This is a genomic window from Aromatoleum petrolei (assembly GCF_017894385.1).
In the GTDB taxonomy this organism is placed as follows: domain Bacteria; phylum Pseudomonadota; class Gammaproteobacteria; order Burkholderiales; family Rhodocyclaceae; genus Aromatoleum; species Aromatoleum petrolei.
The window spans coordinates 5,001,534-5,057,574 of record NZ_CP059560.1 but is presented as its reverse complement, the minus strand read 5'-3'; the positions used below and the strand labels follow the sequence as shown (position 1 = coordinate 5,057,574).

Here is a 56,041-nt window from a genome sequence, read left to right as displayed (position 1 = left end):
GCCTTGCGGACCGTCCCCTGAGAAACGCTGAATCGCGAGGCGAGCTCCTGCTCGCTCGGAATCACCTGCCCGGGACGCCATTCGCCCGACTCAAGTGCCTGAAGAATCAAGCTCTTGATCTGCCGGTAAAGCGGACTGAAGGTTGGGGATTCCTGTGCCATGGACGCATTTCATCACAAATTTTTTCCAGCGTCCATTATCAGTCTAATGTCTTATATAAGACAAGTGACATTAATTGACACGCACCGGACTTGCTTCTACCATCCTCCCGCCCCGGAAACCGCTTTCCCGCTTTCCATAGTCGAACGCCGAGCTGCAATCGCGGGCGCAAGATCTACAATCAAAACCGTCGTCTCTTCAATTCGCTTTAGAGGGAGTACTCAGATGAGCAATGCCCCCGTCCGTGTCGCCGTCACCGGCGCTGCCGGCCAGATCGGATACAGCCTGCTGTTCCGTATCGCCAGCGGCGAAATGCTGGGCAAAGATCAGCCCGTGATCCTGCAACTGCTCGATCTGCCGCAAGCCCAGAAGGCGGTCAAGGGCGTCATGATGGAGCTCGAGGACTGCGCGTTCCCACTGCTGGCCGGCATGGTCGCAACGGACGACCCGAATGTCGCGTTCAAGGACGCGGACTACTGCTTGCTCGTCGGTGCCCGCCCGCGCGGCCCCGGCATGGAACGCGCTGACCTCCTAACCGCGAACGGCGCGATCTTCACCGTTCAGGGCAAGGCGATTGCCGAGAACGCCAAGGAGACGGTCAAGGTCCTCGTCGTCGGCAACCCCTGCAACACCAATGCATACATTGCTGGCGCAGCAGCCAAGAAGGTCGGCCGCACCAACCCGAATAATTATCATGGCATGCTGCGCCTGGATCACAATCGCGCCCTGTCACAGCTTGCTGCCAAGACCGGCCGCCCGGTTTCGAGCCTGAAGAAGATGGTCGTGTGGGGCAACCACTCGCCATCGATGTACGCCGATTACCGTTTCTGCACCTCGAACGGCGATGCGGTGAAGGCGCTGGTCAATGACCACGCCTGGAACAACGACGTCTTCCTGCCGACCGTCGGCAAGCGCGGCGCGGCGATCATCGACGCACGCGGCCTGTCGTCGGCCGCCTCGGCTGCGAACGCCGCTATCGACCACATGCGCGACTGGGCCCTCGGCTCCGACGACTGGGTCACCATGGGTGTTCCGTCCGATGGCTCCTACGGCATCCCGGCCGGCGTCGTGTTCGGCTTCCCTTGTGAGTGCAAGAACGGCGAATTCAAGATCATCCAGGGGCTTGAGATCGACGAGTACTCGCGCGAGAAGATCAACAAGACGCTCGCCGAGCTCGAAGACGAGCGCGCGGCCGTTGCCGACATGCTGAAGTAATCCGCAGGCGCAACGCTTGCAAGAAAAGCCGCGGCTGAGCGCCGCGGCTTTTTTTTGTCGAGCAGTTTCCGCAGAATCGGACCCTCGACACGTTTATGGACAAAACCATGCAACATCCTGCCGACGTTCTTTTCGCCGGAGAGAAACCCTTCCCGGCGCTACCCGCCGTCGACCACTACGCGGGCTCGGAGAAGCTCATGCGAAAGGCCCTGCAACTGCAGCAGGAGCTCGGACCGATCTTCGACGTGACGTGCGACTGCGAGGACGGCGCGCATGCCGGCGCCGAGGCCGAACATGCAACGATGGCGGCCGAACTGATTCTGTCAAAGGACAATCGTTTTGGTCGGGTCGGCGCACGCATCCATGACATCACCCACGAGCACTGGCAGCAGGATCTCGAAATTCTTGTGAGGCTGGCGGGGCGCTCTCTGGCCTTCGTCACACTTCCCAAAGTCCGCTCCGCGAGCGACGCAGCGGAGCAGATACGCGCGTTGCGCGCGATCGAGGCGTCGCACGGAATAGACAAGGCGATTCCGGTGCACGTGCTGATCGAGACGCATGGGGCGCTGCGCGAAGCATGGGAAATAGCCGCCCTGGACAGTGTCGAGTCACTCGACTTCGGGCTCATGGATTTCGTGTCCGGACATCATGGAGCGATCCCGGGAAGCGCGATGACCAGCCCGGGGCAATTTACGCACCCCTTGGTGGTCCGCGCCAAAGTCGAGATTGCCGCCGCGGCGCTCGGCAATGGCGTCGTCCCGTCCCACAACGTCACCACGGAGCTGAAGGATCTCGATTACATACGCGGGGATGCCGAGCGTGCACGCCGCGAGTTCGGCTATCTGCGCATGTGGAGCATCCATCCGAACCAGATTCGGCCCATCGTCGAGGCGATGCGCCCGGACTTCTCGGAGGTCGAAGCCGCAGTCGAAATTCTCGCCAATGCCCAGGCCGTTGGCTGGGGGCCGACCCAGCACAAGGGCAAGCTCCACGATCGGGCCTCGTACCGGTATTTTTGGGAGTTGCTGTCGCGCGCCAAAGCGACCGGGATGGCGGTCGGAGAACAAGCCGAGCGACGCTTCTTCGGCTAGAGATTTGCGCCGCAAAATTCGGACGTTCTTGTCTGAGAATCAAGCCGCCGCCGCCGTAGTGGATGGGCCGCGGGCCTGTCACACGGGGCAGAGCGATCTTTCGGAATATTTGGCGACGCGTCGCATTTCGAGGTGTGCAAGTGCGCCTACCTGCCCACCTGAGGCAACGGAGCGCTCAGCGGCCGCGGTACTGACGCGGAGGCGGAGGGGGTGCGTCGCTTCGCTCTTCCTTGTGGCGGAAGCTGATGCGCGCTTTCGTCAGGTCGTAGGGTGACAGCTCGACACTCACCCGGTCGCCGGCAAGAATGCGGATGCGGTGCTTGCGCATCTTGCCCGAAGCGTAAGCCTGGACTTCCACGCCGTTCTCAAGCGTCACGCGAAAGCGCGTATCGGGAAGCACTTCATTTACAACGCCCTCCATTTCCAGCAGTTCTTCCTTCGCCATTTCAACTCCTCGAAAACAGGCAATGCCCGGCCGCGCGACGGTCAAAGCCGAAACTCCCGGCACCATCCCGTACCACCATCGTCCGTCGCACGGCGTTCTGCCCCGATCGCGTACAGTGCGCGGCACAGGAACGATCCGGACAATCGGAAATATGCAGAATCCGAAGACGATGACGCTTTCGCTGCGACGCCGGGAATGACCGTGACAACCAGCAGAGAATGAGCCAGAACGGGATTCCGACCCGGAACTTGAATAATCAAATTATAGCGGATTGCATCAACCGCTCCCAAATCTGCCAGATTCCGGGCTCGATTGTGCGTCGCGCAAGCCTGCCTTTCTTTATAATGAAATAATGACGGTCCCCGAAGCCTTTCCCGAGACCTGCACTATTTTCTTTGCCGACCTGGCCGGCAGCACGCAGCTATACGAGCGAGCGGGCGACGCCGCCGCCTTTCGCGTGGTCGAGCAGTGCCTTCTTGGGATGCGACAGGAAATCCAGGCTTGTGGCGGCCGAGTGATCAAGAACACGGGGGATGGGCTGCTCGCCGTCTTTTCCGACGTAAACGATGCGCCCGAGGCCGCCATACGAATTCACTACGTCGTTCAGGATCTGCCGCGCCTGTCCGGGCAGAAGATGGCGGTTCGTGTCGCGTTCCATACGGGTACTGTGATCGTCAGCGAGGACGATGTCTTCGGGGACACTGTAAACGTGGCGGCACGTCTGCTCGAATTGGCCACCCCTGGGCGTGCGATCGCGTCGGAACAAAGCGTGCATGAGTTGAAGCCTGAATGGCGCAATCTCATGCATCCGCTCCAGAGCAGGAGCCTGCGGGGCGTGTCGCGGCTGACCGCGCCGTTCGAGTTGGTATGTGAATCTGCGGGTGATCTGACCGTAGTTCAAGGCGTACAACTCGATGCCGAAGACGCCGTTGAGTTGCAGCTGAGCATTGCCGACCGCTCGCTGATCCTGAACGCCCAGGCGCCCAGCGCAAGGCTGGGACGTGGAAGCTCGTCGGAAATCCGCGTCACGGACACCCGGGCTTCCCGGGAGCACGCCTACATCGAACTGCGTGGCGACAAGTTCGTACTTGTCGACCGGAGCAGCAACGGCACTTTCGTCGCCATTGACGGAGAACGCGAGTTCGTGCTGTCGCACGAGGAAGTTGTCCTGCGAAAGCGGGGGCGTATCGCCCTTGGCAGGCCGTCTTCGGAAAGCCACGACGTCATCGAATTCGCCTGTCTGTAAGTAGCACGGCAGGCGCCCTCCTCCGTGACGCTTCAGTGCTTGCTGCAACCAGCACCGCACGCCGCGCAATTGCTCTTGTCCACCCGTTTTCCGAGGGCCTGCTGAAGAGCACACACGGATCGTCGGCAGCATACGACCGCGGCGCCTTCCTTGCTGGCGGCTTCACGGAAGCGCTGCATCACGTTGTGGCCGAGGAAGTCGGTAAAGAGGATCACCATTTCTATGCCCGCGGGTAGCGTGGCGGTGCGGCGCTGATGGGCTGTTTCCCGGCCGCTTACGTGCCCGGCGATACGGATCCCGAATTCCGACAAGACATTCGGGATGTTGCCGAGGCGATCGGCTCCCACGATCAGTGCGTCCATCTCTTTCTCCGTCAGTATTGCGAATCATTCGCAACAATACTGCCTGCAATGGGAAGCATTTGCAACTGCGAATTATTCTCGATAGTATTGCGCCATCACCTCATGACGAACCAAGGAACCTCCCGATGAAAAAGACGCTTATCGCCTCCATCCTCACCGGCATCGGCGCCCTGTCCGGCCAGGCCATCGCTGCGGACACGGAGCTGAATCTGTACTCCGCGCGCCACTACCAGACCGACGAGGCCTTGTATTCGAACTTCACGAAGCAGACCGGGATCAAGATCAACCGGATAGAGGCCAAGGAAGACGAGCTGCTCGAGCGTATCCGGAATGAGGGTGCGAACAGCCCGGCTGACGTCTTCATCACCGTCGATGCGTCGCGCCTGGCCAAGGCTGACGAGTTGGGCATCTTTGCTCCGGTGAAATCCAAGGTGCTGGAAGAACGCATTCCCGCGCATCTGCGTGCGGCAAATTGGTACGCCTATTCGACGCGCGCCCGCGTGATCGTGTACAACAAGGATTCCGTGAAGGCGGACGATGTGCAGACTTATGAAAGTCTCGCCTCCCCTGCACTCAAGGGCAAGGTTTGCTCCCGCTCTGGCAGCCACCCGTACAACGTTTCCCTGGGAGCGGCTCTGGTCAAACACAATGGTGTCGAAGCGACCGAAAACTGGGCAAAGAACGTCGTCGCGAATTTCGCTCGGGCTCCGAAGGGGGGCGATACCGACCAGATCAAGGCAGTCGCGGCCGGCGAGTGCGGCGTAACGATCGCCAACACCTATTATCTTGCGCGCCTGATGAACTCGGACAAACCCGAGGACAAGGCCGTGGTCGCCAAGATCGGGACGGTCTGGCCGAACCAGAAGACTTGGGGCACGCACATCAACATTTCGGGCGCGGGCATGCTGAAGAACGCTCCGAACAAGGGCGCTGCGGTGAAATTCCTCGAGTACCTGGCGTCGGATGAGGCGCAGGCCTACTTCGCCAACGGCAATAACGAGTGGCCTGTCGTCGCGAACGTCAAGGTGAGCAACCCGGCGCTCGACACGCTTGGCAAGTTCAAGGCGGACACGCTGCCCATCGGCGAGCTCGCCAGTACGACCGCTGAAGCGCAGAAGATCTACGACCGCGCTGGCTTCCGCTGATCGTCCAGTCTGCGGCGACGACCCCGTCGCAGACTGATTTTCGAGAAAAGCGAGAAGGATAAAAAGCGACGCCTTCCGGCCAAACCGGAAAGCGTCGTTTTTTCTATCCGCCCGCAACGCGCCCGAAATGAGTCGGCTGCGGACCGGCAGCTTTACTCTGATTGCGGGGTTGGTGTCGTGTTCGGCTTCGGGGAACGCTTGCGGAACTTGCGCGCAGGCTTCTTGGCCGGCGCCTCGTCTCCGGCTGCAATTGCCGGCGCGACATTCTTGGGTGGACCCGCGGGCTTTTGCTGCGTAGGAGGCTTGCCTTGTCCGCCTTGCTTTTGTTGCCGACCTCCTGGCCGCGGCCCACGGGCCGGCTTGACGCCCAGTCCGGTTGATGGCGTCGGGCGCCTTAGGTTCGGGTCGGGCGCGCCCTCCCGATTTCCAGGGGCGAGGCTGATCTCGAGCTCGTTGAGCTCGTCCCATTCGGCGTCGGAGCGCTGGTTGTCCGGAATCGCCAGCAGTTCCTGCAGGCGACGACGCGGAGAAGTCGATTGCGGTGCATTCATTGTCGAATTATCCCATCGTTCGGGCTTGCACGCTCTTGTTCTTGCTCAAAAAGTCGCGCCTGCAGTGGGCGCTGAGGGCATCCTGGTCTTGTGGCGCGTCGTTCACTTCGGAAAGCGACGGGTCACTCGCTCGACGATCGATCCGCGTGCTGCGACCTCGGTTGCTCCGGCCCGCTTTGCCGCCTCGAAGGCCTCGGGGTCATATTGCGGTCCGAAAACGATGATATCGATTTCGGGAAACTTCGCGCGCAACTGCGTGATGTGCTCGCACGCCTTACGCACCGCAAGATCCACTACGATGCAGTCGGGCGCTTCCGTGCCGCGCTTCTTGAGCATGGTCGCACCCATGGCCTTCCACTCGGACTCGAGGCGCATCCGGTTAACCAGATCATCGCACCACAACAGTATCTTGATCGTCATCCCCTATCCTCCGCAATTTTTCTCATTCGAAACGCAATCTAGACTTCTGTTTCCTCGACCGTGCGCCGGTTCCCGCGTGCAATCTGACGCGAGATGATGAACATCGGCAGCAGCCCAACGGCGACGATCGTGACAGCGGCCGTCGACGCCTCGGCCAGCCGTTCGTCCGATGCGAGCGTATGCGCTTGCGTCGCCAGCGTGTCGAAGTTGAAGGGTCTCATGACCAAGGTCGCCGGCAGTTCCTTCATTACGTCGACAAACACGAGCAGACCGGCGGTAAGAAGGCTCCCTCGCAGAATCGGGATGTGAACGCGCTGCAGCGTCGCCCACTTGCCGACACCGAGGCTGCGGGAAGCATCGTCCATGTTCGGGGTGATCTTGCCGAGGCTGCTTTCGACCGTGTGCAGTGCGACGGAAAGAAACCGGCTCAGGTAAGCATACACGAGCGCAGCAATTCCCCCGGTCAGCAGGAGCCCAGGATTGACGCCCGTCACACCCTCCCACCACCCCGCAATCACGTGATCGAGGCGCGTTACGGGGATAAGCACCCCCACCGCAATGACCGAACCCGGAACGGCATAGCCGAGCCCGACGATGCGATTCAGCACACGGGGAAGGTGTTGCCGTGACAGCCGTGCGGCATAGCCGAGGAGGATCGCGAGCGACACGGCGAGGAGCGCCGTGACCAGCGCGAGGACGAAGCTGTTTCGTGCAAGTTGCAGGAAGCGTGCGCCGAACTGCGCATCGCCGTCTACCAGCGCCATGCGCACGAGCAGGAAGGCCGGCAAAAGAAATCCGAGGAGGAGCGGCATGAGGCACGCCACCATGGCGACAAGACCCAGTGGACGCGAGAGCCGGACCGGGGTGGGAGTTGCCTGTTGACGCGAGGTATTGTTGAATCGGGCACGTCCACGGCTGGCGCGCTCGAGAACCAGCACCAGCACAACGAAGGCCAGCAGCATTGCGGACAGCTGCGCGGCGGCGACGCGATCGCCGAGCGAGAACCAGGCACGGTAGATGCCGGTCGTGAAAGTCTGAACCCCGAAGTAGGAGACGGTGCCGAAATCCGCCAGCGTTTCCATCAGCGCGAGAGCGGAACCGGCAACCACCGCCGGGCGCGCTAGCGGCAGCGACACGCGAAAAAAGCTACCCCAAGGGCCGAGCCCGAGGGAACGCCCGGCTTCCAGCATTCCAGAGGCGCGCTCGAGAAATGCAGTACGGGCCAGTAGGTAGACGTATGGGTAAAGGACGAACATGAACATCGCTACCGCGCCGCCCACGGTGCGGACGTCGGGAAACCAGTAGTCTCCCGCCTTCCATCCGAAGAGTTCGCGTAGCACGGTTTGCAGGGGGCCGACGAACTGAAGGAAGTCCGTATACACGTAGGCCATCACGTAAGCCGGGACGGCGAGCGGTAGGACCAGTGCCCACTGGAAAAAGCGGCGTCCGGGAAATTCGGTCATGGTCGTCAGCCAGGCCGTTGCGACACCTATGCTCGATACGCCGAGGCCGACGCCGATACACAGGATCAGCGTGTTACGGATGAACTCCGGCAGAACGGTTGACGACAGGTGGCTCCAGGTACCCGCCGTTCCTCCGACGAACACGTTGGAGAAGACGGAGATCACCGGCATCGCGATCAACACGGAGACCAGCAATGACCCGGCCGTCAAGGACGACCAGCGCTCGTGCAGCTTTTCCAGCCCTTCCAGAAATCTCATGTCGCTCCCGACGGGGTCACGCCGCGAGGTCCATTCCACGCGGCAGGCTATCGAGAATTATAATTCATCCCATTTCGCTTACCGCGATGCAATAATGGTCATCGCACCTTTCAACGCTGTATCGGATTCTCCATGTCCCATCTCGAGCTGGCCGGCATCGATCTCGCGTACGGAGGTCATCAGGTTGTCCGCAATCTCTCTTTCCGTCTCGAAAAGGGCAGCATCGGCTGCCTGCTGGGGCCGTCCGGCTGCGGCAAGACGACCGTATTGCGCTGCATAGCCGGTTTCGAGCCGGTCATGGCCGGGGTGATCCGGCTCGATGGCGCTGTGGTGAGCCGGAGCGATCTGCATGTCCCGCCCGAGAAACGGCGTATCGGAATGGTGTTCCAGGATTACGCACTGTTCCCTCATCTTTCGGTTGCAGGGAACATCGAATTCGGCCTGCGCCACCTGGAGGCTCAGCAACGTCGCGAGCGTGTCGCGGAATTGCTGCGCGTCGTCGGATTGGCCAGCCAGGGGCACAAATACCCGCACGAAATGTCAGGCGGCCAGCAACAACGGGTCGCCCTCGCCCGCGCACTTGCTCCGCGCCCCAGCCTGCTGTTGCTCGACGAACCATTTTCGAATCTCGACGTCGAGCTGCGCGAACGCCTTTCCTACGAGGTGCGCGACATCATCAAGGCGACGAACACGACTGCAATCCTGGTCACGCACGACCAACACGAGGCCTTCGCAGTTGCGGACGAGATCGGGATCATGAACGAGGGACGCATCCAGCAATGGGATGCGCCATACAACCTGTATCACCGGCCGGCCAATCGCTTCGTCGCCGACTTCATCGGACAAGGGGTCTTTCTTCAGGGACTGGTGCTCAATGACCATCAGGTCAAGGTGGAACTGGGCACGCTCAACAGCGCGATTCCCGTCGAGTGCGGCATCGGCTGTGGCAACTGCGACCGCGACTGCACGGTGTCCGTGCTCCTACGGCCGGACGACATCGTGCACGACGACACGAGTGCCTTGCAGGCCGAGGTGGTGCACAAGGCCTTCCGTGGCGCCGACATTCTCTACACTCTGAAATTGGAGAGCGGTGCGAAAGTGCTGTCGCTGGTGCCAAGTCATCACAACCACGCACTCGGAGAGCGGATCGGCATCCGGCTGGATGTCGATCACGTGGTCACCTTTCACGAGGGGTCGGATGAAGCGGTGAAGGAGCAGCCACTGATCGGACCGATCCGCACGCAATGATAGAAAGCGATGATTCCCTGGCTTGCCGGTAGTCCGCACTTCCCTCCGGTCGAATCGGCGCTGGTTGACCCTCCGGGCCTGCTCGCCGCAGGTGGGGAGCTGAGGCCGGAATGGCTGCTCGCCGCGTACCGGCAGGGGATCTTCCCATGGTACAGCGCGGGCGAGCCGATACTATGGTGGAGTCCGGACCCCAGACTCGTGCTCGTCCCGTCGAGGATGAAAATTTCGCGCTCGCTCGGCCGCCGCTTGCGCCAACACCGCTTCGAAATCAGCTTCGATACCGCGTTTTCCGAAGTCGTCGCGGCGTGCGCGGCACCGCGCGAATCAGGCGGGGGTACATGGATCAGCCAGGAGATTCAGGCAGCCTATCGTCGCATGCACGAACTCGGCCATGCGCACAGTGTCGAAGCGTGGTGTGATGGCGAGCTCGTAGGGGGGCTTTACGGCATCGGGCTCGGGAGGGCATTCTTCGGAGAGTCGATGTTCAGCTACCGCACGGATGCATCGAAGGTTGCTCTTGCCCACCTTGCCCGCTACCTTGAGTCGAGGAATTTTGCGGTGATCGATTGCCAGATGACCACCGCACATCTGCTCTCGCTCGGTGCCGTCGAAATCGCGCGCACCGAGTTCCGCGCCGGTCTGGAAGTGTGGACGCGGGAGGGGGACGGGCCTGGCCGCTGGCCCCGGGACGCGGGCCGGGGATTCTTCTGAGTACATACGTGCAGACATGCAGAAAGACTATCCGTACGCACTGATCCAGTTTTACGCGACGGCGCCTTATGCTTGCTCTTACCTTCCGGAACGGGTGGCACGTTCGCAGGTCGCCACCCCCGGGCACCTCATCGATAGCGCCGTATACAGCGAGCTCGTGCGCAACGGTTTCCGGCGCAGCGGCATGTTCACCTACCGCCCGTACTGCGATCATTGCCGTGCCTGCGTGCCCGTTCGGATACCCGTCGATGCGTTTGTTTCCGACCGCAGCCAGCGGCGCAGCTGGGCACGCCACTGCACGCTCGAGGCACGCGAACGGGATCTCTCCTTTTCCGAAGAGCACTACGCGCTCTATCAGCGCTACCAGGGTTCGCGACATGCGGGCGGCGGGATGGATCAAGACAACCGCGAGCAGTACGCGCATTTTCTCTTGCAGAGCCAGGTGGATACGCGCGTCGTCGAATTCCGCGATCAGGGCGTCCTGCGCATGGTCAGCGTGATCGACCGGCTGAGCGACGGCCTCTCCAGTGTTTACACCTTCTTCGACCCCGACGAACCCAAGGCCAGCTACGGGACCTACGGCGTCCTATGGCAGATCGAAGTGTGCCGCAGACTGCATCTGCCTTATCTTTATTTGGGGTACTGGATCAAGGATAGCCGTAAGATGGCTTACAAGATTCGCTTCCGTCCCCTCGAAGGACGCATTCGGGGCGAATGGCGCCCCCTGGATCCATCGACAGACTCGGATTCGGAATAGCAGACCCACTTCTGCCGCCGCAGGCATGGGCTCACTTCGGAAATCCGCGGGGCGATGTTCTGCATGAAACGGTAGAATTGGCGGATGCTATACGACATCGCCCGTCCCCTCCTGTTTTCGCTCGACGCGGAAACTGCACATGAATTTTCCCTTGCCGCCCTCCACCTCGCCGGTCGCATTCTTCCGGCAGGCAAACCTGTGCTGTCCGATCCGGTCGAGGTCATGGGGCTCAGCTTCCCGAACCGTATTGGCCTCGCTGCCGGCCTGGACAAGAACGGCGAGGCCATTGACGGGCTCGCGCGGTTCGGATTCGGTTTCCTCGAGATCGGCACCATCACTCCGCGCCCGCAACCGGGCAACCCGCGCCCACGACTGTTTCGCCTCCCTGAGGTGCGCGGCATCATCAACCGCATGGGTTTCAACAACCACGGCGTCGATGCGCTCGTCGCAAATGTCGCAGCGGCGAAGTTCAAGGGCATTCTGGGTATCAACATCGGCAAGAACTTCGACACGCCGATCGAGAACGCCGCAGACGATTACCTCGCCTGTCTGGACAAGGTCTACGCGCTGGCAAGCTACGTGACGGTCAACATTTCGTCGCCGAATACCAAGAACCTTCGCCAATTGCAGGGCGAATCCGAACTGGATGACCTGCTCGGCCAGCTCAAGGAGCGGCAGGCACGGCTGGCCGACAAGAACGGACGCTATGTGCCGCTGACCCTGAAGATCGCTCCGGATCTGGAGCCTGCCCAGGTGATCAACATCGCCGACGCCCTACGGCGCCACCGTATCGACGGGGTAATCGCGACGAACACCACGATCTCGCGGGAGAAGGTGCAGGGCGTGCGCTACGGCGAGCAGCAGGGCGGCCTGTCGGGAGCGCCGGTGTTCGAGGCCTCGACCGCTGTCGTCGCCCAGCTTGCGCAGGCGCTTGCAGGCGAACTTCCGATCATCGCCGCCGGGGGCGTGCTGGACGGGCGCGGCGCTCGGGCCAAGCTCGAGGCCGGGGCGCAACTGGTGCAGGTCTATAGCGGCCTGATCTATCGCGGCCCATCGCTCGTGGAGGAGTGTGTGGGCGCAACGGCCGATTTCGGCACGGGCCGCTGACAACGCCGCCCGATGGCTGCGAAAGGCATATGCCTATAACCCGTTCGGGGTTGAGCGGGACATAACGGCGGGACATAATTCCGCGGATACCAACCGGTTCTCGAACATGACCAGCTACATTTTCATCATCATCGGCGCTGTTCTGGTGAACAACGTCGTCTTCGTCCGAATTCTCGGGCTGTGCCCCTTCATGGGCGTGTCCAAGAAGCTGGAGACGGCGGTGGGCATGGGTGCGGCGACGACGTTCGTGCTTACCCTGGCGTGCGGAACGAGTTACCTTATCGATCATTACCTGCTGGAGCCGTTCGATCTCGCGTTCATGCGCACGCTTTCGTTCATCGTTGTCATCGCGGCGATCGTGCAGCTTACCGAGTTGGTGATCCAGAAGACGAGCCCGGTGCTTCACCAGGTTCTCGGCATCTATCTTCCGCTGATTACGACGAACTGCGCGGTGCTGGGCATCCCTTTGCTGAACGTCGGCCTGCGGCATGACCTGCTGGAGTCCCTTCTGTTCGGCTTCGGTTCTTCGGTCGGCTTCACGATGGCCCTGATCTTGTTCGCGGGCATTCGCGAACGCCTGGATGGGGCCGACGTTCCCTTGCCGTTTCGCGGTACGGCGATCGCAATGGTCACGGCGGGCTTCATGAGCCTGGCATTCATGGGCTTTGCGGGACTGGACCGATTTCACTAGCTCTGGCCTTCGAACCCCCACCCCAAACTGATCCGGCACGGGCGGAGCACTCCGGCAGCGGACTGTTCCCCGGTGCCCCGAACCTGGCACTCACTCCATGTTGACCGCCATCCTCATCATGACAGGCATCGCCATTGTGCTTGGTGCAGCACTGGGCTATGCCTCGATCCGTTTCAAGGTCGAAGGCGATCCGCTGGTCGAGAAAATCGACGCGATTCTTCCCCAGACGCAATGCGGCCAGTGCGGGTACCCCGGCTGCAAGCCTTATGCGCAGGCCATCTCGAACGGGGAAGCCGACATCAACCAGTGCCCCCCGGGCGGCGAAGAGGGCATCCGCAAGCTTGCCGACTTGCTGGGTCGCGAGTTCAAGCCGCTCTCGGAAGAGCACGGCACCGAAAAACCGAAGTCGGTCGCGCGTATCGACGAACAGGTATGCATCGGTTGCACCCTGTGCATTCAGGCCTGCCCGGTGGATGCGATCGTCGGCGCTGCGAAGCAGATGCATACCGTGGTGGCGCCGCTGTGCACCGGGTGCGAACTGTGCGTTGCGCCCTGCCCGGTCGACTGCATCTCGATGGTGCCGGTCGCGGAGACCGTTGAAACATGGAAATGGAAATATCCGGTGTATGAACTGAGGTCTGCGGCATGATCACCCGCCTTTTCGGCTTCAAGGGCGGGGTCAAGCCCGAATCGCACAAGAACGAATCGTCGGGGCCTCCGATCCAGAAGGGGCCGATACCGAAGCGGCTGGTCATCCCGCTGCGCCAGAGCATCCGCTCGACGGCACGTTGCCTCGTCCAGCCCGGGCAGAAGGTGCTCAAGGGCGAGCACATCGGTGAAGGCGAAGGCGGCCTCGGAACGAGCGTGCACGCCTCCACATCCGGGACCGTCGTCGAGATCGCGCCGTACCCGATGGCGCACGCGTCGGGCATGGAAACCCTCTCCGTTGTGATCGAGCCGGACGGCGAGGACCGCTGGATTGACCATACGCCGCTCGACTTGCGTGCGGTGTCGCGTGAGGAGGCGCTTGCCTGGCTGCGTGGCTGCGGCATCGTCGGCATGGGCGGCGCGGGTTTTCCGACCCACGTAAAGATCGGCGGCGGCCAGGGGATCGAGACGCTGGTGATCAACGGGGCAGAATGCGAACCCTGGATCACCTGCGACGATCGTCTCATGCGCGAGCGTGCAGCCGAGGTCTTGTCGGGAGCGATGATCCTGCGTGAGCTGATCGGCGCCAAGCAGGTGCTGGTGGGTATCGAGGACAACAAGCCGGAGGCGATCGCTGCGATGCAGGCAGCGGCGAGCAAGCTCGGGGATGGCATTGCGGTGGTTCCCGTTCCCACGCTCTACCCTGCGGGAGGCGAAAAGCAGTTGATCCGGGTGCTGACCAGCGTCGAGATTCCGCAGGGCAAGCTCGGCACGGATTTCGGTGTCCAGTGCTTCAACGTCGGAACGGCCCACGCCGTGCACCGCGCGATCTGCTTCGGCGAGCCGCTCGTCTCGCGTGTGGTGACGCTGACCGGCAATGTGGCGCGTCCCGGCAACTACGAAGTGCTGCTCGGCACGCAGGTTGCGGAGCTGCTGCAGCTGGCCGGCCCCAAAGCCGATACCGACCGCTATATCATGGGTGGCCCGATGATGGGCACCGAGCTGCAGAGCCTCTCCGTGCCGGTCACCAAGGGCACGAACTGCGTGATCTCGGCCTCGCCGGCGCTCTTTCCGCCCCCGCCGCCCGAGCTGCCGTGCATCCGCTGCGGCGCCTGCGCGCGCGCCTGCCCGGCCGAGCTGCAGCCGTTCGAACTGTACTGGTTCTCGCGTGCGAAGAATTTCGGCAAGGCGCAGGAATACCACCTGTTCGATTGCATCGAGTGCGGCTGCTGCGCCTTCGTATGCCCTTCGCGCATTCCGCTGGTCGATTACTACCGCTTCGCCAAGGGCGAAATCTGGGCGCGCGAACGCGAACGGCAGGCGTCCGATCAGGCAAGGGAGCGCTTCGAATTCCGCAATTACCGCCAGGAGCGCGAGAAGGAGGAGAAGGCGGCCAAGCTTGCGGCAAAGGCCGCCGAAACGCGCGCAAAACTCGCCGACACGGGCGAACCGGCGCCGGCACCGGCCGAGGCGGAAGACCCCAAGAAGGCGCTGATCGCAGCTGCACTCGCGCGCGCCAAGCAACAGCAGGCCGCCGTGGCGCCCAGGAACACCGAGGATCTGAGCGCCGATGTTCAGGCAGAAATCGCCGATATCGACGCCCGCCGCGAGAAGTTAAACCAGCAAGACGCCGACAAGGCGCCCTGACATGATCAATTCTCCGTATATCCGCAAACCGGCCAGTGTCCAGGGGGTGATGCTGGCGGTTCTCATCGCGTTGGTCCCTGCCATCGTCGTTTATGCGTCGCAGATTGCGGCGGTCGTCCTCGTCAACCTCACCATCGCGACGATCGCCGCGCTAGCCGGCGAGGCATTGGTGCTCAAACTGCGTGGCCGACCGCTCGCGCCGGCACTCTCGGACCTGTCGGCCGTGGTCACCGCATGGCTGCTGGCGCTGTGCTTCCCGCCCATCCTGCCGTGGTGGGCGACTGCGCTGGGTGTCCTCATCGCGATCGTTGCGGTCAAGCATCTTTATGGCGGGCTCGGACAGAACCCGTTCAACCCCGCGATGGTCGCGTATTGCGCAATGATTGTCGCCTTCCCCGCGCTGATGTCGCAATGGCCTGCCGCCGGCCAGCTGGATTTCGCCACGCAGCTGGGGCTGGTGCTGGGCGGCGCGCGCGAGCTCGATGCCATCGCGAGCGCGACCGCACTCGACACGATAAAGACCGGACTCCGGACTGCGGGGGCGACGGTCGAGTCCATCATGGGCCAGAGCGAGAACTTCGGCCTCGTGAGCGGCCGCGGGTGGGAATGGTTGGCGCCCGCTTATGCCCTCGGCGGCATGTACCTGCTGGCGCGCGGGATCATCACGTGGCACATGCCTGCAGCTTTCCTCGGCGCCCTCGCAGCGATCTCGGCGGCATTCTGGCTGGTCGATCCCGCGCATTACGCGTCCCCCCTCTTCCACCTTGCGAGCGGCGGCGCGATGCTGGGGGCGTTCTTCATCGTCACCGATCCGGTCTCGGGCGCAACCACGCCTCGCGGCAAGCTGATATTCGCCGCCTGTATTGCACTGGTCGCCTACATCATCCGCAGCTTCGGCGCCTTCCCGGAAGGCGTGGCCTTCGCGGTGCTGCTGCTGAACATTTGCGTGCCGCTGATCGACATGAATACGCAACCGCGGGTCTTCGGGCACAGGGGAGACAAGGCACGATGAGCGCGCGTTACACTGCAGCGCGCACTTCCGTGCGCACGGCCGGCATCATGGTGCTGTTCACCGTGGTTTTCACGGCCCTCATGTCGGCGACGTTCCAGCTCACTCGTCCGGCCATCGAGGCCTCGGCGCTCGAAGGCAAGATGCGCCTCATCCGCGAGGTATTGCCGCCTTCCGCCTACGACAATGCGCTGCTGGACGATTCCGTCGCGCTCGGTCCGACCCCGGAACTGGGTCTCGACCAGGGTGGACGTATTTACCGCGCTCGCCTGGCCGGCCAACCGGTTGCACTGGTGCTGGAAGTCGTTGCGCCGGACGGCTACGCGGGCCGAATCCAGCTGGTCGTTGCAGTCGGTGCCGACGGGCGTGTGAGCGGCGTCCGCGTCACGGCGCACAAGGAAACCCCGGGGCTGGGGGATTACATCGATCCAAGCAAGGATCGCAACAAGTCGCAACCCTGGATCGGACAGTTCGCGGGCGTGTCGTTCGCGGACGTCGGGCTGGAGAAATGGAAGGTCAAGCGCGACGGCGGAAACTTCGCCTACCGTAGCGGCGCGACGATCAGCGCCCGCGCGGTGACAAACGCGACGGCGCGGGCCGTCGACTACGCGGTCCGCCAAAGCGATGCGCTGTTCGCCGCACCGCCGGGCGAGCGACTCTGACGGAGAACGCTGAATGAATCTGCAAAGCTTTCGCGAATCGGCCTGGAACGGTCTGTGGCGCCAGAATACCGGCCTGGTGCAGTTACTCGGCCTGTGCCCGATTCTCGCCGTGAGCACGAGCGTGGTAAATGCGGCGAGTCTCGGGCTGGCTACCGTGATGGTGATGGCGGTGTCTAACCTCGCCGTCGCGTCGCTGCGGAACTTCATCCCCTACGAGATCCGCATCCCGGTGTTCATCCTGATCATCGCGGCGCTGACCACGGTGGTCGATCTGGCCTTCAATGCGTATTTCCACGATCTTTATCTCGTACTTGGCATATTCATTCCGCTGATCGTCACGAACTGCATCGTCCTCGCGCGCGTCGAAGCCTATGCGGCGAAAAACGATCCGGTTTCGTCGACCGTCGACGGGGTCATGATGGGACTGGGCCTCGTGTGCCTTCTTGCGGTACTAGGTGGAATGCGGGAACTTGCAGGAAATGGCACGCTGTTCGCGGGCATCGAGATGATCTTCCCCGGGCTTTCGGCGATTTCGGTGTTTGGCCCCGACTATCCCGGCTTCCTGATCGGCATTCTTCCCCCGGGAGCATTCTTCGCTCTCGCGTGCCTGATTGCACTGTCGAACGTGATCCGTACACGCGCCGCAAAACGCAAGGCCGCCATGCAGGAGCCCGCCGCACCGGCCGCCGACCAGCCGGCATCGGCTGCCTGAGGCCGGCAGCGGGCATGAAGCGGGAAACGGTCCGCGAGTTCTTTCGCCGTCTTGCGGACGCAAATCCGCGGCCCACGACCGAGCTCGAGTACGGATCCCCTTTCCAGCTGCTGGTGGCGGTAGTCCTGTCCGCCCAGGCGACCGACAAGAGTGTAAACCTCGCGACACGAGGGCTGTTCGCGGAGGCCCCCACTCCGGAGGCGATCATCACGCTGGGCGAGGAAGGTGTTGTGGCGCATATCCGCACCATCGGCCTGTATCGCAACAAGGCAAGGAACGTCGTAGCGCTGTCGCACCTGCTGCTCGAACGCCACGGCGGCGAAGTACCGCACGACCGTGCCGCGCTGGAGGCGTTGCCCGGCGTCGGACGAAAGACCGCCAACGTGGTGTTGAATACGGTGTTCGGCGAGCCGGTGATGGCCGTCGATACGCACATCTTCCGCCTTGCGAACCGCACCGGGCTTGCGCCCGGCAAGGATGTCCTCGCTGTCGAGCACGCGCTGATGCGACGCGTGCCCAAGGACTACCTGCGGGACGCCCACCACTGGCTCATCCTGCACGGCCGCTACGTATGCACCGCGCGCAAACCCAAATGCGGCGAGTGCCTCGTGCGCGACTTGTGCGATTACCGCGACAAGACCGCCTAACCCATTACCGACCGAGACTACATGTTCAATCCATCCCGCGATCAGGTTCGCACCTTCTTCATCGACAGCTGGCGGAAATACCGTGCGAAAGCGGTTCTGACACCGATCGAGCACATGGCCAACGATCTCATCCTGCTCCATCCGGAATATCACGCGCTGCTCGAGGATCCCGAAGCGGTGACGAAGGAATTTCCGCCCGAGGGCGGACAACTCAATCCTTTCCTGCATCTGTCGCTGCATCTGGCGATCGAGGAGCAGCTGTCGATCGATCAGCCCCCGGGCTTGCGCGCCGCGTTCGAATCTTGTCAGGCGCGCCGAGGCGACCGGCACGCTGCGCTGCACGATGTTCTCGAGTGTCTCGGGGAGACGATGTTCGATGCGCAGCGCAACAACCGTCAGCCGGACGGCGAGGCTTATGTCAGCTGCGTGCTTCGCCGCGCGGGTTGATGCGGTGTAGACTGCCCTGACGTAGCCCCCGCTCGCCAGCGCCTTTGATGCCCTGCCCGGCCGTTGACGTTCGGTCGGAGCTTTCCCGAGGAGCACTGCCGAACATGGAAGCGCTACCCGAACTTTCCATCCTGCTCGTGGAGGACGATCCTCTCCAGGGCGAACGCATGGTGATGCTGCTGCAGAGCCTCGGACAGAAGGTCCGGCTTGCGGAATCCGGCGAAGTGGCACTCGACCTGTTTGCGGCACTGCCATCGGACCTCGTGCTGATGGACGTGATGCTCCCCGGCATCGACGGGTTCGAGACGACGCGACGGATCAAATCGGTGTCCGGTGCCCGCTGGGTGCCGGTGATCTACATGACCGCACTGGGTGGCTGTGCCAATCTGGTTGAAGGGCTCCACGCCGGCGGTGACGATTACCTCGTGAAACCCGTGGAGTTCGAGATCCTCGAGGCGAAGTTGCGCTCCGCCATGCGGACTCTCGGACTGTACCGTGACTTGGAAGGATCACGCGACGAGCTGACACGCACTAATGCGGCGCTGCGCGAAGCCAACCGCGAACTGGAATGCTTCACATACGCCGTCGCACACGATCTCAAGTCGCCGCTACGCGCGATCAACGGCTATGGCAGTCTCCTTGCTTCCAGTGAAGCCGGCAGACTCTCGGACGATGGGCACTCCTGCTTGGAAAAGATTCTGGAAGGCACCGAGCGCATGGGGCTCCTCATCGACGATCTGCTCGAATATTCGCGCATCGAGCGCGGGCCGACGTCCTTCGAGGAGATATATGTGCGCGATCTGACCGCACAACTGCTCTCGGATTTCGATGACGAGATTCTCCGAACCGGTGCCGCGGTCGAGCTCGCGCCTTCCTGCGCCTCGGTCGTGGCAGACCGCAGTGGCCTGATGCAGGCCTTGCGCAACCTGCTTGGGAATGCGCTGAAATTTTCGGCGGGTGTGGCTAGCCCCCACGTCGTCATCGCATGCGAGCGGCACGTCGAGTGCTGCCATGTCTCAGTGCGCGATAACGGCATCGGTTTCGATATGAGCTACCACGAGCGCATCTTTGACATCTTTCATCGGCTGCACCGGGATGACGAATATCCCGGCACGGGGATCGGGCTCGCGATCGTACGCAAGGCTGTCGCGCGCATGCAGGGGCGATGCTGGGCCGAAAGCGTACCCGGCCGGGGAGCAAGCTTCCATCTCGAATGGCCGATACCGAGCAACGCATTGAGCGCATAGTGTCCTCGGTTGGTTGAGCCCATATAATCGGGGTTCGCCAACGAGAGGACCCCCCATGCGTTTCGAAGGATCACGCGATTACGTTGCTACCCCCGATCTGATGCTCGCGGTGAACGCAGCGATCAAGCTGCAGAGGCCGTTGCTGATCAAGGGCGAACCTGGCACGGGCAAGACCATGCTGGCCGAACAGGTGGCCGAGGCGCTGGGCCTCCCCCTACTGCAGTGGCACATCAAATCCACCACCAAGGCCCAACAGGGCCTGTACGAGTACGATGCGGTTTCGCGCCTGCGCGACTCGCAGCTGGGCGACGACCGGGTCAAGGACATCGCCAACTACATCGTCAAGGGCGTGCTGTGGCAGGCGTTCGAATCCGAAAATCCGTGCGTGGTGTTGATCGACGAGATCGACAAGGCGGACATCGAATTTCCCAACGACCTGCTGCGCGAACTCGATCGCATGGAATTCCACGTGTACGAAACGCGCAAGACCATTCAGGCGCGCAACCGGCCCATCGTCTTCATCACGTCCAACAACGAGAAGGAATTGCCCGACGCCTTCCTGCGGCGCTGCTTCTTCCACTACATCCGCTTCCCCGATCGGGACACGATGCAGCGGATCGTGGACGTGCATTTCCCGGACCTCAAGAAGGACCTCCTGCGCGAGGCCCTCGAGGTGTTCTTCGGGCTGCGCGATGTTCCTGGCCTGAAGAAGAAACCTTCGACCTCCGAGCTGATCGACTGGCTCAAGCTGCTGGTGGCCGAGGACATCCCGCCAGAGGCGTTGCACGCGCAGGATCAGCGGGCGGTCGTCCCGCCTCTTGCGGGTGCGCTATTGAAGAACGAGCAGGACCTCCATTTGTTCGAGCGGCTCGTATTCATGGCGCGCAACAACCGCTGACCGCCTGGCACCCGGCCATGTTCGAGCGACTCATTTCCGTCGTGCGCGATTCCATTCTGGGGTCGCGAGCGTCCGATGCATCGGACGACCGGAAGGACTCGCCCGCACCCGGCTGCAAGCTGCCTGCCGCACCGTCTGCCATGCCCGCCGGGGACGATGCGAACACGGGCTTCCTGTGTCGGGAACTGGTGGTGGGACGCGATCAACGCGTGGCCGGCCACCACTTCATGCTGCGCGAAAGCACCCGCAACCGCATCCGCACCGGCGAGCGTCGGATCCACCACGTTTACACGGAAATCCTGGTGCGGGAGATCGCCCGGGCGAACATCGGCCCGCTGCTTGGCCATCGTGCCGCCTTCCTGGACATCCCGGACTCCTTCATCGGCCATCCGTCGCTGCTGGATCTTCCGGCTGCGCACACCGCGCTGCTCCTCACCCGCATTGAGGCCGAAGGCACCCCCGACAACGACACCCTGCTCGAAGCGGTGCGACGGCTGCGCTCGGCCGGTTTCCGGATCGGGATCGCGGCCGACGACCTCCTCGGGGACCGCGCCGCCCTGCTCCCCGAGACCGATTTCTTCACCCTGCAGGCGGCGACTTCCGACCCGGCTCACCTCAGGGATCTCGTCTCGCGGCTGCGGATCGCAGGTGGACATGGCCTGCTGCTCGTACGCGACCTTCCAAGCGCAGACGATTTCCAGCTCTGCCTCGCCCTTGGCGCCGCACTGTTCGAGGGGCCGTTCATTACGAGACGCGAGGACTGGAACGGCAAGCGCCTCGGTCCCAACTCGGCACGGCTGTCGGCATTGATCGCACGTCTGCGCAGCGACGCGGATACCGGCGAACTAGTCGACTTGCTGAAGCAGGACCCGGCCTTGTCGCTCCGGCTGATGCGCTATATCAACTCGCCCGGTGTCGGACTGCAACGCGAGGTCGCGTCGATCGAGGCCGCTCTCCTCCAACTCGGCCGCGAACGGCTGTACCGCTGGCTGCTGCTCCTGCTGTACGGCGCGGACAAGGGCTCACCGCGATCCTCGGCGGCGCTGGAAAATGCGCTCGTGCGCGCGCGCCTGATGGAACTGCTCGGCGAAGGACGTTCGGCGCGCGAGGCGGACAGCCTTTACCTGACCGGGCTGCTGTCGCTGGTCGACGTGATCTTGGAGGTCCCACTGCACGAGGCGATGCGCTCGCTCGGTGTGACGCCGGACATCGAGCAAGCGGTGGTGCGCGGCACGGGACCGCTGGCGGGTTTTCTCCGGCTTGCCATCGCATGCGAGAACGGAGACGAAGAAGGCGTGCAAGAGGCCGCGGCCCGCTGCGGCATCGCACCGGCCGATGCGAATCGGCACCACCTGCAGGCGTTCTCCTGGGCGCTCGAGATCAACGGCTGAAAGGCCTGATGAAGGGCAAGAACTATGCTCATAGATTTTTTTCTGCACCTCAAGGCGAGCAAGCTGCCCGTGTCGACGCGGGAGTTCCTCACCCTGCTGGAAGGTCTGCGCGACGGCGTGTGCGGCCATGCAATCGACGATTTTTACTTCTACGCCCGCACCTGCCTGGTCAAGGATGAGTCGCGCTACGACCGCTTCGACCAGGCATTCGCCGCTTACTTCAAAGGGGTGACCGAAATCGCCGGCCTCGAGAAGGAGCTGCCGGAAGATTGGCTACGGGCGATGATGAAGAAGCACCTGTCGCCCGAGGAAAAGGCGCAGCTCGAGACGCTCGGCTGGGACAAGCTGATGGAGGAGTTCCGCAAGCGGCTCGAGGAGCAGAAGGGACGCCATCAGGGCGGCTCGAAATGGATCGGCACCGGCGGCAAGTCGCCGTTCGGCAACAGCGGCTATCACCCCGAGGGAATCCGGGTCGGCGGCGAGTCCGCGGGTAACCGCACCGCGATCAAGGTGTGGGAGAAGCGCGAATACCGCAACCTGGACGATTCACTGGATCTCGGAACGCGCAACATCAAGGTCGCGCTGCGACGGCTGCGGCGCTTCGCGCGCGAGGGCGCTGCGGACGAACTGGATCTCGACGGCACGATCACCGCGACCGCGCGCAATGCCGGCTGGCTGGACCTGATGATGCGGCCAGAACGCCACAACGCGGTCAAGGTGCTGCTGTTCCTGGATGTCGGCGGGTCGATGGACGACCACGTGAAGGCGTGCGAGGAGTTGTTCTCCGCCTGCCGGGCGGAATTCAAGCACCTCGAGCACTTCTACTTCCACAATTGCGTGTACGAGTCGGTGTGGCGCGACAGCCATCGCCGCCACGCGGAGCGGATCCCGGTCCATGACCTGATCCACAAGTATGGCCCGGACTACAAGCTGATCTTCGTCGGCGACGCGACGATGAGCCCGTACGAGATCCTGCACCAGCACGGCTCGATCGAGCACATGAACCGTGAACCGGGTGCCGACTGGCTACGCCGCCTGCTCGACGCGTGGCCGGCAGCGGCGTGGCTCAATCCGGAGCCGGAGCGGCTGTGGCCTTATCGGCAGTCGATCGAGATCATCAACGGCCTCATGGCCCAGCGCATGTATCCGATGACGCTCGAAGGGCTGGAACGGGCGATGCGGCAGCTATCAAAGAAGATTTGAGGCTGGACTGCGGGCGCAGGCAAGGACGTGATTTACTCGGAGAAGGGCAAGGGCTGCATGCCGAAGCCCACGTCGAGATCCTTGATCTGTTGCAGCAGGCCGTCCAGTTCTTCCTGCAACCGTGCCTGGGAGGATGCATCCAGTAGCCGCAGGGCCTCGGGCAGGACTCCGCGGGCGGGCGACGGCGCCCGCGCGAGCAGTTCGCGCCCCGCCGGTGTCAGCGATAGCCGGACGACGCGTTGGTCGGCACTGTTGCGTGCCTTGGAGACCAGGCCGTTGGTCTCGAGCTTGTCGATCATGTTCGAGGCAGTCGACTGATGCAGGGCCATCCGCTTGGCGAGCTCGCCAACGCGCAGTCCGGGCTCTTCCAACAGTTCCTGCATCGCCCATAGCTGCGCGCCGGTAACGCCGCTCTGCTTCTCGACCCACTGCGAGTGGCGCTGCGCCGTGCGGATCAGCACGCGGAATCGTTGCAGGACGGATAGCGGCGACACCTGCGCTTCCTGCTTGCGTTCAGACGACTTACTCAAGATCGAAGCTCCCCTTTGCCCGATGCCGGGAAACCCCGGAAAATATTGCTGCCAATAAATCTTGAACGGTTCATGCCGGGATATTGCCTTTTTGCGGATATCGTAGCGGAAACGCCGCTCATGCCCAACAGATCCCGACTTTTCTGACTTCGATCGCAACGGAGCACCGTGTCGCCCCCTACCCCGCCGACGGATAAAAGCCGCACCTCTCTCACGTTTCGTCAGATCGCACGTACAGGCCGCCGCTACACCAACCCCCTCGTCTCGGTTGGCCATTGGCGCAGACGCGCGCTTCTGGTGGCCGCAGCGCTGCTGGCTGGACTGGTCGCCATCGTCGTCGCAATCGGAGCAGAGCGTGCAATCGAAGTGCATGCCCGAATGATTGCGGCAGCCCCATGGCTGTCGCTCCTTGTCACCCCTGCCGGATTTGCCGCCATGGCTTGGATGGCGCGCAGGTTCTTTCCCGCAACCCAGGGAAGCGGGATTCCACAGACAATCGCCGCTTCTCTCAGCCCAAACCCCGAGGTGAGAGGGCGCCTGCTGTCGCTCAAGATCGCCGCGGCCAAAGTGATTCTGACGCTGGGCGGCCTGCTTGCGGGGGCGTCCATCGGCCGCGAGGGGCCATCCGTCCAGATTGGCGCATCGGTGATGCATTCGCTGGCCGGACGACGTTTCGGCCGCATCGCGTCCAGCCGTAACCTGATCGTCGCCGGCAGCGGCGCTGGCATCGCCGCGGCGTTCAATACTCCCCTTGGTGGAATAATGTTCGCGATCGAGGAGATGTGCCGCCATCACGCATTTCGCGCGAACAGCACGACGCTGACGGCGGTCATCTTCGCTGGCCTGATGTCGCTGGGCATCCTGGGAAACTATACTTATTTTGGTAGTACTCCCGCAGTTCTCAGCTGGCCAAGCGGAATCTGGCCCGTGCTGATCTGCGGCGCGGCGGGCGGCGTTCTGGGCGGAACCTTTAGCCGGCTACTCGTTGCTTCTGCGCGTGGCCTGCCCGGCCGCGTCGGCGATTTCGCCACGGTGCGCCCGATCGCCTTCGCAGCCACGTGCGGTTTGGCGACAGCGCTCATCGGGCTCGTGACCGGAGGCGCCACCTACGCGACCGGGTACGCCGAGTCGAAGGCCGCGCTTGAAGGCATCACCCCCCTACCGTTCTACTTCTTCGCAGCAAAAATGCTGGTAATCTGGCTCGCCTTCGTAAGCCGCATTCCCGGTGGGATTTTTGCGCCGGCTCTCGCGGTAGGGGCGGGTCTGGGTTCGGCCCTCGCCGGCTTGAGTCCCGGAAATGCCGTGCCGGCCCTGATGATCCTGAGCATGGTCGCCTTCCTCTCCGGCATGACGCTGGCCCCGATCACGTCCTTCGTGATCGTGATGGAGATGACCGCCAATCACGAGATGCTGATTCCCCTGATGACCGCATCCGTGATCGCATACGGCTTCTCGAAATCGGTGTCGCCTCGTGCTCTCTACGACGCGCTCGCGGTTCCTGCTTTGGAGCGCGCGCAAGCGGAAGCCGGAGCGCATTCCTCAACGAGGCAGAACTCGGACGCGACGTGAACGCAAAACCGCCCGCAAGGCGGGCGGTTTCGGTGATGTCTGAGCGACTGGGGCGGCCGATCAGTTGTCGCTCATCGCCATCATCAGCTGGTTGATGCGCTTCACGAAAGTTGCCGGATCGTCGAGCGTGCCGCCTTCGGCGAGCAGGGCCTGGTCGAAGAGCACCGCTGCCCAGTCGTCGAACTGCTTCTCCTCGTACTTGAGGCGCATGACCGCCGGGTGTTGCGGGTTGATCTCGAGGATCGGCTTCGACACCGGCGCCTGCTGTCCTGCGGCCTTCAGGATGCGCGCGAGGTTCATCCCCATGTCGTGCTCGTCGGCGACGAGGCAGGCGGGCGAATCGGTCAGGCGGTGTGTGACGCGCACGTCCTTGACGCGCTCGCCGAGGCTTGCCTTCATCTTCTCCAGCAGTTCCTTGTACTCGTCAGCGGCCTTTTCGGCTTCCTTCTTCTCGGCCTCGTCCTCGAGCTTGCCCAGATCCAGGCCGCCCTTGGCGACGGAGACAAGCGGCTTGCCGTCGAATTCGGTAAGGTTGCCGATGACCCATTCGTCGACGCGGTCGGAGAGCAGCAGCACTTCGATACCCTTCTTGCGGAAGATCTCGAGGTGCGGGCTGTTCTTCGCGGCGTTGAACGATTCGGCGGTGACGAAGTAGATCTTGTCCTGACCTTCCTTCATGCGGCCGATGTAGTCGGCGAGCGAGACGGTCTCGTCCGGGGTGTCCTCCTTCGTCGACGCGAAGCGCAGCAGGCCCGCGATCTTGTCCTTGTTCGCGAAGTCTTCGCCGACGCCTTCCTTCAGCACCTTACCGAATTCCTTCCAGAAGGTCGCGTATTTCTCCTTATCGGAGGCCTCGTCGCTGGTCGCGAGGTCTTCGAGCAGGCCGAGCACCTTCTTCGTGCAGCCGGCGCGGATGGTGTCGATGTCCTTGCTTTCCTGCAGGATCTCGCGCGAGACGTTGAGCGGCAGGTCGGCCGAATCGACCACCCCGCGCACGAAGCGCAGGTAGGTCGGCATCAGCTTCTCGGCATCGTCCATGATGAAGACGCGCTTCACGTACAGCTTGATGCCGTGGCGGGCATTGCGGTCCCACATGTCGAACGGGGCGTGCGCCGGGACGTACAGCAGCTGGGTGTATTCGTGGCGGCCCTCGACGCGGGCGTGGCTCCACGCGAGCGGCTCGTCGTAGTCGTGGCCGACGTGCTTGTAGAAGGCCTTGTATTCGTCGTCGCTGATGTCGCCCTTGGCGCGCGTCCACAGCGCGTTGGCCTGGTTGACGGTTTCGTCCTCGTCGGTCGTGACCTGCTCGTTCTTGTCCTTGTCCCACTCCTCCTTCTTCATCAGGATGGGCTGGACGATGTGGTCGGAGTACTTGCGGATCAGGCTGCGCAGCTTCCAGCCGGACAGCAGGTCTTCCTGGTCGTCGCGCAGGTGCAGCGTGATCTCGGTGCCGCGCCCGACCTTGTCGACCGCCTCGACGGTGTATTCGCCGGCGGCGTCGCCGACCATCGAGCATTCCCACTTCACGCCCTGCGAGGCAGGGAGGCCTGCACGGCGCGTGACGACGGTGACCTTGTCGGCGACGATGAAGGCAGAGTAGAAGCCGACGCCGAACTGACCGATGAGGTGGGCGTCCTTCTTCTGGTCGCCGGTGAGTTGGGAGAAGAATTCCTTGGTGCCGGACTTGGCAATGGTGCCGAGGTGCGCGATCGCTTCGTCACGGCTCATGCCGATGCCGTTGTCGGCGACGGTGACGGTCTTCGCATCCTTGTCGAAGGAGATGCGGATCGCGAGTTCGCCCTCGCCTTCGAACAGCTCGGGCTTGTCGAGGGCCTCGAAGCGCAGTTTGTCGCAGGCATCCGACGCGTTCGAAACCAGCTCGCGCAGGAATATCTCGCGGTTGGAGTACAACGAGTGGATCATCAGGTGAAGGAGCTGCTTCACCTCGGCCTGGAAGTTGAGGGTCTGGGCGCCTGTGCCGGTCGTCATCGTTTGAAACTCCGTTGTCACTGGAATGGGCCTGCATATGGGGCGCATTCCGGGAATTTCAAGCACCGCCGGCAGCGATCACTCGTAGCGGATTTCGACGACCTCGATCTCGCGCGGCCCCGCCGGGCTCTGGAAGCGCACGACGTCGCCTTCGCGTGCCTTCATCAGGGCACGGGCGAGCGGCGAGATCCAGCTGATGCGGCCGGCGCTGGCATTCGCCTCGTCGACGCCGACGATCTGCCAAGTCTGCTCCCCCTCGCCGTCCTCGACGTCGAGCACGGTGACGGTCGCGCCGAAGAAGACCTGCTCCATGCCCTGCTGGTGCTCGGGGTCGACCACTTCGGCCGATTCGATGCGCTTGATCAGGAAGCGGATGCGGCGGTCGATTTCGCGCAGGCGTTTCTTGCCGTAGATGTAGTCGCCGTTCTCGGAGCGGTCGCCGTTCGATGCGGCCCACGCGACCGTTTCGACGAGCTTGGGCCGCTCGATGCGCACCAACTGGTCGAGTTCGACGCGCAGCGCATCGTAGCCGCGCCGCGTCATGTAGTTCTTTGTGCCCGGGGGCAGGCGGACCGCCGCAGGGACGTCGTCGTCATCGTCCTGGCCGTCGCCTTCCTTGGTAAATGCCTTGCTCACCGTGGGGATCCATCCTGTCGAGGGGGCGCTCACCTGTGCCGTGCCCCCTCCGTTTTCTGTACTGTTACCGGATGCAACCGCATCCGCGGCCGCAACGCCGTCGTTTAATGATAACGGATCAGTGCTTCAGCGGCGCAGGATGCGTCCCCCAGCGGCTGCGCGGAATGAGTCAATCCTATAAACTGCAGGGTTCTCACAAACAAACTGCAATCGCGAGGCGCTACCGCGGTCGACCTCTCCCGGGCGACACTTCGGCAGTCTCGCGATCAGCGCGCTTCGCCCCGCGAAAAGCGCGTCGCCGCGAATTCAATGCATTTCCGCCGATTCATGACCCAAGCTGCCACCCCCTCTTCCGCCGATCTCGATGCACTACTTCTCGAAGTAGCAGGCCTCGTCGTCGAAGCCCTCAACCTGGACATGGCTCCCGAATCCATCCCGGCCGACGATTCCCTGTTCGGCGAAGGACTGGGCCTCGATTCGATCGACATCCTCGAGGTCGCGCTCGTCGTCTCGAAGCGTTACGGCTTCCAGTTGCGCGCCGACAACGAGGACAACGTCAAGATCTTCCGCTCCCTGCGCAGCCTCACCGAGTACGTCGCGGCCAACCGCACGAAATGAAGCCCGCACTCGTCCGCGTCGGGCGCGGACTTGCGATCGGCGTCGCCGTAGTCGCCTGGGCGGTCGCAGCGCATTACACGAGTGCGCTCGTCGATGAGTCGTCCTGGGGGGCGCTCCTGGCGATCGCCCCCTTTGCGGCGATCGCCGCGGCCTTCGCCTGGCAATCGTCGCGCCGCGCCGCGATGCTCGGCGTGCTTGCGGCCGCGACGCTCGCGTTGGCGCTGGCGTGGCCGACGCTTGCGCGCAACGTCGGCTGGCTCTATTTCGTCCAGCACGTCGGCACGAACGTCCTGCTGGGCATTGGTTTCGGACGCACGCTCGCGGCCGGGCGAGAACCGATGTGCACGCGCATCGCACGCACGATGCACGCCACCGTCAGCCCCGCGCTCGCCCGCTATACACGGCAGGTGACGGTCGCATGGACGATCTTCTTCGCTGCGACCGCCGCGATTTCCTGCCTGTTGTTCGCGTTCGGCTCCCTCGAGGCGTGGTCGGCCTTCGCCAATCTCCTCGCCATGCCGCTGGTCGGATTGATGTTCCTTGCCGAGTATCTCGTGCGCCTCAGGCTGCTCCCCGAAGATCGCAGCAGCATCCTGGACGCCATCCGCGCATTTCGGCGCACGTCGCCCACCGCAAATCCTGTCAACGAGCAATGACGCACCCCGGCCCCGCAACACTGGCGCTCCTCGCCCGCACCCAACCGGACGCCGTGGTCGCTTGGCGACACGACGGCCCCGTGACGGTCGAACGCTTCCTGGGCGACGTGCAGCGCCTCGCATCCTCGCTGCCCGCGGGCGGACACGTTCTGAACGTGTGCGCGGATCGCTACCGCTTCACCGTCGGACTAGCCGCAACGCTGGTGTGCGGCAAGATCAGCCTGCTGCCCTCGACGCATACACCCGAGACCGTCCGGCAGCTGCAGGTGTTCGCGCCCGACGCGTTCTGTCTGACCGACAGCCCCGCGTGCGACATCGACTTGCCGCAACATCACTTCAGCGAGTCCCCGGTGGCGACCACCCCGCCGGAAGGTCGTACGGTGCCGATGATCGACGTGGACCAGATCGTGGCCTATGTCTTCACGTCCGGGTCGACCGGCACGCCGATGCCGCACCCGAAGACCTGGGGGCCGCTGGTGCGCAACATCGCGGCGGAGGCGGACAGGCTCGGGTTGGTCGGCAAGGCGTTCACACTGATCGGCACCGTTCCCCCACAGCACATGTACGGTTTCGAATCGACCGTGTTGCTGGCGCTGTTGTCCGGCGGTGCGATCTGGTCCGGGCGGCCGTTCTATCCGGCGGACATCGCGGGTGCGCTGGACGCAGTTCCCCGTCCGCGCGTCCTGGTCTCCACCCCGTTCCATCTGCGTACGCTGCTGAGCGCAGGCACGGAGGTGCCGCCGGCCGACCTCGTGGTGTCCGCCACCGCTCCGCTGTCGGGCAACCTCGCCGTGGCGCTGGAGGCGCAACTGCAATGCCCGTTGATCGAGATCTACGGCTGCACCGAAACCGGCCAGACGGCCACCCGGCGCACGGCGGAAACGGCGGAATGGCAGCTGATGCGCGGCCTCACGCTCACTGTCGAAAACGGGAAAGTGTGGGCGCACGGAGGCCATGTCGAGACGCCGACGGTGTTGAGCGACATCATCGAGCCCACCGCGGACGACCGCTTCCTGCTGCACGGGCGCTCGGCCGATCTGGTGAACATCGCTGGCAAGCGCAGTTCGCTCGGTTACCTGAACCACCAGCTGAATGCGATCCCGGGCGTCGTCGATGGCAGTTTCTTCATGTCCGAAGAGGAACAGACCGACGGGGTGACGCGCCTGACCGCCGTCGTCGTGGCTCCGGGCCTCGACCGCGCGACGCTGCTGCAGGCACTGCGCGAGCGAATCGATCCGCTATTCCTGCCGCGCCCGCTGATCTTCGCGGACACCCTGCCGCGCAACGCGACGGGTAAGCTTCCACGTGCGGCACTGGAGGAACTGCGACGCACGCTGGGCGGCAGCGAATGATTCACGAATCGAGCGTGCGGATTCCCGCCGATCATCCGTCGTTCGCGGGTCACTTCCCCGGCCGGCCGATCCTGCCGGGCGTGCTGCTGCTGGGCTTGGCGACCCGTGCGCTGGGGGAGGCCCTCGGGCGCCAGGTGCCGCCCTGTGGGATCGCATCGGCCAAATTCCTGCGCCCGGTCGGCCCGAATAGCGAACTGCGCATCCGTCTTGCCGAATCCGGAACGAACTGGCGCTTCGACATCCTTGCCGGCGACGACTGCGTCGCGACTGGCGTCCTGCGGCTCGATCCGGCGTGAGCGACGCGTCGAGCACAACGCCCCGGCGTGGAACCGCCGAATGGGCGAGCCGCCCGGAGCGGAGCAATTACGCGACGCTCCGGCTGATGACGTGGATCTCGCTGCGGCTTGGCCGCCGCGCGGGACGCACGGTGCTAGTGCTGATTTCGGCCTATTTCCTGCTTTTCACGCCGTCCGCCCGAAAGGCCTCGCGCGAATGGCTCGCACATGCGCTGGGCCGATGCCCGACCACGATCGAGCGCTTCCGGCACATCTTCAGCTTCGCGAGCACGATTCACGACCGCATCTATCTGGTGAACGACCGTTTCGACCTGTTCGACATCCGCGTGCATGGGGGTGAACTCGTGCGGGCTGCGGTGGATGGCGGCCAGGGCGTGTTCCTGATGGGGGCGCACGTGGGCAGCTTCGAGGTCATGCGTGCGATCGCGCGTCAGCAACCCGGGATGCGGGTGGCGATGGTCATGTACGAGGAAAACGCGCGCAAGATCAATGACACTTTGGCCGCGATCAATCCGGCTGCCCGCGCGGACATCATTCCGCTTGGGCATCTCGATTCGATGCTGCAACTGAAGGAGCGTCTCGATGACGGCTCGCTCGTGGGCGTGCTCGCGGACCGCAGCCTGGGCGACGATCCGTCGCGATCTGTCGAGTTCTTCGGCGAGCCCGCGGAGTTCCCTGTTGGCCCATGGCGCATCGCGGCGATGCTCAAGCGCCCAGTGATCCTGATGGTGGGCTTGTATCGCGGCGGCAACCGCTACGACGTGCACTTCGAGCAGCTCGCCGATTTCTCGGCGGCGACGCGCGAGAACCGGGCACGCCTGATCGATGCCGCAGTCGAACGCTACGCGTCACGCCTTGCGCACTACGCCGGGCAGGCACCGTACAACTGGTTCAATTTTTTCGATTTCTGGCGCAGTGCGCGACGCCGCGCGACGCATTGACCGCCCCTGGAGTATCCGTGTTCAAAGCTGCTTCCATGCGCCTCCTTGTCGCCGCCCTGCTTGCTGCGGCTTCCTTGCTGCATGGCCCGCAGGCCGGTGCTGCCGAGTCGTGGACGGTTGCTCAGCTGATGCAGGCCCTGGGCAAACATCGCAGCGGACAGGCGACCTTCCAGGAGCGGAAGTATCTCGCCGTGCTCGATCAGCCGGTCGAATCGTCCGGCGAATTGCGCTTCCAGGCACCCGACCGGCTGGAGAAGATCACCCTCAAGCCGCGTCCCGAAGCGCTGGTTCTCGAAGGCAACAACCTGAGCGTGACGCGCGGCAAGAAGCAGTTCAACGTGCGCCTGTCCGACTACGGCGAAGTCGCCGGTTTCATCGACAGCATCCGCGCGACGCTGGCCGGGGACCGCGATACGCTTGAGCGCACCTACGCGCTGCACCTCGCCGGCAATGCCGAACGCTGGACCCTGACCCTGCTGCCGCGGGACACGCGCATGGCCGAGGTCGTGACCCGCATCAACATCAGCGGCTCACGCGGGCTGCTGCGCGAAATCGAGATTCTCCAGGCGGACGGCGACCGCTCGGTGATGGAAATCGTGGCGCTGGGGCAGGCACGGTGACACGCCGTTTCGTGCCGGCCCTGCTGCTGTGGCTGACCTTCGTCGCTGCCTGTGCGGGCGTCGTCAGCCAGACGCGTTTCACGGCCGACCTCTCGGCCTTCCTGCCCGAAGCGCCGACCGCAGAGCAACGCGTGCTGGTCGAGCAGCTGCGCGACGGCATGGTATCCCGCCTGCTGCTGGCCGGCATCGAGGGCGGCGATGCCGCTCAGCGCGCGCAAGTCTCGCGGGCGCTGGCCGCGAAGCTGCGTGCGGATGCGGCCTTCCGCATGGTCGCGAACGGCGAGCCCGTCCATCGCGAAAGCGACCATGCCTTGCTGTTCACGCACCGTTATGTACTGAGCCCCGCCGTGACCGCGGAGCGCTTCACCTCGTCCGGTCTGCAGCAGGCCATCGCGGAATCAGTCGATCTGCTCGCCTCCCCGCTCGGCATGCTCACGAAGTCGCTGCTGCCGCGCGACCCAACCGGCGAGCTGATGCAACTGCTCGAACGGCTCGATGGCGGATCCCGCCCCGCGATGCAGGCGGGCGTATGGGCTTCGCGGGACGGCGGACGCGCCCTGCTGCTCGTGCAGACCCGCGCCTCGGGCTCGGATCTCGACGGCCAGCAGGCGGCGATCGATTCCCTCCGCAGCGCCTTTGCGAGCGAGGCAGCGAAACTGGCTTCCGGGACCGATCTGAAGCTGCTGGTTTCCGGCGCTGCCGTGTTCGCGGTCGATTCGCGATCCACCATCGAGAGCGAGGTGATGCGTCTCGCGCTGGTGTCGACCGCGATCATCGTTACGCTCCTGCTCTTCATCTACCGGTCGCCGACGGCCCTCGTGCTCGGACTGTTGCCGGTGGTATCCGGGGCTCTGGCCGGAATCGTCGCGGTAAGCCTCGGCTTCGGCGTCATGCACGGGGTCACCCTCGGTTTCGGCACCACCCTGATTGGCGAGGCGGTCGATTACGCCATCTACCTCTTCGTCCAGTCCGGTTCGGCGGCGACGAAAGCCGGGCGCAACGCCTACTGGCCGACGATACGCCTCGGCGTGATGACGTCCATCTGCGGCTTCGGCGCGCTGATGTTCTCCGGCTTTCCGGGTCTGGCACAACTCGGCCTGTATTCGATTGCGGGCCTGGTCGTCGCCGCGCTCACGACCCGGTACATTCTGCCTCACCTGCTGCCCGCAGGATTCGCGATCCGTGACGTAACCTCGTTCGGGCTGCGACTGCAGCGCGGTGTCAGTGCCGTTGGCCGGCTACGGTGGGTCCTTGCCGGATCGGCAGCGCTTGCCGGAGCCTTCGTGTTTGCCCAGCACAACCGGATCTGGAATCACGAACTCGCGGCCCTCAGTCCGGTGCCGGCGGAAGCCCAGGCCGTAGACGCCGCGCTGCGCAGCGATCTCGGCGCGCCGGACCTGCGCTACATGATCGTCGTCCGCGCAAACGATGCCGAGACCACATTGCAGAAGGCGGAGGCGGTATCCGCACGGCTGCAGGCACTCGTCGATGGCGGGGAGATCGGCGGTTTCGAAAGCCCGTCGCTGTATCTGCCTTCCCAGGCTCGACAGCTCGAACGCCGCTCCGCGCTGCCAGACCCGCAGGACTTGCGCGCACGGCTCGCGAGCGCGACCGCGGAACTGCCCCTGCCAGCCAGCCGGCTCGAACCCTTCGTCGAAGACATCTCCGCCGCGCGTGAGCGCCCCCCTCTGACGCGCGCAGACCTCGATGGAACGAGCTTCGCCATGGCCGTCGACTCGCTGCTCCTGCGTCAGGGCGAGCAATGGACCGCGCTGCTGCCGCTGCGCGCGCCCATCGCGGGGGCACATGCGGGGGAGATCGACCCCTCTGCCGTGCGCCTCGCGCTCGAAGACGCGGCAGATGCCGCCCCCCTGTTCATCGACATGAAGAGCGAATCCGGACAACTCTACGCGGGTTACCTGCGCGAGGCGATCATGCTGTCGCTCGCGGGAGTCGCTGCGGTCATCGCGCTGCTTGCAGTCGCCCTGCGTTCGCCGCGACGCGTCCTGCGCGTCCTGCTGCCGCTGGCGGCCTCGGTGCTGACGGTCGTGGCCGGGCTCGTGCTCGCCGGAGTGGCGCTGACGATCCTGCACCTCGTCGGCCTGCTGCTGATCGTCGCCGTGGGCTCCAACTACGCACTGTTCTTCGACAGCAAGGGCGACGAGGATGCCCCTCCGCCCGCGACCCTCGCGTCGATGCTGTTTGCCAACCTCACGACGGTCGCCGGCTTCGGCGTCCTCGCTTTTTCCTCGGTGCCTGTGCTGCAGGCGATCGGCGGAACGGTCGGCCCCGGCGCCCTCCTCGCCCTGATCTTCGCAGCCGCCTTCGCCCACACGTCGTCATGCCTCGTCCCTGGCGTCCCGGCACGCTGATCGGCTTTTCGGCCGCACTGCATGCCGCCGCCGCGGCGGGCATCGCACTGCGCCCCGACGCCTGGCCGTGGGCCGCCGCCGCCGTCGCAGCCAACCACGGGGCGCTCACGGCGGCCGGGCTGCTGCCGCGCTGCTCCCTGCTCGGGACGAATTGGACGCGACTGCCGGCCGCTGCGGTCGCGCGGCGGGAGATCGCGCTCACGATCGACGACGGCCCCGACCCGCAGGTCACGCCATACGTGCTCGATCTGCTCGACGCCCAAGGCGCCCGGGCGAACTTCTTCGTCATCGGCCGGCTCGTGCGCGAACATCCGGCACTTGCCCGCGAGATCGTCGCACGCGGCCACGCAGTCGAGAACCACAGCGAAAACCACGTCAAGACCTTCTCGCTGCGCGGCCCGCGCTGGCTCGCGCGCGAGATCGGCGCTGCGCAGGACACCATCGCCGACATCTGCGGCCGGACGCCGCGCTTCTTCCGTGCTCCGGCGGGGCTGCGCAACCCATTCCTGGAACCGGTGCTCGCCCGCCTCGACCTGCAACTTGCCTCGTGGACGCGACGTGCCTACGACACCCGGACGGGCGATCCCGCGATCGTCTGCCGGCGCCTGTCGGAGAACCTCGGCGCGGGCGACATCCTGCTCTTGCACGACGGCAATGCCGCCCGGACGGGCACGGGCGCGCCGGTGATCCTCGATGTGCTGCCCCGCCTGCTCGAGCGATTTGCGCGCGACGGTCTCGAGCCGGTCACGCTCGCCTCGGCCATTCCCTGAGCCCCGCTGGGCTCCGGAAGCGACCGCCGCGGGCGGCTACAGCGGATCCGCAGCGAGCCGTCCGCGAGTCACTCCGACCTTTTGTTAAAATGGCTTCTTTTCGAGCCGCCGAGGCACCGTGCATCCGCTGCTAATTTCCGCCTACACCGCCTCGTCCTGCCTCGGGCGCGGACTGGAGCCCCTGCGCGAAGCGATGCTCGCCGGGCGGTCCACGCTCAAGCCTTGCGATTTCGAGACCGTCTCGCTGCCGACATGGATCGGCGAGGTCGAAGGCATCGACGACCAACGGCTGCCCGCATCGCTGGCTCGCTTCGACTGCCGCAACAACCGGCTGGCGCAGCTCGGCCTGCTGCAGGACGGCTTCGCCGATACGGTTCGCGAGGCGATGTCCCGCTACGGAGCCGATCGCATCGGCGTGTTCCTCGGCACCAGCACCTCGGGCATCCTCGAAACCGAACTCGCCTACCGCCGCCGCGCACCCGACACGGGTGCTCTCCCGGCCGGCTTCAATTACGCCGGCACCCACAATACCTTCTCGCTCGCCGACTTTGTGCAGCACTGGTTCGGACTGAAGGGGCCCGCGGCGGTTGTCTCGTCCGCCTGCTCGTCCAGCGCCAAGGTGTTTGCCTCCGCCGCGCGCATGATCGCAAGCGGGCTGATCGATGCGGCCCTCGTCGGTGGCGTCGATTCGCTATGCCTTACGACGCTGTATGGTTTCAATTCGCTGGAGCTCACGTCTTCGCAGGCCTGCCGGCCCTTCGACCGCGCCCGCGACGGCATTTCGATCGGCGAAGGGGCTGCCTTCGCGATGGTTGAACCCGCGCCAGCCTCCATCCCGCGTGACGCGATCCTCCTGCTCGGCTACGGGGAGTCCAATGACGCCTACCACATGTCCTCGCCGCACCCCGAGGGCCGCGGAGCGCGCCAGGCGATGGATGCCGCGCTGGCGCGCTCCGGCCTCGCCGCGCGCGACATCGACTACATCAACCTCCACGGCACCGCGACACCGAGCAACGACGCTGCCGAAGGCAATGCGGTGAAGGGACTTTTCGGCGACGCGACGCCCTGCAGCTCGACCAAAGGCGCAACGGGTCACACCCTCGGCGCCGCCGGCGGCATCGAGGCGGTAATCGCAGCGCTCGCGATCCGTAACGGCTTCATTCCGGCCGGCGTCGGCACCACCGATCCCGAAGAGGGGCTCGATTACGTACTCACGACGCGTCGGCAAGCGGTACGCCACGTTCTCAGCAATTCCTTCGGATTCGGCGGCACGAACTGCAGCCTCATCCTTGGCAGCCCAGCATGAAGCCGACCATGACGAACACGCCTGCGGCCTGGATCCGCAGCATCGGTCTGATCGGGCCGGGCATGACCGACTGGCCGGCCTGCGCCGCGATCCTCGCCGGTGACGCCGCATGGAGCTCCGAACGAACCGTACTCAACGCTCCTGAGGAACTGCCGCCGGCCGAACGCCGGCGTGCCGTGCGGGTCGTGAAGCTCGCCCTCGGTATCGGCCTGCAGGCGACGTCTGCGGCCGGCATGGATCCGTCGGAGCTTGCGACGGTCTTCTCATCCTCCGGGGGCGACGGGGTCAATTGTCACCTGATCTGCGAAACCCTCGCGTCCGATGACCGCCAGATCTCGCCGACGCGTTTTCACAATTCGGTGCACAACGCCGCCGCCGGCTACTGGAGCATCGCCACCGGCGCGACCGCCCCCTCCGCCGTACTGTGCGCCTTCGACGGCAGCTTCGGCGCGGGCCTCCTGGAGGCGCTCGCCCAGATCCGCTTCGACGGCCAGCCCTGTCTGCTGCTTGCCTACGACGCCGACTACCCGGAGCCGCTGCGGGCAGCCCGCCCCATCCCCGATGCTTTCGGCGTCGCCCTGCTGCTGACGCCCGAGCGGGACGCGCACAGCTGCGGACGCCTCGCCGTCAACCTCACCGACGACGCGGCCGACACGCTCGCCGACCCTGCCCTGGACACCTTGCGGTGCTCGATTCCCGCCGCGCGCAGCCTGCCCCTGCTCGCGGCGATCGCGGCACGCCGCAGCGGTCGTGTCGTGCTCGACTACCTCGACCACGCCCGCCTCGCAGTGGACTACGGGGCATGACGCGGCCAACGACGCTCGACCACGACGGCATCGCCGCACGCATTCCTCACCACGGCAGGATGTGCCTGCTCGCCGGCGTCGAAACATGGGATGCCGACGCGATCCGTTGCCGGGCGACCAGTCACCGCGATGCCGACAACCCGCTGCGCGATGCCGACGGCTTGCCCGCCACGAGCGCCATCGAGTATGCCGCACAGGCGATGGCGGTGCATGGCGCCCTGCTCGCCAGTGCCGGGGACGCCCCGCGCCCGGGTTACCTCGCGAGCGTGCGCAGCGTGGAGATCGCGGTCGAACGACTCGATACGCTCGCTGCAGACCTCGACATTGGCGCTGAACGCATCACCGGCAATGACAACCAGATTCTTTATTCCTTCACCGTCGCCGCGGACGGCCGCGTGCTGGTATCCGGCCGTGCCGCGGTGATCCTCGACGCGGGCGCCCTGGGCGCCGGCCCCAGCGGGAGCCCATCTTGAAGCGCGCACTCGTCACCGGCGGAAGCGGCGGCATCGGCGCGGCGATCTGCCGCCGCCTCGCCAGCGACGGCCACCACGTCTTCATCCATGCGAACCGCAATGCCGACAAGGCCGAGGCCCTCGCCGACGAAATCCGCAGCGCGGGCGGCAGCGCCGAGGCGGTCGCGTTCGACGTCACCGACGCCGCAGCCACGACGGCCGCACTCGACACGATTGGTGCTGACGGCCCGCTGCAGATCCTCGTCAACAACGCCGGCATCCACGACGACGCCGTCTTCCCCGGCATGCGCGCAGACCAGTGGCAGCGCGTCATCGACGTGTCGCTGAACGGCTTCTTCAACGTCACGCAGCCGCTGACGATGCCGATGATCCGCACGCGCTGGGGGCGCATCATCACGATCTCTTCGGTGGCGGCGATCACCGGCAACCGCGGCCAGGCAAACTACGCGGCCGCCAAGGGCGCCCTGCATTCGGCCAGCAAGTCGCTGGCGCAGGAACTCGCAAGCCGAGGGGTCACGGTGAACGTCGTCGCTCCCGGCATCATCGACACGACGATGAGCGAAGACGCCTTCGACGCGGATGCGATCGCGCGCATTGTGCCGATGAAGCGTGCCGGCAAGCCGGAAGAGGTCGCCGACCTGGTCGGTTTCCTTGCCTCGCCCCAGGCCGCCTACATCACCGGCCAAGTGATCTCGATCAACGGCGGGATGATCTGAAGCGCCGCGCGAGCAGAACCGGAAGGCGCACGAGGAAGCCGCAGAACAGTCGCGTGTGCATCCACGTCAGCAGCAGGTTGTCGCGCGCGTAGTTGAAATGCGACACGCCGCCTTCGTCGGGGCGGAAGTATTTGACCGGCGCCGGCAGGTTCACCGGCCGCACCCCCAGCCACGCCATGCGCACCACGGCCTCGGGGTCGAAATCGAAGCGGCGCATCCAGCGCTGGCCGTGCATGACCTTGGCGAGCGGGGCAATCGGGTACACGCGAAAGCCGAACAGCGAATCACCGATTCCCATCCACAACGTCTCGAGGTTCGCCCACCAGTTCGAAAGCTTGCGCCCGCGCACGCGCAGCGCCGGGGCGCTGGCATCGAAGACGGGCAGGCCGAGCACCATCGCGTCCGGCTGTGCGGCCGACGCTGCCATGAAGTCCGGAATCAGCTCCGCGGGATGCTGGCCGTCCGAATCCATCGTCAGCACATGCGTGAAACCCTGCTTCGCGGCGAGCTCGATGCCGTGCAACACCGCAGCCCCCTTGCCCGAGTTCTTCGGCAGCACGATCACGCGCAGGCCGGGATCCTCCTCGGTCATGCGGCGCAAGCCATCGGTGGTCCCGTCCGTGCTGCCATCGACGACTACCCAAACGGGCATCCACTGGTGGCGGGCGGCACGCACCGTCTCGAACACCTTCGGCCCCGGGTTGTAGCTCGGGATCAGCACCAGATGAGTGGCGGTGGGCGCCTCGACCGGACTGGGCAGCGGCGCGGATTTCGGCAGTGTGACCTGATGGGGCGTCATGGCAGCGTGCGGAGCAGTGTTCAGATCGTGGACGACGACATTGTGCCACCGTCCCTTTCCGGCGGTTGCGGCAGAACGGCATCCTCGAGTTCGGCAACGAAATAGCGCTCGAGTTCGGTCATGAAGGGTTGCACGCTGGAAGGCGGATCGAAGCGCCGCCCCAGCCGTACGCGGTAGACGACGGGCATTTCCGGCTTGCGGAAAAGCGGCCAGCCCTTGCACAGATAGGGCGAATCGGTCTCGATGAAGATCGTCTGCACGGGCACCCCCGAGCGCCGCGAGATCAGCCCTACGCTGCTCAACAGCGGATTGACGGGCATGCGCGTCGTGCGTGTGCCCTCGGGGAATACCAGCAGGAAGCTGCCCGCCGACAGGTCGGTCGTCGCGCAGCCCACCATGCGCAGCGGCGAATCGTTGCGGATGTAACGGGCGAGGCGCGCACCGGCGCCGAGGAAGATGTTGTCCATGAGCCCGGCCTTCATGATGCAGGCGACGTCGGGCAGGCGCGAGATCACCATCACCGCATCCAGGAGGCTCGGGTGGTTCGGCGCAAGGATCAGCGGCCCCTGCCCGCGCAGCTTGTCGAGCGCCGCGAGGTCGAATCGGCACGCGCCGATCAGCGTCAGGAAGCGGATGTAGCTGTTGAATCCCTGGTTGATGACGAAGCGCCCCAAGCGCCGGCCGGCACGCGCCGGCAGCAGCGGGTAGAACACCATCGCGAAGGGTGTCCATAGCAGGCAGATCATGCCCAGGTAACCGAGGCCGAGGTACAGCAGCACATACTCGCGCAGGCGCCGCAGCGCCCCCTGCCGCGTCCGGCCGCTGCTACTCATCCGCTTCGACTCGGCGCGAGGATTCGCCCAGCACCCAGGTCAGCGCGAAACCTGCGGCGAAATAGTCCTTGCGCTTCACCAGCGGACTATCGTCGAACACAGCCCCCGCGAGGGTGTCGTAGCGCACGAAGCCCCCGACCCACCACCCTGGATAACGCTTCCACAGTGCCGCGAGCACCTGCGTTCCGCCATAGCCGCCGCGTGCGTCGTAGGCGGGACGCAGTGGCATTGCCTCGTTCGCCTCGACCTCGTAAAAATAGCGGTGCTGCCGGCGGTCCCCATAGACCGGCCCGGCGATCACGCCGAGGGTCCAGCCCCCCAGCCCGGCCGGATCGCGCCAGTCCAGGTTGAGCTGCGGCGTGAACTGCCAGCCCGTCGATTCCGGGCCACCTTCCGCCGTGAAGCCCGCACGCAAGGGCAGGCGCGTGCGCAGGCGCAGGCGCTCGTCGGCCGAACGCCACAGTCGCACATCGAGCGAAGGGCCGATCTCAACGGTCGGTTTCAGGTCGGGCATGCCCTCGCGCGCCTTCACCCGATCGCTGCTGACCGGCGGGGACGCGCCCAGGCTGAGGCTCAGCTCGACGCGGTCGCTGTCGAAGAAGGTGCCGCGGATCCCCTGCCGGTCCGCCTTCAGGAATTCGCCGCGATAAACGACATAGGGCACCGGCAGCACGAACAACCGATCCTCGTCCGAACCGCGGTAAGCGGGAAACTGCAGCACGGTGAGGCCAGCGCCCAGTTCCCAGAGCGGCTTTTCCGCTGCCGCGGCGACCGGAGCGAACACGGGCACCAGCAGCGCGGCGAGCAGTCCGCACGACAGCCACCCGCTCCCCGCCCCTGCCCTCATCGCCAATCCTCCATCGCATGTCCGCCGGACGCCTCGATTTCCACCAGCAGGTCCTCGCGACACACGTCGGCCTGCACGTACACCACCGGCACCGCATCGCCGACGTGCTCGCGAAAGCAGGTCCGCACGGCGTCGAGATCGCGCTGGTGGCGCACATAGACCTTGTACGCGAGATCCCCCGGAGCGAGCCCGGTTCCCCCCGGAGCGGCCCGCCGCGCTTCGCCGAGGACGGCCTCGATGTTGCGGACAGACTCCGCCGTCTGCGCGGCGACGTCGCCCCGATGCAAGGTTTCGTGCCCGACGATGCTCGCCGTGCCCGATATGAACAGCGTCGGTGGTTTCAGCGAGAGCGCGAGGCTTGCGCGTGCAAAGGTCGGGCTGCGCGGACCATACTGCCGGGGATAATGATACGCGCACACCTGGCGCGGATTCTCGATGGCCTGCGGCGCATCGCGCAGCGCGATGAAGTAGAGCGTGAATGGCCCCGGCGCCGAACCGAGCGCACACGCTGCGGGCACACTGTCGATCGTGCTGCGGCCGCCGGCCCCGAAAGCCTCCTGGCGTCCGGCGTTGAACTGCCAGTAGCGTTCGCTGCCGTCGATCACGGCATTGATCGCCGGAAAGTAGTTCCAGGCACGGAAGAGCGCGGGATAACCCGCCTCGTCGAGCAGATCGAACACCTCCCGGTAGGCGGCGCGGGTGGCCCGCTGCAGCGCAGAAACGCCACCAGCGTCCGCGGGCATGTCGCCCTCGTCCAGCGCAATGGCCCCGAACAGCATGCTCTCCGTACAGCGATAGCGCAGCCGTCCATATGCGCCCGCCCTTGTCGGGCGGTCGGCGCGCCACACCTCGCACACGGACCGCGGACCGGCCAGCACAGGGGTCGCGACCCGGGCGAGCGGAACTCCGGACGGCACGCAGCCCGCATCCCCCTCGCCGAGGATCGTGACACCGAGCACATCATCCCACCATTGCGGCGGACATTCCCGGACAGACGACGTCGGCATGTATGCCAGGGACAAACCGCGAACCAGACTCATCAGCACATCAAGCTTTCCAGCGCCCGGGCAATGGATTCCGGGATTGAACGACGGCAGTCGGAAGCACCGTGCGAAGCGGCGCCCGCCCCGAGCGCAGGACGGGAGAGGGACGCGACCGGCGAAGAAGATTTTCCCGCACGGGAAGGACAGAGATTCCGTGTCTTCCTGAAATCTCGCAATTTTGCATGTTTTCATTACAAAACATGCAGTTACAAAGCCGTCAAGAGATGACAAGGGGCGAATCTTCACACACCGCCGGACAACTTGCAAGGCGCGGCGACCGTGCGCTGTCGCAGCTATCCTCCCGCCCTGCAAAGTCGCACCGTCCCTCGGAAATTCCATGCCGCGCGCGATCGTTTCCGATCCGGAAATTGATTGTCGCTCAATCGTCGGATTTTCAACTTCATCAGGCATTGCTAAAGTGATGTGATTAGACATCGCGCCGCCGCTGCCAATCGGATCGAGCGGCGCCGCACACCAAGGAGCCCCTGCATGAAAAGCCTGTTCGACGCCGTTCGCATCGGCGACATCGACTTGTCCAACCGCATCGTGATGGCGCCGCTGACGCGCAACCGCGCCCTCCCCGGCAACCTGCCTGGTCCGCTCACCGTCGAGTACTACCGTCAACGGGCCAGTGCCGGCCTCATCATCACCGAGGCCAGTCCGATCAATCCGATGGCCCACGGCTATCTCGATACCCCGGGCATCCACAGCGCCGAACAGGTGGCGGGATGGCGCAAGGTCACCGATGCCGTGCATGCCGCAGGCGGGCGCATCGTGATCCAGCTGTGGCACGTCGGTCGCATCTCGCACACCTCGCTGCTGCCCGACGGCGCCGCGCCGGTTTCGAGCACCGACCGACCCGCAACCGGGGCCAAGACTTTCACCCGCGACGGCTTCGTTCCCGTCTCCACCCCGCGTGCACTGCGGGACGACGAACTGCCGGGCATCGTCGCCGACTACCGGCGCGCAGCCCGTCTCGCAATGGAGGCCGGATTCGACGGTGTCGAAGTCCATGCGGCCAACAACTATCTGCTCGAACAGTTCCTGCGCGACAGCGTGAATGATCGGAGCGGCCCTTACGGCGGCGGCATCGAGAGCCGCGCACGCCTTCTGCTGGAAGTCATGGACGCCGTGTGCGACGAGATCGGCGCCGGTCGCACCGGCATTCGTCTCAGCCCGCTGACCAGCGGCAACGGTACCTCCCGCGACAGCGATCCCCAGGCGCTCTACAACCATGTCGTCGAACGGCTCGCGCCGCTGGGGCTCGCGTACATCCACGTCATCGAGGGCGAAACCGGCGGCAAGCGCGAACCTGCGGACCTCGCCCGTCCGTTCGACTTCAACGCGCTGCGCAGCCGTTTTGCCGGCGCGTGGATGGTAAACAACGGCTACACGCGCGAATTGGCGTTGCAGGCGGTGGCCGAGGGTAAGGCGGATCTCGTCGCATTCGGCAAGGCCTTCATCAGCAACCCCGATCTCGTGCGCCGCCTGCTCGAGAACGCCCCCCTCACCCCGCCGCGCACGGATCGCTTCTACGGCGGCGGAGCCGAAGGCTATACGGACTACCCGACGCTCGACAGCGAAACGGTCGCCTGACCCTCAGAACCGCTCCACCCACGGACGCAGGTCCAGTTCCTGCGTCCACGCGCTGCGCGGTTGCCGATACAGCTGAAAATAGGCCTCGGCAATCGCGTCGGGGGCGAGCAGCGCATCGCCGTCGTGCGTGTCGGTATGCTCGACGACGGCCGATGGCCGGATCCGGCCGTCGATCACCACGTGCGCCACGTGGATACCCTTGGGCTGAAGTTCGCGCGCCATGCTCTGCGCAAGTGCGCGCAGGCCGAACTTGCCGACCGCGAGGTTGTGGAAACCCGCGCTCCCGCGCAGGCTCGCCGTGGCCCCGGTGAACAGGATCGTTCCGCCGGGACCACCCTGTCCGATGCGTTCGAGCAGCGCCCGTGCCGCCTCGCGACCGACGAGAAAGCCGCCCAAGCAGCCGACGCGCCAGCAGCGTTCGAACTCTTCGGCGCTGGTCTCGACGATGCCGCGTGCGACAAAGGCCCCCGCGTTGTAGACGACGACATCGGGGCACCCGTAGTCGCCGCGCACGTCGCGGAACAGGGCCTGGACGTCTTCCTCGCGCGCTGCGTCGCAGCGATAGGCACGCGCGCCGCGGCCGATCCCGGCGCATTCGATACTGAGGTTCTCCAGTCGCTCGAGGTTGCGGCCGGCAAGCGCCACATTCATTTCCGCCGCGCCGAAACGGCGCGCGAGCGCGCGTCCGAGTCCCGGCCCCGCGCCGACGATCAGTGCAAGTTTCCGCTGTTCCATCGCTGTCTCCTCGAAGCCTCGACCGTCGGCCATGAAGGCGCACACCGTTCGGTGACTTAACTTTAGATCACGCCCGCCGCGTGCGCCTCGTCACGCCCGCGGCGCGAGGCAGCCGTTGGCGTGCAGCCTGCTCCGGGGGTATCCTCAAAAGATGAGGCTCCACGGGCCTCCATAGATGGCGAATGCGTAGCTGCCCGTCTTTTCGGGCAGGGACCACCAGCGAGAGCGATCCGAGATGACCGACGACCTGACCGACGAAAGCTGGCGACAGAATCTCGAGGGGCGCTTCGAGGAATGCCTCGGCCCCGTGCGAAACCCGGACTGGTGGACGGGCTTGCCACCCGAGCGCTGTCCGGGCTGGACGAACGACGGCAGGCTCACCTCGCTGTCGCTCCCAAATCTGGCGACCTGCACACGCGAGCAAGTCCGCGCCTACTTCGACAACGGCTGGACGCTCACCGAGCTGCTGTTCTCCGGGCTGATCGGCGAGGAGGCTTTCTATCGCCCCCCGTACCACCATCTACGGCATCCGATGGTTTTCTATTACTGCCACCCGCCTGCGCTCTACGTGAATAAGCTGCGCGTGGCGGGGCTGATCCCCGCTCCGCTCAACCCGTATTTCGAACGCATTTTCGAAACCGGCGTCGATGAGATGCGCTGGGACGACATGTCGAAGAACGCGATGCGCTGGCCCGCGTTCGACGAGGCCCAAGAGTACCGCAAGGCGGTCTACGCGCTGGTGCGCCGCGTCATCGAAGAGCATCCCGGACTCGCCGAAGGCCATCCGCCGATCACGCAGAACGATCCCCTGTGGGCGCTGTTCATGGGGTTCGAGCACGAGCGCATCCATCTCGAGACCTCGTCCGTGCTGATCCACGAGCTGCCGCTGCGGCTCGTCCGGCGGCCCGCGGGATGGATGCCGCCGCATTCCTCCGCGGCGAGCCCCGCGGCATTCCCGCCGGTTGCAGGACGCGACTATCCGGAAATGGAACTCCTGCCCGTCGCTGCGACCCGCCTGCGGCTCGGCAAACCCGCCGATTGGCCCTCCTACGGCTGGGACAACGAATACGGTAGCCGCGGCGTCGACGTGCAGCCCTTCCGCGCGGGTCGCGGCCTCGTGAGCAACGGCGAGTTCTGGCAGTTCGTCGCCGACGGGGGCTACCGCGACCGCCAGTGGTGGTCGGAGACCGGGTGGTCGTGGCGCACCTACCGGAACGTCAAGTGGCCCACCTTCTGGGTGCCCGACGGCCCGGCCGGATCCCACCGTTTCCGCCTGCGCACGCTGTTCGAGGAAGTCGACATGCGCTGGGACTGGCCGGCCGAAGTCAATTGGCACGAAGCCGGCGCCTATTGCGCATGGCTGAGCGCCCGCCTGGGTGAGCCCTGCCGCCTGCCGAGCGAAGCCGAGCACAATGCCCTGCGCGACCCCGTCGTCACCGTCGCCGACGATCCGGTCATGGTTGCGGACGGTGCGGCACTGATTCGCGAACGCGGCCTCAACCTCAACCTCGGCTGCGGCTCGTCATCCCCCGTCACCGCCGGCGCGCGCACCGCAAAGGGATTCCAAGACGTCTTCGGCAACGTGTGGCAGTGGCTGGGTGACCAGTTCAACCCGCTGCCCGGCGCCCGGGTCCACCCTTACTACGACGACTTCAGCAGCCCCTGCTACGACGGCGAGCACCAGATGATCCTCGGTGGCTCGTGGATCTCGACCGGCGACGAGGCGAGCGTGTGGTCGCGCTTCCATTTTCGCCCCCACTTCTTCCAGCACGCGGGTTTCCGCGTCGTGCAGGCCGCCCACGACGGCGGCGCCGTGCGTCTGGATGCCGAAGGAGCGCCGGGCAAGGCCTACGAAAGCGCCGGGATCACCAACGAGTACCTGCTGCTGCACTACGGCAGCCCGCAGGAGCAGATGCCGCATGCGTCCGGGCCCCGCGACGCCTGCCAGTTCCCGCTGCGCGCAGCACACTGGCTCATGGAAGGCGCACGCGAACTCGGCATCGGTGGCGGCCGGGCACTGGATGTCGGCTGCGCCGTCGGCGGCGCGAGCTTCGAACTCGCGCGCATGTTCGGCGAAGTCCTCGGCATAGATCTGAGCCGCTCCTTCATCGATGCAGCCGCCACCTTGCGCGATCAAGGCGTCCTCGAATACGCCTGCCGCGACGAAGGCGAACTCGCCCACCCGCTGCTGGCGCAAGTCGATCCGGCCATCGACCGCAGCCGCGTCGCCTTCCGCCAGGCCGACGCCTGTTCGCTCCCCGCCGAGCTCACGGACTATGACGCGGTGCTGCTTGCCAACCTGCTGTGCCGCCTGCCGAGCCCCAAGTCCCTGCTCGGGCGGCTCGGCGGCCCGCGCGGACTGGTGCGCACGGGCGGCGTCGTCGCGATCCTGTCGCCCTACACCTGGCTGGAGCAATTCACACCGCGCGGCGCCTGGCTGGGCGGCTACATGGACGGCGACTGCGCCGTGCGCAGCGCCGATGTCCTCAGGGCGCTCCTCGGCGCCGACGGCTTCGAGTTGCGCCGCGAAGCCGAAATACCCCTCGTGATCCGCGAGCACGCGCGCAAGTACCAGTACATCGTCACGCATGCCATGCTCTGGCAACGCATGCGCTGACCACCATCGACAAACCCGACCGCCCTTTCCGACCATGAGCTTCCGATACCTGCAGAGCCTCTTCAACCCGCAATCGATTGCCGTGATCGGCGCAAGCGCCCGGCCCCGGCGCATCGGCAGCGTGGTCATGCGCAACCTCCTGGCGGGTGGATTCGGCGGTGCGATCATGCCGGTCAACCCCAAGCGCGACGCTGTTGCCGGGGTGCTGACCTACCCCAGCGTCGCCGCCCTGCCGCGCACGCCCGACCTCGCCATCATCTGCACCCCGCCGTCCGCCATTCCGGGCATCCTCGAACAGCTCGGCGAACGCGGCACGCGCGCGGCCATTGTCATGGCGAGCCAGCTCGGCACCACGCTGGGCACGGACGGACGGCCGCTCGACATGACGATCATGGAGATCGCCCGCCGTCACGGCGTCCGCATCCTCGGCGGCAGCACCCTCGGCGTGATGGTGCCGCAGGCAGGCTTGAACGCGACCTTTTCCCAGGTCGGCGGGCTGTCGGGAAACATCGGCTTCGTCTCGCAGTCCGACGCAGTCGGCACGATGGTGCTCGACTGGGCCATGCCGCGGAAGATCGGTTTTTCACATTTCGTGTCGCTCGGCGATGCGCTGGATATCGGTTTCGGCGAGGTGCTCGACTTCCTCGGCAGCGATCCGGGCACGCGCGCGATCCTGATGTACATCGAGTCGATCCGCGAACGCCGCAGCTTCATGGCGGCCGCCCGCGCGGCGGCCCGCAACAAGCCGGTGGTGGCGATCAAGGCCGGACGCGCGCAGCGCGCCTTGCCGGGTATCGGCGACCCCCTGTTCCTCGACAGCCCCGGCCTGATCGGCAACGACGACGTGGCCGACGCCGTCCTGCGCCGCGCCGGCATCCTGCGCGTTGACCACCTCAACGAGCTGTTCGGTGCCGTCGAGACCGTCGTGCGCTCGCGCCCGATCCACGGCGACCGCCTCGTCGTGATCAGCAACGGCGGCGGCGCCGGCATCATGGCCGAGGACAGCCTGCATCTCGGCGGCTATGCGCTGCCCGACCTCTACCCCAACACCCTCACGCGCCTGCGCCGCCTGCTGCCGCCCGACTGGAACGGTCGCAACCCCATCGCGATCCGCGTCGACGCACCGCCCAAGCGCTATGAGGATGTGTTGAAGATATTGTGCGAGGAGCAGGACGGCGACGCGATCCTAGTGATCCACACGCCCAACGCCCTCACCCCCAGCATGGAAATCGCCGAATCGGTGATCAAGACCATCCGCAGCGTCGGCGGCAATCTCCTCACCTGCTGGATCGGCGACGAAACCTCCGCCGCGGAACGCAAGCTGTTCGCGGATTCCGGCATCGCCACCTTCGACACGCCGGAAAACGCCACGCGCGCCTTCGTGCACATGGTCAATCACCGGCACACGCGCGAAGTGCTGATGCAGGCGCCGCCCTCCACGTCCGAGAACTTCCGTCCCGACGTCGAAGGCGCACGCACGGTCGTGCGCAGGGCCATTGCCGAAGGCCGCACGCGCCTCACCGAACCCGAAGCCAAGCACATCCTGGCGGCGTACGAGATTCCAGTCGTGCCGACGCACCTGGCCGCGACGCCGCAGGACGTCTCCGCGATCGCCACCGAGCTCGGCATGCCCGTCGCGGTCACTGTCATGTCCCGCGATATCCGCCGCAAGTGGGAAGTCGGCGGCGTCGCGCTGGACCTCGAGACCCCGGAGGCCGCCGAGTCGGCTGCCCAAGCCATGCTGGCACGCGTCGCCACCGCGCGGCCCGACGTCCGAATCAGCGGCTTCGCCGTGCAGCCGATGGAAACGCGCCCCCACACCCGGCAACTGATCGTCGGCGTCGTCACGGACCCGCTGTTCGGACCGATGATCGTTTTCGGCGAAGGCGGGCGGGGGCTGGAGGTGTACCGCAACCTCGCCATCGGCCTGCCCCCGCTCAACCTGCCGCTCGCGCACGACCTCATCAACCGCAGCCGCGCGGCCGGGCTGCTCGACGCCTACCACAACCATCCGGCAGCCGATCGCGAAGGCGTCGCGCAGCTCCTGACCCGGATTTCACAGCTCATCGTCGATATCCCCGAGATCGAGGAACTCGACGTCAACCCCTTGTTCGTGGACGACCAGGGAGTTCTGGCCGTCGATGCGCACATCCAGGTCTCGACGACCGCACCGAGCCCCCAGCGACTGTCGATCCGCCCCTATCCCGAAGACCTCGCCGAAGCGGCGACCCTGCGCGACGGCCGTAAGATCGTCCTGCGCCCGATCCGTCCCGAAGACGAACCCACGCACTACGAATTCCTGTCGCGCGTGACGCCGGAAGACATCCTGTTCCGTTTCTTCCACTACATCGGCACGCTGCCGCGCACGGAGATGGCGCGTCTCACCCAGATTGACTACGACCGCGAAATGGCCTTCATCGCCAGCGGGCGCGACGACTCCGGCCGCCCGGAGACGCTGGGCGTGGTGCGCGCCGTGGCCGACCCCGACAATCACACGGCGGAGTTTTCCATCCTCGTGCGTTCCGACATGAAAGGCTATGGAATCGGCTCGACCCTGATGAAGAAGGTGATCCGCTACGCCCGCGAACGCGGCCTGCGGGTGCTGGTCGGCGAAGTCATGGCGGAAAACGAGCCGATGCTGAAACTGCTGAAGGTGTTCGGCTTCACGATCAAGGGGTCCGAGGAGCCGGGCATCCTCGCGGTGCGGCTGATGCTGCAGGAGCAGCCCGAGAAGACGTAAGCCTCGGCGCCGGCCGCACTCTGCCGCGACAATGGGCGCACGCACTGCGTTCGTCGCCGATCTGGCTGCGCACGACACACGCGATGAAGCCGGCGCTTGCATCCTTCCGAAAGCTGTATATAGTTACAGCTCAGAAGGATCACGCCATGTCCGCCCGATTCATTTGCCCACACTGCCACGCCTCCCTCAATCCGCACGCGATGGAGCGCGCATACAGCGATCTCGCCGAGTACCGCATCTGTCCGGCCTGTGACGAAGCGGTGTTCTTCGCGCTGCGCGACGTACCGTGCATTCCGCCGTGGTTGCAGCGCTCCGAGTCCAACGACGGCGAACGCGCGGGCGTCGCCGCCCCGTCACCCGCATCCGCCGCCGTCGTCCTGCCCGAATGCCGCTGAACATGGAGAACGCAACGGAAATCGAAGACTCCCTCGCCTGCCTGGCTCACCTCAACGACGCTCAGAAGGCCGCTGTCCTGTTCGGCACGCAGCCTGAGTCCGCCGATCGTGATCGTCCGCTCCTGGTGATTGCGGGCGCGGGTTCGGGCAAGACCAGCACCCTCGCCCACCGCGTCGCGCACCTGCTCGCCTGCGGCGCCGATCCTGGCCGCATCCTGCTGCTGACCTTCTCGCGCCGCGCCGCCGACGAGATGAACCGCCGCGTCACGCGCATCGTCGCGCAGCTGGCGAAAACACGCCCGCGGCTCGCCGCAGCGTCCCTTGAATGGTCGGGCACCTTCCACGCCATCGGTGCGCGCCTGTTGCGCGAGTTCGCCGGGCGCATCGGGCTCGAACCCGGATTCACGATTCACGACCGCGAGGATTCGGCCGACCTGATGAACCTCGTGCGCCACGAACAGGGTTTGTCGGCGAAAGCGAAGCGCTTTCCGATGAAGGGCACCTGCCTGGCGATCTACTCCGCCGCGATCAATACCCAGGCGCCCCTCGGCGAGGTGCTGCAGCAGTCCTTCCCCTGGTGCAGCGAATGGGAAGCCGACCTCAAGCGCCTCTTTCTCGCCTACGTGGAAGCGAAGCAGGCGCAACAGGTCCTCGACTACGACGACCTGCTGCTCTATTGGGCCCAGATGATCACGGACGGCGATCTCGCCGCAGAGATCGGCGCGCGCTTCTCTCACTTGCTCGTGGACGAATACCAGGACACCAACCGCCTGCAGGCGGCCATCCTGCTCGCAATGAAACCGGACGGACGCGGCCTCACCGTGGTCGGCGACGACGCTCAGGCGATCTACGCCTTCCGCGGCGCGACGGTGCGCAACATCCTCGACTTCCCCTCCCATTTCGATCCGCCGGCGCACCTGGTCACGCTGGACCGCAACTACCGCTCGACCCAGCCCATTCTCGAAGCCGCAAACACAGTCATCGCGCTTGCGAGCGAGCGCTTCACCAAGGACTTGTGGACGGAGCGTGCCGGTGCGCAGAAACCGCGCCTGATCTCGGTGCGCGACGACGCCGACCAGGCGGCGTGCGTCGTGGAAACCGTGCTTGCGCGTCGCGAGGAGGGGGCACGGCTCAAGTCGCAGGCCGTGCTGTTCCGCGCATCGCATCACAGCGCGCGCCTCGAGGTCGAGCTCACGCGGCGCAGCATTCCGTTCGTGAAATTCGGCGGACTCAAGTTCCTCGAGGCGGCACACGTCAAGGACGTGCTCGCGGTGCTGCGCTGGGCCATCAATCCGCGCGACCGTGTATCGGGGTTTCGCGCCATCCAGCTTCACGCCGGAATCGGCCCGAAGACGGCGGGGCGTGTCCTCGACAACATCACCAACGCGGCGCCCGGCTGCCTGCTCCTCGCCGAGCAGCCCGTCCCCGAGGCGGCGCGCGACGCATGGGTCGCATTTGCAGGGCAGCTGGAATCGGTTGCCGCCGCGGCATGGCCGGCGAGCCTGGAGCCGATCTGCCAATGGTACGTGGGAGAAATGGCGCGCCTGTACGAAGATGCCGCCATCCGCGCGGGTGACATCGAACAGCTTGCGCGGATCGCCGCCACCTACCCGAACCTGGAGCGCTTCCTCACCGAACTCACGCTCGACCCGCCCAGCGCGACGAGTGACGAAGCCGGCATTCCCCTTCTCGACGAAGACTACCTGATCCTGTCCACGATCCACTCCGCCAAGGGGCAGGAATGGTCGGCCGTGACACTGCTGAATGCGGTCGACGGCTGCTTGCCCTCGGACCTCGCGACCGGCAGCAGCAGCGAGATCGAGGAAGAGCGCCGGCTGCTCTACGTCGCGATGACGCGGGCGAAGGACGCGCTCGACCTGATCGTGCCGCAGCGTTTCCACGTGTCGCAGCAGCCCGGGCGCGGCGACCGCCACGTCTACGCGAGCCGCACGCGGTTCATTCCGAACCGGATACTCGAACGCTTCGAGCAGACCTCCTGGCCGCCCCCGGCCCTTGCCCCGCGCCCGACCGCGGAATCGCGCCGCATCGCGTTCGACCTCGCCGAGCGGATGCGTGCGATGTGGAAATGAGGCAAGTTGTCCCCAGCGGCTGTGGATAAGCCTGTGGGCCGCGACGGGATGACGCACGCAAGTCGTTCATCCCGCAGGAATTTCGCTTCGTGCTGCACGGATGAGCAAGCGCTGCGACACAGTGCGACGTTCGGTGCGCCTTACAGGACGGCCGTCGAATGCGCTACTCTTGCCGGCAGCATGCGCGTGCCCGCGTCGCCGCGCCTCCTTTCCTTGTTCCACCGGGAGCCGACATGACCCACGACAAGACCCCCGACACACCCCGATACCAGGCCGGAATCTTGAAGGCGGTGCCAACCCTGGCACGCCACCTGTACTTTACCCTCGAATCGGTTGCCCAATTGCCCGATGCGCTGAACAAGCTGGCGCCGCTGGCCGATGGCGATGCCACCGTCGTCGGGCTTGGCGAATCGCTGGTCCGCGCCGCAGGTGGTTGTATCGACGGCCTGCGCCCTTTCCCGACGCTGAGCGGCAGTCCGGTCGATATCCCCTCGACCCAGCACGGCATGTGGTGCTGGCTGCGCGGCGACGATCGCGGCGAACTCCTGCATCGCAGCCGCCGCATCGAGGCGGCCCTCGCTCCGGCCCTGCGTCTGGTGCAGGCGACCGACGCCTTCCGCTACGGCAGCGGTCTCGACCTGACGGGCTACGAGGATGGGACCGAGAACCCCGAAGGCGATGAGGCAGTGGCCGTCGCATTCACCTCGTCCGGCGCCGATGCGTTGCACGGCGGCAGCTTCGCGGCGGTGCAGCACTGGCGGCACGATCTCGACCATTTCGAGCGCCTGCCGGGAAACGAGCAGGACCACATTATCGGCCGGCGCAAGAGCGACAACGAGGAGCTCGACGACGCACCCGCGTCCGCCCACGTGAAGCGCACCGCACAGGAGAGCTTCGACCCGGAAGCCTTCGTACTGCGTCGCTCCATGCCCTGGGCGGACGGTACGCAGTCGGGGCTCGTGTTCCTCGCCTTCGGGCACTCGTTCGACGCGTTCGAGGCGCAACTCCGCCGCATGGCCGGACTCGACGACGGTATCGTCGATGCCTTGTTCCGCTTCAGCCAGCCGGTCACGGGCGGCTATTACTGGTGTCCCCCGACGCGCGGCGGTCGCATCGACCTCCGCATACCGGGCCGCTGATCGACCCGGGGAGGCGCCCCTAGTCCTTCGCGGGCGCCTTTTCCAGCTCTCGCAGCGCCTCGGTGATCTCCGCGGCGCTGCCGGGGCGCACCACGCGCGCGATCTCGACACCGTCACGCAGGAACACGAGTGTCGGCCACAATTTCACCTTGAAGGATCGCCCCAGCGGACGGCCCGGCCCGTCCTCGATCTTCAGGTGACGGACCTGCGGATGGGCCGCGAAGGCTTCCGCAATCAGCGGCTGCGCACCGCGGCAGAAGCCACACCATCCCGTCCCGAACTCCAGCACCGTCGCATCCTTCAGGGCGTCGACGTCCTTGCGCTCCGGCGCGACTGGCGAATACTCAGCGTTCAATCCCATCCATGACTCCAATACCTGTTCCGGGCTCCGGTGCTCCGTTCACGCCGGATGCCACCGACCAAAGGACATCGCTTTCCCGATGCGTGCCGTCGCCAGCCCGATTGCCGCGTCGCGCGGCAGCAGCGATCGTGCCGACGCGGCCTCGATCACCGCGCGCGTATTCTCGCGCACCTTCTCGGCGATTGTCGCCAGCGCGGTGGCCTGGTTCCCGCCCGCGTATTCCACCGCCCCGCAGATGACTCCGCCCGCGTTCACGATGAAGTCCGGCACACACAGGACGCCCTTGCGGTGCAGGAATTCCTCGGCCGCGCGCGTGAAGGGAATGTTCGCACCCTGCAGCACGAGCCGCGTGCGCAGGCGCCCGACGTTGTCTTCGTGCACCACGTCCGGACGTGCGGCAGGAATCCAGATGTCGCATTCGACATCGATCACAGCGCCCGGTCCGCCCTTTTGCCCACCCGGATAGTCGAGCACCGACCGGCCTTCGGCCTTGAGCACGTCGAGCGCCGCAAGATCGATGCCGTGCGCATCCCACACCGTTCCCGCCGAGTCGGCGGCCCCGACGACGACGGCGCCCTTGTCGGCGAGAAAATGCGCGGAGTGCCGGCCGACCGCCCCGTAGCCCTGGATTGCCACGCGCGCGCCTGCAAGGTCGAAGCCGCAGGCTGCGGCGGCCACTTCGGCCGCGTGGGCGACCCCCCACCCGGTCGCACCGATCTGGTCGAGCGGGATGCCGCCGAGCTCGCGCGGCAGGCCTACGGCACGGCCGATCTCATCGCGCACCCAAGCCATGCAGGTTTCGTTCGTGCCCATGTCGGGGCCGAAGATGTAGTCGCGAATGTCGCGCAGCGCACATGCAAGTCCGCGGATGAGGCGTTCCTTGTCGGACAGCGGCATCCGCGGGTCGCCGTAGAGCACGACCTTGCCGCCGCCATGGCGCAGCCCCGCTGCGGCATTCTTGTACGTCATCGCGCGTGCGAGGCGGAAGCATTCTTCGGTGCTGACGTCCGGCGCCATGCGTACCCCGCCGATGGCCGGGCCGATGGCGACGTTGTCGACCACCAGCACCGCCTTCAGGCCGATGCCGGGTTCATGGACATGGATGATCTTCGCCGGACCGAGCTCGTCGGCAAAATCGAACGCGTCGCTCATCGCCCTCTCCTCCCCCATGCCCGGCGGTTGCCGGCGATCAGGTATGGAAGCGGCCCACCGCCCCCTGCAGTTCGCCCGCCAGCTCGCCCATATTGCGGGCTGCCGCCGCGGTCTGACTTGCCGCCTCGCTGTTGCCTTGCGCCATCTGCTTGATCGTCTCGATGCCCGAGAAGACGTCGGCGCTCACCCGCTCCTGCTCCTGCGTGGCCGCCGCGATGTTGTCCAAGCCGTGTCCGACGGCGACCACCGATTCGCTGGCTGCGGCAAGGACGTCATTCACCGTCATCATAGACTCGCGGCTAGTGGCGATGTGATCCATGGCGTCGGCAATCGCGCGCGTGACCTGCTCGGACTGCTTGCCCAGTGTGTGCGTGATGGCGTCGATCTCGTTGGCCGAAGTCGCCGATTTCTCCGCGAGCTTGCGTACCTCGTCGGCGACAACCGCAAAGCCGCGGCCCTGCTCGCCCGCCCGCGCTGCCTCGATGGCCGCGTTGAGCGCGAGGAGATTGGTCTGTTCGGCCAATTCCTTGACCTCGCTGGTGATATGAGTGATCGCCGTCGTGCTCGACACGAACTGACCGACCGAATCGGCGATGCCGCGCACCGTGGTCTCCACCATCCCGACACGTTCATCCAGCGTCGTGAGGCTGGCGTTGCCCTCGTC

At 65.2% G+C, this 56,041-nt stretch carries 56 protein-coding genes (2 of these 56 only partly in view); 39 read left to right on the top strand and 17 right to left on the bottom strand.

The window, feature by feature from the left end; translation table 11 throughout:
- On the bottom strand, positions 1-161 hold the start of the coding sequence (locus ToN1_RS23165) for a GntR family transcriptional regulator (protein ID WP_169205501.1). It extends 568 nt beyond the left edge of the window; only the first 161 of its 729 coding nucleotides appear in the window; its start codon is at positions 159-161; the stop codon falls past the left edge of the window.
- 223 nt (positions 162-384) lie between these two features.
- On the opposite strand from ToN1_RS23165, the gene ToN1_RS23160 reads away from it, so the two are divergent.
- Both ToN1_RS23160 and ToN1_RS23155 read left to right on the top strand, forming a co-directional pair.
- The gene (locus ToN1_RS23160; RefSeq protein ID WP_169205500.1) at positions 385-1,374 is read left to right on the top strand and encodes a malate dehydrogenase; all 990 of its coding nucleotides are present in this window, start codon (positions 385-387) and stop codon (positions 1,372-1,374) included.
- Positions 1,375-1,481: 107 nt separating this feature from the next.
- Entirely contained in the window at positions 1,482-2,465 is a 984-nt protein-coding gene (locus ToN1_RS23155) for an HpcH/HpaI aldolase/citrate lyase family protein (RefSeq protein WP_169205499.1), read from the top strand.
- A 175-nt stretch (positions 2,466-2,640) separates the two neighbouring features.
- Here the strand turns inward: ToN1_RS23155 and infA are convergent, their stop codons facing one another.
- Positions 2,641-2,910 carry a translation initiation factor IF-1 gene (gene infA / locus ToN1_RS23150; RefSeq protein WP_169205498.1) on the bottom strand — a complete coding sequence of 90 codons (270 nt, stop codon included), beginning with the start codon at positions 2,908-2,910 and terminating at the stop codon, positions 2,641-2,643.
- A gap of 352 nt (positions 2,911-3,262) precedes the next feature.
- Here infA and ToN1_RS23145 point away from each other — a divergent pair, with 352 nt between their 5' ends.
- Complete coding sequence (locus ToN1_RS23145) at positions 3,263-4,156, top strand: adenylate/guanylate cyclase domain-containing protein (RefSeq protein WP_169205497.1); 894 nt, start codon at positions 3,263-3,265, stop codon at positions 4,154-4,156.
- Positions 4,157-4,188: 32 nt separating this feature from the next.
- Here ToN1_RS23145 and ToN1_RS23140 read toward each other — a convergent pair whose 3' ends face one another.
- Positions 4,189-4,518 carry a DUF2325 domain-containing protein gene (locus ToN1_RS23140; protein WP_169205496.1) on the bottom strand — a complete coding sequence of 110 codons (330 nt, stop codon included), beginning with the start codon at positions 4,516-4,518 and terminating at the stop codon, positions 4,189-4,191.
- 125 nt (positions 4,519-4,643) lie between these two features.
- Here ToN1_RS23140 and ToN1_RS23135 point away from each other — a divergent pair, with 125 nt between their 5' ends.
- On the top strand, positions 4,644-5,663 hold the full coding sequence (locus ToN1_RS23135; protein WP_169205495.1) for a Fe(3+) ABC transporter substrate-binding protein: 1,020 nt from the start codon (positions 4,644-4,646) through the stop codon (positions 5,661-5,663).
- Between the two features lie 152 nt (positions 5,664-5,815).
- On the opposite strand, the gene ToN1_RS23130 is transcribed toward ToN1_RS23135, so the two are convergent.
- From ToN1_RS23130 to ToN1_RS23120, 3 genes are all read right to left on the bottom strand, one after another.
- Entirely contained in the window at positions 5,816-6,214 is a 399-nt protein-coding gene (locus tag ToN1_RS23130; protein WP_169205450.1) for a hypothetical protein, read from the bottom strand.
- 102 nt (positions 6,215-6,316) lie between these two features.
- The gene (locus tag ToN1_RS23125; protein ID WP_169205494.1) at positions 6,317-6,634 is read right to left on the bottom strand and encodes a response regulator; all 318 of its coding nucleotides are present in this window, start codon (positions 6,632-6,634) and stop codon (positions 6,317-6,319) included.
- 38 nt (positions 6,635-6,672) lie between these two features.
- Positions 6,673-8,355 carry an ABC transporter permease gene (locus tag ToN1_RS23120; RefSeq protein ID WP_210147916.1) on the bottom strand — a complete coding sequence of 561 codons (1,683 nt, stop codon included), beginning with the start codon at positions 8,353-8,355 and terminating at the stop codon, positions 6,673-6,675.
- 132 nt (positions 8,356-8,487) lie between these two features.
- Here ToN1_RS23120 and ToN1_RS23115 point away from each other — a divergent pair, with 132 nt between their 5' ends.
- From ToN1_RS23115 to ToN1_RS23040, 16 genes are all read left to right on the top strand, one after another.
- Positions 8,488-9,603: an ABC transporter ATP-binding protein gene (locus ToN1_RS23115; RefSeq protein WP_169205493.1), complete on the top strand. Its 1,116-nt coding sequence runs from the start codon at positions 8,488-8,490 to the stop codon at positions 9,601-9,603.
- A 9-nt stretch (positions 9,604-9,612) separates the two neighbouring features.
- On the top strand, positions 9,613-10,314 hold the full coding sequence (gene aat, locus ToN1_RS23110; protein ID WP_169205492.1) for a leucyl/phenylalanyl-tRNA--protein transferase: 702 nt from the start codon (positions 9,613-9,615) through the stop codon (positions 10,312-10,314).
- A gap of 16 nt (positions 10,315-10,330) precedes the next feature.
- A complete protein-coding gene (locus ToN1_RS23105) occupies positions 10,331-11,071 on the top strand; it encodes an arginyltransferase (protein ID WP_169205491.1) in 741 nt (246 codons plus the stop codon).
- An 84-nt stretch (positions 11,072-11,155) separates the two neighbouring features.
- Positions 11,156-12,178 (top strand): quinone-dependent dihydroorotate dehydrogenase, encoded by a 1,023-nt coding sequence (locus tag ToN1_RS23100; protein WP_169205490.1) that lies wholly within the window; start codon positions 11,156-11,158, stop codon positions 12,176-12,178.
- A gap of 106 nt (positions 12,179-12,284) precedes the next feature.
- Positions 12,285-12,869 (top strand): electron transport complex subunit RsxA, encoded by a 585-nt coding sequence (gene rsxA / locus ToN1_RS23095; protein ID WP_169205489.1) that lies wholly within the window; start codon positions 12,285-12,287, stop codon positions 12,867-12,869.
- A gap of 97 nt (positions 12,870-12,966) precedes the next feature.
- Positions 12,967-13,518, top strand: a complete 552-nt coding sequence (gene rsxB / locus ToN1_RS23090) for an electron transport complex subunit RsxB (protein ID WP_169205488.1) — start codon at positions 12,967-12,969, stop codon at positions 13,516-13,518.
- Positions 13,515-15,164 carry an electron transport complex subunit RsxC gene (gene rsxC, locus ToN1_RS23085; RefSeq protein ID WP_169205487.1) on the top strand — a complete coding sequence of 550 codons (1,650 nt, stop codon included), beginning with the start codon at positions 13,515-13,517 and terminating at the stop codon, positions 15,162-15,164. The genes rsxB and rsxC overlap by 4 nt, the downstream gene beginning before the upstream one ends.
- A gap of 1 nt (position 15,165) precedes the next feature.
- Entirely contained in the window at positions 15,166-16,176 is a 1,011-nt protein-coding gene (locus tag ToN1_RS23080; protein WP_169205486.1) for an RnfABCDGE type electron transport complex subunit D, read from the top strand.
- A complete protein-coding gene (locus ToN1_RS23075) occupies positions 16,173-16,835 on the top strand; it encodes an RnfABCDGE type electron transport complex subunit G (protein ID WP_169205485.1) in 663 nt (220 codons plus the stop codon). The genes ToN1_RS23080 and ToN1_RS23075 overlap by 4 nt, the downstream gene beginning before the upstream one ends.
- Before the next feature lie 13 nt (positions 16,836-16,848).
- Complete coding sequence (locus tag ToN1_RS23070; RefSeq protein ID WP_169205484.1) at positions 16,849-17,547, top strand: electron transport complex subunit E; 699 nt, start codon at positions 16,849-16,851, stop codon at positions 17,545-17,547.
- 14 nt (positions 17,548-17,561) lie between these two features.
- Positions 17,562-18,194 carry an endonuclease III gene (nth, locus tag ToN1_RS23065; RefSeq protein ID WP_169205483.1) on the top strand — a complete coding sequence of 211 codons (633 nt, stop codon included), beginning with the start codon at positions 17,562-17,564 and terminating at the stop codon, positions 18,192-18,194.
- Between the two features lie 21 nt (positions 18,195-18,215).
- A complete protein-coding gene (locus tag ToN1_RS23060) occupies positions 18,216-18,641 on the top strand; it encodes a DUF1841 family protein (RefSeq protein ID WP_169205482.1) in 426 nt (141 codons plus the stop codon).
- Positions 18,642-18,745: 104 nt separating this feature from the next.
- Positions 18,746-19,888 carry a sensor histidine kinase gene (locus ToN1_RS23055; RefSeq protein WP_169205481.1) on the top strand — a complete coding sequence of 381 codons (1,143 nt, stop codon included), beginning with the start codon at positions 18,746-18,748 and terminating at the stop codon, positions 19,886-19,888.
- 55 nt (positions 19,889-19,943) lie between these two features.
- Positions 19,944-20,786 carry an AAA family ATPase gene (locus ToN1_RS23050; RefSeq protein ID WP_169205480.1) on the top strand — a complete coding sequence of 281 codons (843 nt, stop codon included), beginning with the start codon at positions 19,944-19,946 and terminating at the stop codon, positions 20,784-20,786.
- Between the two features lie 227 nt (positions 20,787-21,013).
- Entirely contained in the window at positions 21,014-22,177 is a 1,164-nt protein-coding gene (locus tag ToN1_RS23045; RefSeq protein WP_244860868.1) for an EAL and HDOD domain-containing protein, read from the top strand.
- Positions 22,178-22,201: 24 nt separating this feature from the next.
- On the top strand, positions 22,202-23,380 hold the full coding sequence (locus ToN1_RS23040) for a vWA domain-containing protein (RefSeq protein WP_169205478.1): 1,179 nt from the start codon (positions 22,202-22,204) through the stop codon (positions 23,378-23,380).
- Between the two features lie 32 nt (positions 23,381-23,412).
- On the opposite strand, the gene ToN1_RS23035 is transcribed toward ToN1_RS23040, so the two are convergent.
- Complete coding sequence (locus ToN1_RS23035) at positions 23,413-23,910, bottom strand: MarR family winged helix-turn-helix transcriptional regulator (RefSeq protein WP_169205477.1); 498 nt, start codon at positions 23,908-23,910, stop codon at positions 23,413-23,415.
- A gap of 297 nt (positions 23,911-24,207) precedes the next feature.
- On the opposite strand from ToN1_RS23035, the gene ToN1_RS23030 reads away from it, so the two are divergent.
- Entirely contained in the window at positions 24,208-25,479 is a 1,272-nt protein-coding gene (locus ToN1_RS23030) for a chloride channel protein (RefSeq protein ID WP_244860867.1), read from the top strand.
- A 60-nt stretch (positions 25,480-25,539) separates the two neighbouring features.
- Here the strand turns inward: ToN1_RS23030 and htpG are convergent, their stop codons facing one another.
- Both htpG and greB read right to left on the bottom strand, forming a co-directional pair.
- Positions 25,540-27,468 (bottom strand): molecular chaperone HtpG, encoded by a 1,929-nt coding sequence (gene htpG / locus ToN1_RS23025; RefSeq protein ID WP_169205475.1) that lies wholly within the window; start codon positions 27,466-27,468, stop codon positions 25,540-25,542.
- 78 nt (positions 27,469-27,546) lie between these two features.
- Positions 27,547-28,104 (bottom strand): transcription elongation factor GreB, encoded by a 558-nt coding sequence (greB, locus tag ToN1_RS23020; RefSeq protein WP_169205474.1) that lies wholly within the window; start codon positions 28,102-28,104, stop codon positions 27,547-27,549.
- A 327-nt stretch (positions 28,105-28,431) separates the two neighbouring features.
- On the opposite strand from greB, the gene ToN1_RS23015 reads away from it, so the two are divergent.
- The 12 genes from ToN1_RS23015 to fabG all read left to right on the top strand — a co-directional run bounded on the left by ToN1_RS23015 (position 28,432) and on the right by fabG (position 39,030).
- Positions 28,432-28,722, top strand: a complete 291-nt coding sequence (locus ToN1_RS23015; protein WP_169205473.1) for a phosphopantetheine-binding protein — start codon at positions 28,432-28,434, stop codon at positions 28,720-28,722.
- The gene (locus ToN1_RS23010; protein ID WP_169205472.1) at positions 28,719-29,378 is read left to right on the top strand and encodes a COG4648 family protein; all 660 of its coding nucleotides are present in this window, start codon (positions 28,719-28,721) and stop codon (positions 29,376-29,378) included. The genes ToN1_RS23015 and ToN1_RS23010 overlap by 4 nt, the downstream gene beginning before the upstream one ends.
- Entirely contained in the window at positions 29,375-30,730 is a 1,356-nt protein-coding gene (locus tag ToN1_RS23005; RefSeq protein WP_169205471.1) for an AMP-binding protein, read from the top strand. Before ToN1_RS23010 ends, ToN1_RS23005 begins: the two co-directional genes overlap by 4 nt.
- The gene (locus ToN1_RS23000) at positions 30,727-31,026 is read left to right on the top strand and encodes a 3-hydroxyacyl-ACP dehydratase FabZ family protein (protein ID WP_169205470.1); all 300 of its coding nucleotides are present in this window, start codon (positions 30,727-30,729) and stop codon (positions 31,024-31,026) included. The genes ToN1_RS23005 and ToN1_RS23000 overlap by 4 nt, the downstream gene beginning before the upstream one ends.
- Before the next feature lie 86 nt (positions 31,027-31,112).
- On the top strand, positions 31,113-31,967 hold the full coding sequence (locus ToN1_RS22995) for a lysophospholipid acyltransferase family protein (protein WP_169205469.1): 855 nt from the start codon (positions 31,113-31,115) through the stop codon (positions 31,965-31,967).
- A gap of 17 nt (positions 31,968-31,984) precedes the next feature.
- The gene (locus ToN1_RS22990) at positions 31,985-32,587 is read left to right on the top strand and encodes an outer membrane lipoprotein carrier protein LolA (protein WP_169205468.1); all 603 of its coding nucleotides are present in this window, start codon (positions 31,985-31,987) and stop codon (positions 32,585-32,587) included.
- Complete coding sequence (locus ToN1_RS22985) at positions 32,584-34,959, top strand: MMPL family transporter (protein WP_169205467.1); 2,376 nt, start codon at positions 32,584-32,586, stop codon at positions 34,957-34,959. Before ToN1_RS22990 ends, ToN1_RS22985 begins: the two co-directional genes overlap by 4 nt.
- A complete protein-coding gene (locus ToN1_RS22980; RefSeq protein WP_169205466.1) occupies positions 34,929-35,729 on the top strand; it encodes a polysaccharide deacetylase family protein in 801 nt (266 codons plus the stop codon). Before ToN1_RS22985 ends, ToN1_RS22980 begins: the two co-directional genes overlap by 31 nt.
- A 118-nt stretch (positions 35,730-35,847) precedes the next feature.
- Entirely contained in the window at positions 35,848-37,035 is a 1,188-nt protein-coding gene (locus tag ToN1_RS22975; protein WP_169205465.1) for a beta-ketoacyl-[acyl-carrier-protein] synthase family protein, read from the top strand.
- Positions 37,032-37,841: a beta-ketoacyl synthase chain length factor gene (locus tag ToN1_RS22970; RefSeq protein WP_244860866.1), complete on the top strand. Its 810-nt coding sequence runs from the start codon at positions 37,032-37,034 to the stop codon at positions 37,839-37,841. Before ToN1_RS22975 ends, ToN1_RS22970 begins: the two co-directional genes overlap by 4 nt.
- Entirely contained in the window at positions 37,838-38,314 is a 477-nt protein-coding gene (locus ToN1_RS22965; protein ID WP_169205464.1) for a hotdog family protein, read from the top strand. The genes ToN1_RS22970 and ToN1_RS22965 overlap by 4 nt, the downstream gene beginning before the upstream one ends.
- Positions 38,311-39,030, top strand: a complete 720-nt coding sequence (gene fabG / locus ToN1_RS22960; protein WP_169205463.1) for a 3-oxoacyl-ACP reductase FabG — start codon at positions 38,311-38,313, stop codon at positions 39,028-39,030. Before ToN1_RS22965 ends, fabG begins: the two co-directional genes overlap by 4 nt.
- Here fabG and ToN1_RS22955 read toward each other — a convergent pair.
- Genes ToN1_RS22955 through ToN1_RS22940 form a run of 4 tightly spaced genes read right to left on the bottom strand, consistent with a single transcriptional unit; the run spans position 39,011 to position 42,516 of the window.
- Positions 39,011-39,829, bottom strand: coding sequence for a glycosyltransferase family 2 protein (locus tag ToN1_RS22955; RefSeq protein WP_169205462.1), 819 nt, complete (start codon positions 39,827-39,829; stop codon positions 39,011-39,013). The genes fabG and ToN1_RS22955 overlap by 20 nt on opposite strands.
- Positions 39,830-39,849: 20 nt before the next feature.
- Complete coding sequence (locus ToN1_RS22950; protein WP_169205461.1) at positions 39,850-40,662, bottom strand: lysophospholipid acyltransferase family protein; 813 nt, start codon at positions 40,660-40,662, stop codon at positions 39,850-39,852.
- Positions 40,655-41,509 (bottom strand): MipA/OmpV family protein, encoded by an 855-nt coding sequence (locus ToN1_RS22945; protein WP_169205460.1) that lies wholly within the window; start codon positions 41,507-41,509, stop codon positions 40,655-40,657. The genes ToN1_RS22950 and ToN1_RS22945 overlap by 8 nt, the downstream gene beginning before the upstream one ends.
- Positions 41,506-42,516: a chorismate transformation FkbO/Hyg5 family protein gene (locus tag ToN1_RS22940; protein ID WP_211162070.1), complete on the bottom strand. Its 1,011-nt coding sequence runs from the start codon at positions 42,514-42,516 to the stop codon at positions 41,506-41,508. Before ToN1_RS22940 ends, ToN1_RS22945 begins: the two co-directional genes overlap by 4 nt.
- Before the next feature lie 525 nt (positions 42,517-43,041).
- Here ToN1_RS22940 and ToN1_RS22935 point away from each other — a divergent pair.
- Entirely contained in the window at positions 43,042-44,148 is a 1,107-nt protein-coding gene (locus ToN1_RS22935; RefSeq protein WP_169205459.1) for an alkene reductase, read from the top strand.
- Positions 44,149-44,151: 3 nt separating this feature from the next.
- On the opposite strand, the gene ToN1_RS22930 is transcribed toward ToN1_RS22935, so the two are convergent.
- Positions 44,152-44,883 carry an SDR family NAD(P)-dependent oxidoreductase gene (locus tag ToN1_RS22930; protein WP_169205458.1) on the bottom strand — a complete coding sequence of 244 codons (732 nt, stop codon included), beginning with the start codon at positions 44,881-44,883 and terminating at the stop codon, positions 44,152-44,154.
- Positions 44,884-45,118: 235 nt separating this feature from the next.
- Here ToN1_RS22930 and ovoA point away from each other — a divergent pair, with 235 nt between their 5' ends.
- From ovoA to ToN1_RS22905, 5 genes are all read left to right on the top strand, one after another.
- On the top strand, positions 45,119-47,500 hold the full coding sequence (gene ovoA, locus ToN1_RS22925) for a 5-histidylcysteine sulfoxide synthase (protein WP_169205457.1): 2,382 nt from the start codon (positions 45,119-45,121) through the stop codon (positions 47,498-47,500).
- A gap of 34 nt (positions 47,501-47,534) precedes the next feature.
- The gene (locus tag ToN1_RS22920; RefSeq protein WP_169205456.1) at positions 47,535-50,240 is read left to right on the top strand and encodes a bifunctional acetate--CoA ligase family protein/GNAT family N-acetyltransferase; all 2,706 of its coding nucleotides are present in this window, start codon (positions 47,535-47,537) and stop codon (positions 50,238-50,240) included.
- 146 nt (positions 50,241-50,386) lie between these two features.
- Entirely contained in the window at positions 50,387-50,635 is a 249-nt protein-coding gene (locus ToN1_RS22915; RefSeq protein WP_169205455.1) for a hypothetical protein, read from the top strand.
- A 2-nt stretch (positions 50,636-50,637) separates the two neighbouring features.
- Positions 50,638-52,725: an ATP-dependent helicase gene (locus tag ToN1_RS22910; RefSeq protein WP_169205454.1), complete on the top strand. Its 2,088-nt coding sequence runs from the start codon at positions 50,638-50,640 to the stop codon at positions 52,723-52,725.
- Between the two features lie 233 nt (positions 52,726-52,958).
- Entirely contained in the window at positions 52,959-53,864 is a 906-nt protein-coding gene (locus ToN1_RS22905) for a Dyp-type peroxidase (protein WP_169205453.1), read from the top strand.
- 19 nt (positions 53,865-53,883) lie between these two features.
- On the opposite strand, the gene ToN1_RS22900 is transcribed toward ToN1_RS22905, so the two are convergent.
- The 3 genes in view from ToN1_RS22900 to ToN1_RS22890 are tightly spaced (at most 39 nt apart) and all read right to left on the bottom strand, a layout consistent with a single transcriptional unit that may run on beyond the window.
- The gene (locus ToN1_RS22900; protein WP_169205452.1) at positions 53,884-54,225 is read right to left on the bottom strand and encodes a thioredoxin family protein; all 342 of its coding nucleotides are present in this window, start codon (positions 54,223-54,225) and stop codon (positions 53,884-53,886) included.
- A 39-nt stretch (positions 54,226-54,264) separates the two neighbouring features.
- On the bottom strand, positions 54,265-55,377 hold the full coding sequence (locus ToN1_RS22895) for a Glu/Leu/Phe/Val family dehydrogenase (protein WP_169205451.1): 1,113 nt from the start codon (positions 55,375-55,377) through the stop codon (positions 54,265-54,267).
- Between the two features lie 37 nt (positions 55,378-55,414).
- A protein-coding gene (locus ToN1_RS22890) for a methyl-accepting chemotaxis protein (protein ID WP_210147915.1) crosses the window boundary here: on the bottom strand, positions 55,415-56,041 show its 3' portion. The gene runs 1,008 nt beyond the window's last position; only the last 627 of its 1,635 coding nucleotides appear in the window; its start codon lies off the right edge, out of view; it ends in the stop codon at positions 55,415-55,417.

Excerpts from the sequence above, each read along its gene's own strand:
- ToN1_RS22980 (WP_169205466.1), top strand. The coding sequence starts at position 34,929 with ATGCCTCGTCCCTGGCGTCCCGGCACGCTGATCGGCTTTTCGGCCGCA.
- ToN1_RS23055 (WP_169205481.1), top strand. The coding sequence starts at position 18,746 with ATGGAAGCGCTACCCGAACTTTCCATCCTGCTCGTGGAGGACGATCCT.
- ToN1_RS23115 (WP_169205493.1), top strand. The coding sequence starts at position 8,488 with ATGTCCCATCTCGAGCTGGCCGGCATCGATCTCGCGTACGGAGGTCAT.
- ovoA (WP_169205457.1), top strand. The coding sequence starts at position 45,119 with ATGACCGACGACCTGACCGACGAAAGCTGGCGACAGAATCTCGAGGGG.
- ToN1_RS23100 (WP_169205490.1), top strand. The coding sequence starts at position 11,156 with ATGCTATACGACATCGCCCGTCCCCTCCTGTTTTCGCTCGACGCGGAA.
- ToN1_RS23040 (WP_169205478.1), top strand. The coding sequence starts at position 22,202 with ATGCTCATAGATTTTTTTCTGCACCTCAAGGCGAGCAAGCTGCCCGTG.
- ToN1_RS23135 (WP_169205495.1), top strand. The coding sequence starts at position 4,644 with ATGAAAAAGACGCTTATCGCCTCCATCCTCACCGGCATCGGCGCCCTG.
- ToN1_RS23070 (WP_169205484.1), top strand. The coding sequence starts at position 16,849 with ATGAATCTGCAAAGCTTTCGCGAATCGGCCTGGAACGGTCTGTGGCGC.
- ToN1_RS23145 (WP_169205497.1), top strand. The coding sequence starts at position 3,263 with ATGACGGTCCCCGAAGCCTTTCCCGAGACCTGCACTATTTTCTTTGCC.
- infA (WP_169205498.1), bottom strand. The coding sequence starts at position 2,910 with ATGGCGAAGGAAGAACTGCTGGAAATGGAGGGCGTTGTAAATGAAGTG.
- ToN1_RS22995 (WP_169205469.1), top strand. The coding sequence starts at position 31,113 with ATGACGTGGATCTCGCTGCGGCTTGGCCGCCGCGCGGGACGCACGGTG.
- ToN1_RS23010 (WP_169205472.1), top strand. The coding sequence starts at position 28,719 with ATGAAGCCCGCACTCGTCCGCGTCGGGCGCGGACTTGCGATCGGCGTC.
- ToN1_RS23130 (WP_169205450.1), bottom strand. The coding sequence starts at position 6,214 with ATGAATGCACCGCAATCGACTTCTCCGCGTCGTCGCCTGCAGGAACTG.
- ToN1_RS23060 (WP_169205482.1), top strand. The coding sequence starts at position 18,216 with ATGTTCAATCCATCCCGCGATCAGGTTCGCACCTTCTTCATCGACAGC.
- ToN1_RS22955 (WP_169205462.1), bottom strand. The coding sequence starts at position 39,829 with ATGACGCCCCATCAGGTCACACTGCCGAAATCCGCGCCGCTGCCCAGT.
- ToN1_RS22900 (WP_169205452.1), bottom strand. The coding sequence starts at position 54,225 with ATGGGATTGAACGCTGAGTATTCGCCAGTCGCGCCGGAGCGCAAGGAC.
- rsxA (WP_169205489.1), top strand. The coding sequence starts at position 12,285 with ATGACCAGCTACATTTTCATCATCATCGGCGCTGTTCTGGTGAACAAC.
- ToN1_RS23105 (WP_169205491.1), top strand. The coding sequence starts at position 10,331 with ATGCAGAAAGACTATCCGTACGCACTGATCCAGTTTTACGCGACGGCG.
- ToN1_RS23155 (WP_169205499.1), top strand. The coding sequence starts at position 1,482 with ATGCAACATCCTGCCGACGTTCTTTTCGCCGGAGAGAAACCCTTCCCG.
- ToN1_RS23080 (WP_169205486.1), top strand. The coding sequence starts at position 15,166 with ATGATCAATTCTCCGTATATCCGCAAACCGGCCAGTGTCCAGGGGGTG.
- ToN1_RS23160 (WP_169205500.1), top strand. The coding sequence starts at position 385 with ATGAGCAATGCCCCCGTCCGTGTCGCCGTCACCGGCGCTGCCGGCCAG.
- nth (WP_169205483.1), top strand. The coding sequence starts at position 17,562 with ATGAAGCGGGAAACGGTCCGCGAGTTCTTTCGCCGTCTTGCGGACGCA.
- ToN1_RS23000 (WP_169205470.1), top strand. The coding sequence starts at position 30,727 with ATGATTCACGAATCGAGCGTGCGGATTCCCGCCGATCATCCGTCGTTC.
- ToN1_RS22920 (WP_169205456.1), top strand. The coding sequence starts at position 47,535 with ATGAGCTTCCGATACCTGCAGAGCCTCTTCAACCCGCAATCGATTGCC.
- ToN1_RS22930 (WP_169205458.1), bottom strand. The coding sequence starts at position 44,883 with ATGGAACAGCGGAAACTTGCACTGATCGTCGGCGCGGGGCCGGGACTC.
- ToN1_RS22905 (WP_169205453.1), top strand. The coding sequence starts at position 52,959 with ATGACCCACGACAAGACCCCCGACACACCCCGATACCAGGCCGGAATC.
- ToN1_RS22965 (WP_169205464.1), top strand. The coding sequence starts at position 37,838 with ATGACGCGGCCAACGACGCTCGACCACGACGGCATCGCCGCACGCATT.
- ToN1_RS23005 (WP_169205471.1), top strand. The coding sequence starts at position 29,375 with ATGACGCACCCCGGCCCCGCAACACTGGCGCTCCTCGCCCGCACCCAA.
- ToN1_RS22935 (WP_169205459.1), top strand. The coding sequence starts at position 43,042 with ATGAAAAGCCTGTTCGACGCCGTTCGCATCGGCGACATCGACTTGTCC.
- ToN1_RS23045 (WP_244860868.1), top strand. The coding sequence starts at position 21,014 with ATGCTGCGCGAAAGCACCCGCAACCGCATCCGCACCGGCGAGCGTCGG.
- ToN1_RS22970 (WP_244860866.1), top strand. The coding sequence starts at position 37,032 with ATGAAGCCGACCATGACGAACACGCCTGCGGCCTGGATCCGCAGCATC.
- ToN1_RS22940 (WP_211162070.1), bottom strand. The coding sequence starts at position 42,516 with ATGCCGACGTCGTCTGTCCGGGAATGTCCGCCGCAATGGTGGGATGAT.
- ToN1_RS23015 (WP_169205473.1), top strand. The coding sequence starts at position 28,432 with ATGACCCAAGCTGCCACCCCCTCTTCCGCCGATCTCGATGCACTACTT.
- ToN1_RS23140 (WP_169205496.1), bottom strand. The coding sequence starts at position 4,518 with ATGGACGCACTGATCGTGGGAGCCGATCGCCTCGGCAACATCCCGAAT.
- ToN1_RS23125 (WP_169205494.1), bottom strand. The coding sequence starts at position 6,634 with ATGACGATCAAGATACTGTTGTGGTGCGATGATCTGGTTAACCGGATG.
- rsxB (WP_169205488.1), top strand. The coding sequence starts at position 12,967 with ATGTTGACCGCCATCCTCATCATGACAGGCATCGCCATTGTGCTTGGT.
- ToN1_RS22945 (WP_169205460.1), bottom strand. The coding sequence starts at position 41,509 with ATGAGGGCAGGGGCGGGGAGCGGGTGGCTGTCGTGCGGACTGCTCGCC.
- ToN1_RS22950 (WP_169205461.1), bottom strand. The coding sequence starts at position 40,662 with ATGAGTAGCAGCGGCCGGACGCGGCAGGGGGCGCTGCGGCGCCTGCGC.
- ToN1_RS22915 (WP_169205455.1), top strand. The coding sequence starts at position 50,387 with ATGTCCGCCCGATTCATTTGCCCACACTGCCACGCCTCCCTCAATCCG.
- ToN1_RS23120 (WP_210147916.1), bottom strand. The coding sequence starts at position 8,355 with ATGAGATTTCTGGAAGGGCTGGAAAAGCTGCACGAGCGCTGGTCGTCC.
- ToN1_RS22895 (WP_169205451.1), bottom strand. The coding sequence starts at position 55,377 with ATGAGCGACGCGTTCGATTTTGCCGACGAGCTCGGTCCGGCGAAGATC.
- rsxC (WP_169205487.1), top strand. The coding sequence starts at position 13,515 with ATGATCACCCGCCTTTTCGGCTTCAAGGGCGGGGTCAAGCCCGAATCG.
- htpG (WP_169205475.1), bottom strand. The coding sequence starts at position 27,468 with ATGACGACCGGCACAGGCGCCCAGACCCTCAACTTCCAGGCCGAGGTG.
- ToN1_RS23075 (WP_169205485.1), top strand. The coding sequence starts at position 16,173 with ATGAGCGCGCGTTACACTGCAGCGCGCACTTCCGTGCGCACGGCCGGC.
- aat (WP_169205492.1), top strand. The coding sequence starts at position 9,613 with ATGATTCCCTGGCTTGCCGGTAGTCCGCACTTCCCTCCGGTCGAATCG.
- ToN1_RS22910 (WP_169205454.1), top strand. The coding sequence starts at position 50,638 with ATGGAGAACGCAACGGAAATCGAAGACTCCCTCGCCTGCCTGGCTCAC.
- ToN1_RS23050 (WP_169205480.1), top strand. The coding sequence starts at position 19,944 with ATGCGTTTCGAAGGATCACGCGATTACGTTGCTACCCCCGATCTGATG.